39 protein-coding genes (1 of these 39 only partly in view) are annotated in these 41,674 nt (G+C 41.5%); all 39 read right to left on the reverse strand.

What is annotated here, in order from left to right:
• On the reverse strand, positions 1 to 42 hold the 5' portion of the coding sequence (nifJ, locus tag GPK60_RS04420; protein ID WP_173896132.1) for a pyruvate:ferredoxin (flavodoxin) oxidoreductase. The gene continues 3,516 nt to the left of window position 1, outside the view; 42 of the gene's 3,558 nt are visible here — the first part of the coding sequence; it begins with the start codon at positions 40 to 42; its stop codon lies off the left edge, out of view.
• Positions 43 to 296: 254 nt separating this feature from the next.
• A complete protein-coding gene (locus GPK60_RS04425; protein WP_215658928.1) occupies positions 297 to 2,759 on the reverse strand; it encodes an Ig-like domain-containing protein in 2,463 nt (820 codons plus the stop codon).
• Positions 2,760 to 2,927: 168 nt separating this feature from the next.
• Positions 2,928 to 4,109, reverse strand: a complete 1,182-nt coding sequence (locus GPK60_RS04430) for an ABC transporter permease (RefSeq protein ID WP_215658929.1) — start codon at positions 4,107 to 4,109, stop codon at positions 2,928 to 2,930.
• Positions 4,106 to 4,777: an ABC transporter ATP-binding protein gene (locus GPK60_RS04435; RefSeq protein ID WP_022118228.1), complete on the reverse strand. Its 672-nt coding sequence runs from the start codon at positions 4,775 to 4,777 to the stop codon at positions 4,106 to 4,108. Before GPK60_RS04435 ends, GPK60_RS04430 begins: the two co-directional genes overlap by 4 nt.
• Before the next feature lie 13 nt (positions 4,778 to 4,790).
• On the reverse strand, positions 4,791 to 7,103 hold the full coding sequence (locus GPK60_RS04440) for an HlyD family efflux transporter periplasmic adaptor subunit (protein WP_215658930.1): 2,313 nt from the start codon (positions 7,101 to 7,103) through the stop codon (positions 4,791 to 4,793).
• A 243-nt stretch (positions 7,104 to 7,346) separates the two neighbouring features.
• On the reverse strand, positions 7,347 to 7,709 hold the full coding sequence (locus GPK60_RS04445; protein ID WP_330589882.1) for an HPr family phosphocarrier protein: 363 nt from the start codon (positions 7,707 to 7,709) through the stop codon (positions 7,347 to 7,349).
• A gap of 99 nt (positions 7,710 to 7,808) precedes the next feature.
• A complete protein-coding gene (locus GPK60_RS04450; RefSeq protein WP_215658931.1) occupies positions 7,809 to 9,827 on the reverse strand; it encodes a diguanylate cyclase in 2,019 nt (672 codons plus the stop codon).
• A 56-nt stretch (positions 9,828 to 9,883) separates the two neighbouring features.
• On the reverse strand, positions 9,884 to 10,240 hold the full coding sequence (locus GPK60_RS04455; protein WP_022119408.1) for an Hpt domain-containing protein: 357 nt from the start codon (positions 10,238 to 10,240) through the stop codon (positions 9,884 to 9,886).
• Between the two features lie 246 nt (positions 10,241 to 10,486).
• A complete protein-coding gene (locus GPK60_RS04460) occupies positions 10,487 to 11,833 on the reverse strand; it encodes a polysaccharide biosynthesis tyrosine autokinase (protein WP_215658932.1) in 1,347 nt (448 codons plus the stop codon).
• Positions 11,778 to 13,061, reverse strand: coding sequence for a Wzz/FepE/Etk N-terminal domain-containing protein (locus tag GPK60_RS04465; RefSeq protein ID WP_215658933.1), 1,284 nt, complete (start codon positions 13,059 to 13,061; stop codon positions 11,778 to 11,780). Before GPK60_RS04465 ends, GPK60_RS04460 begins: the two co-directional genes overlap by 56 nt.
• Positions 13,042 to 13,737, reverse strand: coding sequence for a hypothetical protein (locus GPK60_RS04470; protein WP_215658934.1), 696 nt, complete (start codon positions 13,735 to 13,737; stop codon positions 13,042 to 13,044). Before GPK60_RS04470 ends, GPK60_RS04465 begins: the two co-directional genes overlap by 20 nt.
• Entirely contained in the window at positions 13,734 to 13,973 is a 240-nt protein-coding gene (locus GPK60_RS04475; RefSeq protein ID WP_022118396.1) for an LPXTG cell wall anchor domain-containing protein, read from the reverse strand. Before GPK60_RS04475 ends, GPK60_RS04470 begins: the two co-directional genes overlap by 4 nt.
• The gene (locus GPK60_RS04480; RefSeq protein WP_215658935.1) at positions 13,963 to 15,048 is read right to left on the reverse strand and encodes an LCP family protein; all 1,086 of its coding nucleotides are present in this window, start codon (positions 15,046 to 15,048) and stop codon (positions 13,963 to 13,965) included. The genes GPK60_RS04475 and GPK60_RS04480 overlap by 11 nt, the downstream gene beginning before the upstream one ends.
• 24 nt (positions 15,049 to 15,072) lie before the next feature.
• The gene (srtB, locus tag GPK60_RS04485; protein ID WP_215658936.1) at positions 15,073 to 15,912 is read right to left on the reverse strand and encodes a class B sortase; all 840 of its coding nucleotides are present in this window, start codon (positions 15,910 to 15,912) and stop codon (positions 15,073 to 15,075) included.
• Positions 15,909 to 16,169: a PqqD family protein gene (locus GPK60_RS04490; protein ID WP_022118393.1), complete on the reverse strand. Its 261-nt coding sequence runs from the start codon at positions 16,167 to 16,169 to the stop codon at positions 15,909 to 15,911. Before GPK60_RS04490 ends, srtB (GPK60_RS04485) begins: the two co-directional genes overlap by 4 nt.
• A gap of 26 nt (positions 16,170 to 16,195) precedes the next feature.
• Positions 16,196 to 17,452, reverse strand: a complete 1,257-nt coding sequence (locus GPK60_RS04495) for a nucleotidyltransferase family protein (protein WP_215658937.1) — start codon at positions 17,450 to 17,452, stop codon at positions 16,196 to 16,198.
• A gap of 359 nt (positions 17,453 to 17,811) precedes the next feature.
• On the reverse strand, positions 17,812 to 18,606 hold the full coding sequence (srtB, locus tag GPK60_RS04500) for a class B sortase (RefSeq protein WP_215658938.1): 795 nt from the start codon (positions 18,604 to 18,606) through the stop codon (positions 17,812 to 17,814).
• Positions 18,603 to 20,222 (reverse strand): LCP family protein, encoded by a 1,620-nt coding sequence (locus GPK60_RS04505; protein WP_215658939.1) that lies wholly within the window; start codon positions 20,220 to 20,222, stop codon positions 18,603 to 18,605. The genes srtB (GPK60_RS04500) and GPK60_RS04505 overlap by 4 nt, the downstream gene beginning before the upstream one ends.
• Before the next feature lie 4 nt (positions 20,223 to 20,226).
• The gene (locus GPK60_RS04510; RefSeq protein WP_215658940.1) at positions 20,227 to 20,829 is read right to left on the reverse strand and encodes an immunoglobulin-like domain-containing protein; all 603 of its coding nucleotides are present in this window, start codon (positions 20,827 to 20,829) and stop codon (positions 20,227 to 20,229) included.
• Positions 20,830 to 20,843: 14 nt separating this feature from the next.
• Entirely contained in the window at positions 20,844 to 22,382 is a 1,539-nt protein-coding gene (locus GPK60_RS04515) for a polysaccharide biosynthesis tyrosine autokinase (RefSeq protein ID WP_215658941.1), read from the reverse strand.
• Positions 22,324 to 23,745 carry a polysaccharide biosynthesis tyrosine autokinase gene (locus GPK60_RS04520; RefSeq protein ID WP_215658942.1) on the reverse strand — a complete coding sequence of 474 codons (1,422 nt, stop codon included), beginning with the start codon at positions 23,743 to 23,745 and terminating at the stop codon, positions 22,324 to 22,326. Before GPK60_RS04520 ends, GPK60_RS04515 begins: the two co-directional genes overlap by 59 nt.
• A gap of 10 nt (positions 23,746 to 23,755) precedes the next feature.
• Positions 23,756 to 24,673, reverse strand: coding sequence for a bacterial Ig-like domain-containing protein (locus tag GPK60_RS04525; protein ID WP_215658943.1), 918 nt, complete (start codon positions 24,671 to 24,673; stop codon positions 23,756 to 23,758).
• Positions 24,674 to 24,688: 15 nt separating this feature from the next.
• The gene (locus tag GPK60_RS04530) at positions 24,689 to 25,408 is read right to left on the reverse strand and encodes a CpsB/CapC family capsule biosynthesis tyrosine phosphatase (RefSeq protein WP_215658944.1); all 720 of its coding nucleotides are present in this window, start codon (positions 25,406 to 25,408) and stop codon (positions 24,689 to 24,691) included.
• 35 nt (positions 25,409 to 25,443) lie between these two features.
• The gene (locus GPK60_RS04535) at positions 25,444 to 26,310 is read right to left on the reverse strand and encodes a hypothetical protein (protein ID WP_215658945.1); all 867 of its coding nucleotides are present in this window, start codon (positions 26,308 to 26,310) and stop codon (positions 25,444 to 25,446) included.
• Positions 26,235 to 27,167: an AAA family ATPase gene (locus tag GPK60_RS04540; protein ID WP_215658946.1), complete on the reverse strand. Its 933-nt coding sequence runs from the start codon at positions 27,165 to 27,167 to the stop codon at positions 26,235 to 26,237. The genes GPK60_RS04535 and GPK60_RS04540 overlap by 76 nt, the downstream gene beginning before the upstream one ends.
• On the reverse strand, positions 27,139 to 28,260 hold the full coding sequence (locus tag GPK60_RS04545) for a DUF262 domain-containing protein (RefSeq protein WP_215658947.1): 1,122 nt from the start codon (positions 28,258 to 28,260) through the stop codon (positions 27,139 to 27,141). Before GPK60_RS04545 ends, GPK60_RS04540 begins: the two co-directional genes overlap by 29 nt.
• Before the next feature lie 88 nt (positions 28,261 to 28,348).
• Positions 28,349 to 28,804, reverse strand: coding sequence for a VanZ family protein (locus GPK60_RS04550; RefSeq protein WP_215658948.1), 456 nt, complete (start codon positions 28,802 to 28,804; stop codon positions 28,349 to 28,351).
• 16 nt (positions 28,805 to 28,820) lie between these two features.
• Positions 28,821 to 29,021, reverse strand: a complete 201-nt coding sequence (locus GPK60_RS04555) for a hypothetical protein (protein WP_215658949.1) — start codon at positions 29,019 to 29,021, stop codon at positions 28,821 to 28,823.
• Between the two features lie 25 nt (positions 29,022 to 29,046).
• Positions 29,047 to 30,768, reverse strand: a complete 1,722-nt coding sequence (locus GPK60_RS04560) for a hypothetical protein (RefSeq protein ID WP_215658950.1) — start codon at positions 30,766 to 30,768, stop codon at positions 29,047 to 29,049.
• 463 nt (positions 30,769 to 31,231) lie between these two features.
• Positions 31,232 to 31,495, reverse strand: coding sequence for a hypothetical protein (locus GPK60_RS04565; protein ID WP_215658951.1), 264 nt, complete (start codon positions 31,493 to 31,495; stop codon positions 31,232 to 31,234).
• Positions 31,496 to 31,902: 407 nt separating this feature from the next.
• Positions 31,903 to 33,285 (reverse strand): macro domain-containing protein, encoded by a 1,383-nt coding sequence (locus GPK60_RS04570; RefSeq protein ID WP_215658952.1) that lies wholly within the window; start codon positions 33,283 to 33,285, stop codon positions 31,903 to 31,905.
• Between the two features lie 101 nt (positions 33,286 to 33,386).
• Complete coding sequence (locus GPK60_RS04575; protein WP_215658953.1) at positions 33,387 to 34,625, reverse strand: SIR2 family protein; 1,239 nt, start codon at positions 34,623 to 34,625, stop codon at positions 33,387 to 33,389.
• Complete coding sequence (locus GPK60_RS04580; RefSeq protein ID WP_215658954.1) at positions 34,622 to 37,468, reverse strand: hypothetical protein; 2,847 nt, start codon at positions 37,466 to 37,468, stop codon at positions 34,622 to 34,624. Before GPK60_RS04580 ends, GPK60_RS04575 begins: the two co-directional genes overlap by 4 nt.
• Before the next feature lie 463 nt (positions 37,469 to 37,931).
• The gene (locus tag GPK60_RS04585) at positions 37,932 to 39,062 is read right to left on the reverse strand and encodes a hypothetical protein (RefSeq protein ID WP_215658955.1); all 1,131 of its coding nucleotides are present in this window, start codon (positions 39,060 to 39,062) and stop codon (positions 37,932 to 37,934) included.
• A gap of 22 nt (positions 39,063 to 39,084) precedes the next feature.
• Positions 39,085 to 39,393 carry a hypothetical protein gene (locus GPK60_RS04590; RefSeq protein WP_215658956.1) on the reverse strand — a complete coding sequence of 103 codons (309 nt, stop codon included), beginning with the start codon at positions 39,391 to 39,393 and terminating at the stop codon, positions 39,085 to 39,087.
• Positions 39,394 to 39,407: 14 nt separating this feature from the next.
• Positions 39,408 to 39,737: a hypothetical protein gene (locus GPK60_RS04595; protein ID WP_215658957.1), complete on the reverse strand. Its 330-nt coding sequence runs from the start codon at positions 39,735 to 39,737 to the stop codon at positions 39,408 to 39,410.
• 2 nt (positions 39,738 to 39,739) lie between these two features.
• Positions 39,740 to 40,153, reverse strand: coding sequence for a transposase (locus GPK60_RS15220; protein ID WP_346727713.1), 414 nt, complete (start codon positions 40,151 to 40,153; stop codon positions 39,740 to 39,742).
• Between the two features lie 24 nt (positions 40,154 to 40,177).
• Positions 40,178 to 41,074: a transposase gene (locus GPK60_RS15225; protein ID WP_252191291.1), complete on the reverse strand. Its 897-nt coding sequence runs from the start codon at positions 41,072 to 41,074 to the stop codon at positions 40,178 to 40,180.
• On the reverse strand, positions 41,055 to 41,498 hold the full coding sequence (locus GPK60_RS15230; RefSeq protein ID WP_252191292.1) for a transposase family protein: 444 nt from the start codon (positions 41,496 to 41,498) through the stop codon (positions 41,055 to 41,057). Before GPK60_RS15230 ends, GPK60_RS15225 begins: the two co-directional genes overlap by 20 nt.
• Positions 41,499 to 41,674 lie beyond the last annotated feature (176 nt).

Here is a 41,674-nt window from a genome sequence, read left to right on the forward strand (position 1 = left end):
TGCTGCATGGTTACCATCCATGGTTTTCATTTTTCTAGCCATTTTATTATACCTCCTTAAAATGATGCTGGATAAAAAGATTCCTTTTGCGGAATTCAATTAGTATCCTTATTGAAAAAAAATTACTAATCTGTTGTTACCCATATATTTTTACTATAGCACAACAAAAAGAAAATGTCCATTTCCGAAACGACGGAAACAGACTCTTTTCTTGTATTTTTTGCTGTACATTCCAGCTCTTTTTTCAGTTTTATTATACTCTTTTTACAATTTTCAGTCCAATTTCATCAATACGTTTACTTGACTGTAAGTTTCAGTCTTGCTTTCTTTCCATTGTAAAGTTTCACAGTGATCACTGTACTTCCTTTCCGGATGGCTTTCACGTTTCCCTTTGCATCCACCGTGGCAATTTTTTTCCTGCTGCTGTTGTATCGGATGCCGAATGCGGCACTTCCGGACGGAAGTTTCACCCTGAGCCGGAGGGTTTTTCCTTTTTTCAGTGTCCTGTTTTTTGCACCGATCGTAACCTTCTTTGGTGCCTGTCTGACCGTCACTTTGATGCGGCAGGTCTTCTGGTTTGCAGTTGTGACCGTGATCACGGCATTTCCTTTTTTCTTTGCCCGGATCACACCGCCCTGTGTGACACTTGCCACTTTGTTGTTGCTGCTTTTGTAAGTCACACGTTGATCTGCGGCATAAGCAGGTGTGATCACCGGATTTAAACGAACACTTTCTCTGACTCCGATCACGATTTTGGCACCGTTCTTTTCCTGACCGGAAAAAGCAGAACGGCTGACAAGAGAAATACTCTGCACTTCCTTTTTCTCCGTGCTTTCTGTATGATTTCCGGCCGGATCTTTCTTTTCGGTTTCTTTTCCGGTATTCGGATTCGGTGCTTCCGTAGACGGCTGCTGCGTTTCTGTTTCTCTTTCTGTTTCGGATTCGCTCTCCGTTTCGGTTTCCGAACTTCTGTCCTCTGCAAGTTTTACTTCCTTTTCCAGTGTTTTGCTGCCTGATGCATCTTCTGCCGTTACCACTGCAGTGTAAGTACCTGCTTTCACTTTATTGCCCTTTTCATCACGGCAGTCCCACCAGAAATAAGCACGGCACTGATACTCTCCCGTGCCGTCCGGCTGCACGATCTCTGCCATTTCCTGATCCGCAAGCACACGCACGGTGTTTCCGTCTGCATCCAGGATCCTGCAGCTCATAAGCGGTATCGGAAATTCCGGTACGGCATCGCTGCCTTCTTCGGAAACATAAAATCCAAAATCTGCCAGAAGTTCCCATTCCTCTTCAGAAGAAAGTGCATGTTCTTTCGCTGCCGACAGCGTCATATCATTGATAAGAGAAGGATCCTCTGCGGAAGCCGCAAATGGTATGATATAAGAAAAATCCGAGCCTTCTGTGCGGATCATGCAGGCAAAATAGCCGGAATAATATCTGGTCTGTTCATCTCCGACTGTTATTTCAAAACTGCCTTTTCCCTGTTTCAGTGAAATTCCGGATTTTCCATCCACTTTCTCCACACCGGCATCTTTCTCAAAATCAGGAAGTCCTTCCGGATCGTAAACGGTAAACAAAAGCTGCTGCAGGCCCCATGCAGACCCTGCATAATACCAGGCAACCTCTGCATTCAGCGTTTCTCTTGCCTGATAAGATATCTGAAGTTTCGGCGTTCCATCTTCTGCATAATGCAGAACTGCTTTCTCAAAAGATGCCTTCTCTGCTTTCTGTGCCGCCGGCAGGAACACCTCCTGATTGTCTGACGGATACATCCGCATATGGTTTGCAACACAATGGTTCTGCGTGAAACGTTTGATCTCGTTAAAGGTGATCTCTCCGTCCCCGTCATAATCCGCCGGTGCCGTGCCGATCGTGGCATCCTCAAAATCAACGTCCGTCTCTGCAAGTTCTGCATGGATGCCGTTTCCATAGACCAGCGATCCGGTAAATACACCGTAGGCGGAGGCCTGTTTCGGTTCTGTACGTTCTGCAGATGCTTCCTCATTTTCGCTTCCGCCGTCTCCGATATCGCTGTTATCACCTCGGATCACCTGATTGGAAAGTTCGTCATCTGCCGCTGCCATCAGAAGACGGAAACGGCTGCTGTTTAACACCGTCCGACTCTGAAATCCCTGATTTTCTTTTTCTGCCTGTGCAAAACCTTCCGTAAACTGATCGACAAAAGTTTCTGCTGCCTCATCCCGGCTGACTGTGTTTTTAAGAAGACTCTGCAGCCCAACGCTCCTGGTCTGCGAACCCATCGTGCCGCTGTAACAGCAGTCCATGATCAGCACATTTTTCCCTTCGATACCTGCAAAACAGTCATAGAGATCCTGCGGCGTCACAACATTCTCACGGCTTCTTCCCATTTCCAGACAGAGTCCATCCTGCTGTCCGTGCCCGGAATAATAAAAATAATTGACATCATCCGCATCCGAATCTGCAAATGCAGTCTGAATCGCCTTCTTTAATTCACTTTTTGTTTTCGTTTTCTCTTCCGTGGTAATGGAAATATTCTGTCCGCCATATGCATTCTGTAACATACGGCTTACATTCACTCCGTCATTCTGCGGTCCCGGTGTCAGATCATACTCCGTTCCTTCGTAGTCACCGCGTGTGACCAGCAACGCTCTTGACTGCACCTGGGATGCGGCATCTGCTGCATGGCTCTGCATTTCAAATGCTCCCAGTGCCAGAAACAGGCATCCTGCTCCCAGTGCCGCTTTTTTTAATCTTTCTTCTATACTTTTCATTTCTGCCTCCCTCATCGCTTTGTCGGATCAACATACATTTTGATTGGTTTAACCCCGGTATTACAAAAAAGGAGAAATTTCCCTATTTCGCTGAAAATTTCTCCTTTTTTTGACTATTTCACCACGAAACCCTTCGTGATTTTATTATATAAAGTTTTTCCCGTTTGGTCAACCAGAATAACGCAGTGCGTCGATCGGATGTTTTCTGGCGGCTTTCCACGCCGGATAAATACCGAAGACAATACCGATAAATGCCGAGAATCCAACTGCCAGTGCCGTTACCTGCGGTGATATGGAAAAGCTCATGTCACTGACAAACATGCCGGCCACTTTCAGGATGAGTGCCGAAAGTGCGATGCCTGCCATACAGCCCATCATGCTGACCATCAGTGCCTCGGTCAGAAACTGTGCCATTATGCTGAACTGCCCGGCTCCGATGGCTTTGCGGATACCGATCTCTTTGGTTCTCTCTGTGACCGATACCAGCATAATATTCATGATGCCGATTCCGCCGACCACCAGGGAAATCGCCGCAATGCCACCAAGCATCCACGCCAGAGTATTCGTCACGCTCTCCATCGTTTCCATAACAGCTGACTGGTTGACGATCGTAAAGGCATCTTCGTCATTTCCGAATCGCTCCAGCATTTTCTGCGTCAGATAACTTTCTGCCGCATCCATACTGTTCTCATCTGCCGATGTCGCATAAAATGTGGTGACATAAAGTACACTGTCCGAAAGCCTTGTCAGTGAAGTGTAGGGAATATATGCCTCCATCCGCTCACTCTGTGTCGAGGATATGCCGCTTTGTTCATCCTGCAGTACACCGATGATCTGATATTTTTTGCCGTCCAGAGAAATACTCTCACCCACGCAGTTCGTACGTCCGATCAGCTGCGTTGCCGCATAAGCATTTAAGATCACTACATACGTGTGATTATCTACATCGGCTTTGTTCATCCAGCGGCCGTTCTGAAGGCTCAGACCCTGGATATCATAATAGGCTCCCGTTGTACCGTAAACGGTCATGGTATCACTTGTGTAACCGCTCTTTGCCGTCACCGAAGTCTGTGCATAAGGTGCTGCCATACGGATGGTCTCTTCATCCACAAAATCCGAAAGTTCCGAAAGCCTCAACGGATTTTCCTTGTCATCCTGGATCGATACGGTCAGCAGATTGGTGCCCATCGAAGAAATGGTATCCGTGACCGATCCGGTCGCTCCGTCTGCGATTGACACAAGTACGATCAGAGACGCCACACCGATGATGATGCCAAGCATCGTCAGAAAGGAACGCATCTTGTTCGATGCGATGGAATTCCATGCCATTTTTATTGACTGAAAGATCATTCCATCACCTCCCGGACATGCCCGTCAAAAATCGCAATACGGCGTTCTGCCTGAAGTGCCACGCCCTCATCGTGCGTGATCAGAACGATCGTGTTGCCCTGATCGTGCAGCTCATGGAACAGCCGCATGATCTCTTCTCCTGTTTTTGAGTCCAGATTTCCGGTCGGCTCATCTGCCAAAAACAGCGACGGTCTGGTCACGATCGCCCTTGCGATCGCCACCCTCTGCTGCTGTCCTCCGGACAGTTCGGTCGGTCTGTGCGTCCGTCTTTTCCCAAGTGCCACGCGATCCAGTGCCTCTTTCACCCGCCTTTTGCGTTCTGGTGCCGGAACGCCCTGATAAATCAGAGGCAGTTCCACATTCTCCTCAGCAGACATTTTCTGTATCAGATTAAAATTCTGAAAAATAAATCCGATCTTGTGATTGCGGATCTTTGCCAGTTCCCGCTCTGAATAATGCTCGATCGGCTGGCCGTCGAGGATATATTCTCCTTCATCCGCCACATCTAGGCAGCCCATGATATTCATGAGCGTAGATTTGCCGGAACCGGACGGTCCGATGATACCGACAAATTCTCCCTGTTCGATCTGCATGGAAGCATGGTCGAGTGCTCTTACCTCCTCGCCTCCGATATGATAAATCTTAGAAACATCCCGAAATGTAATCATCGTCATCACCGCCTTACTGATTTGGATGTGTTCTGCCAGGATCTCCGCCCTGTCCGCCTCCGCCGGAAGGACCGCCCTGCATATCGGACGGCTTGGACGGCATCTGACCGTCGCCAAATCCTCCAAATCCCTGCATATTACCGCTCTGGCTGTCACTTATCGTTCTTGTATAGTAAACCGTGTCGCCTTCGGAAAGTCCGCTTGTGATCTCAACGTTGCTGCCGTCGGAAAGACCGGTTTCGACTTCCACTTCATCAGTCAGTGTGCCATCTTCGCTCTGTCCGGTATAGACAAAGGTGGAATCTCCCCGCTCCTGCAGTGCCGCAGACGGGATCAGAAGAATATCTTCGGCATCTTCTACCTTGATCGTCGCGGATGCATTCATACCAATCCTCATATTGTCATCTTTTTCCATCTCGATCTCAACCGTATATTTTGCCACACCGCCGTTGACGGATGCAGTACCGGAAATAGATGTCACCGTTCCGGTAAAGGTCTGGTTCTCCAGAGCATCAAAGGTAATGTCTGCACTCTGTCCTTCTGCGATAGAAAGAATATCCAGCTCATCCACACTGATCGACAGGTTCATCGTCTCATCCGGTGACAGCGTAAATGCAGTCACATCACTGATATTGCTGTCCGAACCCTGGGTGGAAGAAGCGGTCGATGCAGAAGTGGCACTTGCACTCTGCGTACCGCCTGTGCTTCCATTGCTGCTGTTATTGTTCTGCGTGCTGTTTGCATCATTGCTCTGCGTACCGTTCGCACCTGCCGGCAGATTGTTCTGTGTACCGCTCTCTGTGCTGCCGTTGCTGTTCTGCGTGTTATCGGACGCATCTGCATCGCCGCCTGATCCGACATTTGTCGCATCGCCGCTGTTATTCTGATCATTTCCGGATGTATTGTTTTTACTGTCATCTGCTGTGTTCTGGTCATTTTTCTTATCTGCTGCGGCCGTCTTTACAAACGTAAGCTGAAAGCTTAATTCTGTACCATTATTGGTCACACCTGAGATGGCTGCCCCGCTCTGGCTGATCACGACATGTTCCGGGAATACATACTGTTTTTCGCTGTCACTTTTTGCAGTCAATGTCACTTTTGCCGTATAAACGGTATCTGCTGCAGCCGTCTGATCTGTACTCTCCCAGACGATCGTTCCGGTATAATGATCGGTCTCTTTGATCTCCCTTTGCAGTGTCTGACCGGTCACCGGTAGCGTCACAAGATCCTTGATACTTTCCACGGAAATCTTCTGGATTTCATTCTGTGACTCCTTTTCACTGTCACTTTCCGTCTCGACCTTGCTCTTTTCCGTCTGTCCCTGGCTGCTTTCAGTTGCTGTCGCACTGGTTTTCACAGCCGCCGTGCACCGTGCCATGCCAGAGGATGTTTTTGCACTGTTTTTACAGGCCGCAGTACTTACTGCCGATGCGGAAGTCACTGTTTTCGATGATGTCGTCGCAGATGACACGGATGCGGATGTCGGCACCGCGGACACACTGTTTCCGGAGCTGCTGTTTCCGGACGAACTGCCTGAACTTCCGGATGTGCTGCTCGCCGTCACATTGACATCCTGCACGGTTCCGTCAAAGTCGGCCGTGATCTTATTTGTTGTTGAAAGTTCCGATAGCTCCTGCATATATTCTGCGAGTTCTTTTCGCCCGGATACCAGCTTGAGATACTCTGAGCTTTCACCGGTGTCGGCAAGATACAGCAGTTTGTCACCGGCACTGACGGTATCACCCTCAGAAACGCAGATTTTGCTGACGGTTCCGACTGCTGCCGTCACTGCTACTTCTGTTTTGTTCTCGTCATCCATCTGGATGATCATCAGGGCACCTTTTCTTGCCATATATTTGCTGACGTCTTTGCCTTTTTTCGCATAGATTTTCGTGACCGTTCCAGATACTTTGGCCGTAACATAAGACGATGTGCTGTCATCTTTTGTTTCTTCGATCTCTTCATCCAGCTCGTCGATCTCTTCCTGCACATCGAGCATTGCCTGTTTTACTGAATCAGCATCCACGGTTGCCAGCGTATCTCCTTTCTGAACACTGTCACCGCTCTCTACCAGAACTTTATCCACTTTTACGCCGGCCGGCATCGTCACATCCTGTGCACTGCTGCCCTCCAGATTTCCGGTTCCGACTACGGTCGTTGAAATATCACCCCTTTCCACCGTTGCTGTCTGTACGGACGCTGTTTCTGCCTTTGCCTGAAACGAACGGTGATGAGTGTTAAAATAAATACCGCCGGCTGCTCCGCCGACTAAAACCACGGACATTCCTGCCGCGATCCATTTCTTCTTTTTGGAATATTTTTTCATATTGACCTCCCGCCCTGCTTAAGCCTTTTGCTTTCCGTTTCTGGTTTCCATATTAGCAGGGGGATGTGTCAGGAATTTGGTGAAAGGCTGAAATTAAGCTGAAAGATCTGCCGGAACCCCCAAAAAAACTGCTGCTTGCGACTTTTTCCTGTCACTAAAAAAGAAGCACAACCGTCTCCGGCCATGCCTCTTTCATTATACTTTTTAAAATCACTCTGTCAGTCTCCCTGACGGCAGTAAATCTTACAGATTTTCTTTGAAGAATTTCTCCATAGCTTCTGCTGCTGCATCTTCATCCGCACCTTCACAGGTAACGGTTACTTCTGCACCCTGCTTAACGCCCATGCTCATGATTGCCATGATTCTCTTAACGTCAGCTTTTTTGCCGTTGCTGCTGATCTCGATCGTTGTGTCTTTGAATGCTGCTGCAGCTTTTACAAGCAGACCTGCCGGTCTTGCATGGATACCCATTGAATCCTGAATTGTGTAAGTAAACTGTTTCATCAAAAATCCCACCTTTTCGTTTTGTTGTATAAATCGTTCATCACCTGCCAGATCTGCCTTGGACAGTTCCTCCTGATGTATTGCGACTACTGACGCAATCATATCAAAATTTGCATCAAAAGTCAAGGCAGAGCAGCTTTTTTGGAACAGCCGCACAGCAGCGTCATGCCAGGGCAGAGCAACAGTACTGCCCTCTTTTTCTCAGCCCAGCACCGTCGTCTCCATGATCTGATCGTGTACCTTTCGCTCCTGATTCTCTTCTTCGCTCTGATTTTCTACATTCTGAAACTCTTCATCGATACGGTCCTGAATATCCTGCAGACACTCCAGCAGCAGAGGATTAAACTGTCCGCACTCACCGTTCAGGATCATTTCCACTGCTTTTTTATGCGAATATGCCTTTTTGTAGACACGTTCGCTTACCAGTGCATCATAGACATCTGCGATCGATACAACCTGGACTTCGATCGGGATCTCTTCGCCCTTCAGTCCATCCGGATAGCCCCTGCCGTCATAACGCTCATGGTGCCATCTGCAGATATGCATGGCCAGCTGCACCAGCTCTTCATTCTGATAAATACCGACGTTTTTCAGGATAGACTCTCCGATGATCGTGTGCTTTTTCATCTCATCAAACTCTTCCGGTGTCAGTCTGCCCGGTTTATTGAGGATCTTGTCATCGATGCCGATCTTGCCGATGTCATGCAGTGCAGAAGCCGTCGTGATCAGAGAACGCCTCTGTGCCGATATCTGATATTTATCCGTCTTCTGTACCAGACGCTCCAGAAGCAGTTCTGATAAAATATTGATATGTAATACATGAAGTCCGCTCTCACCGTTTCGAAATTCTACGATCTGGCTTAGGATACTGATCATCATCTGGTTGTTCTTTTCTTTTTCGTAGATCTGATCGGTAACCAGCGTCACCAGTTTTCTCTGTTTTGCATACAGTTTGATTGTATTATGCACCCTCTGACATACTATTTTTGTATCAAACGGACGGTTGATATAATCTGATACGCCAAGCTCATAAGCACGCCGGATATAAGGTTCTGAATCCTCACTGGAGATCATAATGACCGGAATGTCCTCGATCCAGTGGTTATGTACCATCACATCCAGCACTTCAAATCCATCCACAACCGGCATTACGATATCAAGCAGCACCAGGGAAATCCCCATGCCGTACTGCTGCAGGATATCCAGACATTCTTTTCCGTTTTCTGCCTCCAGAATATCAAAATCCTTTTTCAGCATCTCTGAAAGAATGGCACGGTTCATCTCCGAGTCATCCACGATCAGAATCTGCTGCCGTGCCTTTCTGTTTGCCACTCCCGGTGCAACATAGGAGGCATTATCTTCCGTAACAACCATATTTTTATGCTCTTTTGCCTGATACATCAGTTTATCTGCCTGCATAACTGCATGCTCGACCGTCTCTTTTGAGGATATCACTCCGCCGATACTGACCGAAAGCTGAAGCTTTGGAAATCCCGGTACGTTTGCAGCATGGATATCACTCTGGATCTGGACCAGTTTATTGAAAAAATTTTCTTTTTTGATGTTCTCCAGAATCAGAATAAACTCATCTCCACCGTAACGGATCAGGATATCCGTCTTGCGGATACAGTGTTTAACTGTCTTTACCATCGTTCTGAGTGCGGCATCTCCCACACTGTGGCCGAGCGTATCGTTGCACAGTTTGAAGTCATCCATATCAATGACAGCCACCCCGGCATTTTCATTCTTTTTCTTGATCTGCTCTTCAAAATAGCGACGGTTATATACACCGGTCAGTGCATCTTTATACAATCTCTGATCATACTCGATCAGCTGATTGACCAGCTTTTCACAGCCACGGGAATCCACCAGCGTATCCATGTCCATGTATTTGACAAGCTCCATCACGCAGTCTCTTCCGTCTACTTTTATGTATCTGGAAGTGACCTGATAAAGCTCATCCTCGATAAATTCAAGCTTGGTCTTCTGTGTCCGCTGATACAGTGCCTGCAGGGAAGTGCAGTTTTCACACGGATGGTCTTTATTCCATATTTCATAGCACTCACTTTTCTCTTTTTCGTCTTTACAGTCCAGCTTGCATCTCTTATGCATCTGCTCCAGATGTTCTCCATCCAGCAGCCGCACAACGGTAAAGACTTTCTTGAAAAGCTGCATTTCGTCTTCTGCCTGCTGCCTTGTTATACCGTTTGCCGATTCCATAAGTTCATCTCCTCACTGCAATTTTCTCTTTCGCATCCGATCTTCTTCCGATCTTTTTAAAGTTCTGATTCGTACTGCTTTAATACAGCAGTCAGGGCATGGTATTCTTTTTCAACCTGTTCAAAGAGCTCTTCGCTCTCTTCGATCTCTCTGCCTCGCAGTTTCTCTGTCAGCTCTGCACTTACGTTATAAAGCCGGTCAAATCCCAGGTTGATGCATACGCCTTTCAGCGTGTGAGCTGCACGGAAAGCTCTTTCTCCATCTTTTGCTTCCAGGGCATTTTTCAGATCCGAAAAACTGCCGTCCTTTAAAAACTTCAGTGCAAATCTCTGGATCATCGCTTCGCTGCCAAATCTTTTCAAAATGTTTTCGTAATCAGACCCGGTCTTTTCGTAACATTCTCTTATTGTCATGTCTTTCCTCTCTTCTTGCAGAATCGAAGAAAGCGGATATTTCATCCGCTCCTTAGATCTATCTTAAGTAACTGTTATCTTATTCCATACTTTTCATTATATGATGTTGGAGTCAAAAGTCCCAAACTATGATGCCTACGGATTGTTCCGTGCGTTGCACTCCCACAATCCTCCCCAGTATTCGCATATCGTGGGATTATCATCCCACTTTTATGCTCATATCGGGGCGGGTCCCATTGTCCACTGCTATTTGTGTTCGGTCTGATTTAAAATGCACCCTGCAAACTCCATCCCGGCTTCGGAAAGTTCCCTTATTCCTTCCGTCAGGATCCTTACATCAGCAAAATCCTGTCTTACAACAAAAACACCTCCGTCCACGCAGGAAGCAAGCATTGCCGCATCCGACAAAATCCCGGCCGGCGGTGTGTCCACGATCACCAGATCTGCCTCCTTTTCCAGCTGTTTTATGATCTCTGCGATTTTCCCTGTTCCAAGGATCTGCTGCGTGGATGACAGGCTTTTCGTTCCCGCAATGACACAGAGCTGTGTATCCCGACAGCGGATTTTTACCTCCTCTGCCGTTCTCTGCCCGGTCAGGACTTCATACGCCCCTTCCGTACCAGAATCCAGCTGAATCGTCCGGCAAACAGCCGGTTTTCTTAAGTCCGCATCGAGCAGAAGTACCGAATAGCCTTTCTTTTCCAGCCCCAGTGCCAGATTGCAGGCAACGGTGGTCTTTCCTTCCCCGGCAACGGCACTGGTGACAAGAAGCGTATGCATGTTTTTCTTTTTCAGCTCCTTTTCCAGTCTTGCACAGATGGCATACCGGGCATCTAAAAAGGCAGCCGATCTCTTTTTTGCCCTGGTTTTCGGAAGACTTCCCAGATAATGGATCTGCGTCAGTCTCTGCAGATCTTCCCGGTTTCTGACGGTCTTTTTCGCCATGGCATCAAAAAGCACGATCAGAATAAAAAGCAGGCTTCCACCCGCTGCCCCTTCAAGAGCTGCCCTTCGACCATCCGGAATGTTGTCCGGCTGATGCGGCACACCGGATTCATCCAGAAGCTCCATCTTCAATACACCGGTCACCGGATGCAGGATTTCCGGGTAACATGCCAGCACTGCCTGCAGAAGTTCATACGCCCTGCCGGCACTTGCAGCCCTTGCCCGGATTGTGATCAGATTAGTATCCTGAACCACCGATGCATCGATACTTCCCGGCATGGTCTTTGTCCCCATTTTTTCACATACTTTTTCCCGCAGTACATCGCTCGTTAAAATATAAGGAAACACAACGCCGATCTGTTCTGCTACTTTCTGCTCATAGTTTTTATTTCCCGCATAGACAGAATCACTGCTCACCGCATAAGCAGCAAATGCAGTATAGACCGGCTGATAAGTTTTTTTCACAAGAAAAGAACAGGCAGCTGCCCCGATCCCTGCAATAAGCAGCAAAAGCCACCAGAAGCGTCTGCCCTGTTTCCACATCGTCTCTGCCAGAGAGGTAAGGTCGATCCTTCCATCCTCCAATCTCATCTCACCGTTCATAATGTCCTCCATATCTGCCGTAATGATATGCATACTGATAGCCATAAGAGGCCATCGGTCTTAAAAATTCCACATGTGCATTGTTGTAGACACAGCCAAGATTTTTCTCTCCCTGTGCATTTAAAAGATCCAGTGCCGCATTCAGATCTTTCGCCTGTGCCCGGTGCTCTGCAACAACCAGAAGTGACGCATCCGCCATCTGTGCCATCTCCTCCGTATCCGCATTCTGCAAAAACGGCGGCGTATCGATGATCACATAATCATTCTCTTTTTTCAGGTTCTCCAACAATTTCTGAAAATTTTCTATTTTCAAATGTCCTTCTTCATCGGCAAGCCAGGACGCATTCTGCTTCCGGAAATCTGCATTTAACAGAAAAACCTTCTCTTTTCGCATCGAAAGTGCCAGTGCCAGATTTTCCGCCACTGTCGATCTGCCCTCTTTTTCCAGCACACTGGTCACAAGCAGTGTCTGTGCCTTTCGCTCCTCCATCTTTTTCTGGACGTGCTGTGTCAGTTTTTGCAGGGATTCCATATAACGGAAGCTGATCAGCGGATCGTCTATGCGGATGTCAGTCCGTTTTTTTCTGTTCCGCTCATGCCAGAGCGTACCAAGACGTCTCGCCTCCAGCTTCTGTTCAATGTCTTCCTCCGTGCGGATCGTATCCTTCAGCCAGGACAGCCCGCCGAAGATTAGTACCCAGCATGCTGCCGCAGCCAGAAATGCTTGGATCATGATATTTCGCCGCTCAAACGGCTGATCCGGCGTAAGCGGAACCTTCGGTGCCTTTAAGATCTCCAGGATTGCATTACCTGTCATATAGTCCGATACCAGGCTGTAATTTTTCAAAATAGACTGCATCAGTTTAAAGCAAAGCTCCGGTGAGGCCGCAGTGACCGCCAGATTGATCAGATTCGTTCCCTCCACCGCCTCTGCCGATGCACTGCCTGCAAAATCCGCAAGATGTATCTCTTCTGCGACTTTTTTCTGCAAAATACTGCTGTTTAAAATCTGCTCAAAATGTTCCGCCATAACCTGTGCCGAACTTTCATTGTCATAGACATTATTCGGAAGTCCCTTTTTTGTCACATAAAGTGTCGCCTGGGAAGTGTAAGATGGCTGATAGTGCCACTGCATCACAGCTGCCGCAAGCAATGCTGCAGAAACGGCAAAACAGAAAATCACCAGCCACTGCCGCAGAACATCCGTCAGAACCGTATACGACAGTGCCCTGTCCACTCCATCCATCCTGTACTCACCCCGCCTTTGTTCCATTTTCTGCTCCTTCCGTCTCTTTCTGCCCTGTTTCTTCTGTCAGATTGGTCCTTTCCATCTGTTTTGCTGCTTCTGCACACTTTGTCCTCTCCGTCTGCTGTCTGTAATCCACCATCTCAAGCGTGACCGGAACCGTCACCATATCACCGCAGCTGTTTGTCACCTGCAGCCAGATCTCATATTCTCCGGCAATATTCAGGAAAAACACCGAATCCCCCGTGATCTCCACCTTATTTGAGATATCTCCGTCGATGCAGTCTGTCGCATAGACACTATCCAGAATATCCTGTGTCCCGACCGGGAAAGAAAATGGCTTTGCACAGGAGATTTTCGGTGAATGATAGTCCGTGTAGATCAGCTGTCTGGATGCTTTCGCAACGTGGCCGTCCCGGTCAAATGCTGCATAGGAGACCAGTCTGCGTCCTTTTTCCAGAAAAGTCGATACACTCTCGATCACCAGAGAATCCGTGATATCGCCGTCTTTTTCATCATAAGCTGTGATTCCCTTTTTCCATACTTTCTCCGGATCTTTGACACTCACCTGGATCTCATCCTGATCCATGAATATTTTCGGTATGGTTTGGTCTGTTTTTCGTCGGATCTGGTTCTGATTCAGTGCATAGACCGCCACTGAGAGCAGAAAAAGTGTGATCGCAAACCACCTTAATTTTTTCATTCCGTCTTCTCTTTCCGTTTCCGGTCTGCAAAAACGGCTGCCGATGCCGATACACAGGCAAGCAGAAGAGCCACGGACTCTCCCGTACCTTCTCCTGTTTTCGGTGAAACGGCCGTCTTTGTCACCGTACTTCTTCTTACATTCTCACTGCCAGGACTTATCACTGCCGCCTGGACCGGAAGTGCCAGCATACCGGACAGCAAAACTGCCGTGATCCAAAGTTTTTTATTTTTCATGATCCTTCCCCGCCTTTCGATAAAACACCTCTAAAACCATCTCATACATTGCCTGCTCATCCACATGAAATTCCGCATAAGTCTCTCCCATGGATGCTTCTCCTTTGATGCTTAAAATACCGGCATCCTGAAAACCACCTCGAAAAAGCAGGGTTCCAAGATACGTCACTTCGGCTGCTGAAAGATTCGTGACTGAAAAATCCTTGATTTTCTGATACAGAGTCAACAAAAAAAGCGGATTCTTTCGAAACTGCTCTGCCGCTTTTCCTCCAAAAGCTGCAAGATACTGCTTCTGCCGCTCGATGCGGTCACTGTTGGCATCCGCTGTCGCTTCCTTTTCTTCCACCAGACGACTTCGCACATACCACTGTGCCTGCTCTCCGGTCAGCACCTTTCTCTCTCCTTCTTTCAGGGACGGATTCTGGATCGTCAGATCTTTGGTGACCGGCACCTCCACACCGCCGACTGCATCCGTCAGCACTGTGATGGCATCCAGATCCAGTGCCGCATACGCTGCGACCGGCATCCCGTAAAACAGCCTGGAAACGGCTCTCACCGTATTCTCACAGCTCTTCTCCTTTCCGTCCCCGTACGTGTAGGCAAGACAGAGCTGCAGCTTTTCCGTTCCGATAAAATTTCCAAGGTCTGAATAGACGTTGACATCCGTCATCGTATCTCGTGAGATCGCGATCAGGCGGCTCTTTCCGGTTTTCGTATCCAGCACAAGAAGAAAAAGTGCATCTGCCTGACCTGCCTTTCCATCTCCGACCGTGCCGCCCTCTTCAAACGCTTCCTTATCTACCCCAAGAAAAAGGATCGACACCAGATCTTCGTTGTACATATACTTCTCTCCCTGATATGTGACCTCCTTTCCCTGTTCGCATGCGATCTTTGCCCTGTCGTCTCCGCTTTGCTTTTCTTCCGGCAGTTTTTCCGTTTCCACCGCCACATTGCGAAACAGTGCCTCTTTTCCCCTCATGCGAAATCCCTGAAAAAGTGCCACGATCGCCAGAATGATCACCAAAACGGCCGCCACATTTCGCATCACCCTGCCCGCTCTTTTTTCCGTCTGCATATTCCCACACCTTCTTTCTCTTTTTTACTGCCTGGTTTTTTCTTTTTTTCTCAGAACAGCCTGCACCAGGTAACGTCCGTCTGCCTGATCGGATGTGCAGGTACTCAGGGTCACAAGTTTATCTTTTGCTGTCACCTTTACATCCTCTCTTGTATTCTGTCCCATGGAAATCCCGGCAAACACTTCTCTGATATACGCCCTTCGCCCCTTTTTCTTTGAAAAATCAAATGCCCCGAGCAGATGCGTATCATCAAAGCGGTACGCCGCAAAAATTTCATATGTCAGCCGGTAGCCCGGCAAATAAATAAAAAATTCCGGATGTTCCGCAAAAAATGTTTTATCCTCAAAAAAATGAAGATTCTGGAACATCGAGCCGTCTCTCATGTTGTGCCCGTAAAGCACGGTCATCGGATCTTTAAAATCCCTGCTGTTTGCCTCTTCCGTATAAATACTTCCGGCAAACGCATATCTTCCGCTGCTGTTGTGCCTCAAATAATAAGTGTCATCTTCTTCTCTTTGCAGCACCGGATAATCAATCTGCGTATCCGGTATCCGAATCCAGGCATAAATATCCGGATTGATGCTCGAAAGCTCTGCAAAATCGATGCCTTCCGGCCTGTCATACCCGGCTTCGGACTCACGTTCCATTCCCTTTGCTGCCTTATTTTTTTCTTTTCCCTGCTGCCCGTTTTTTGTCCCCACTGCGAACGCTTCCGCCGCATCCCGCAGTCTTTCATAAGACTGTCCTGTCACCAGATTGCTGCAGAACCTCACGCCTGCATAAGAGGTAGACACAATCGTGACCATAAGTGCCAGATAAAACAGCACACCCCAGAATCGATGCGTCCCTTTCTTATCCCTCATTCCAAAACGCCCGCTTTTGCAAGATATGTAAGAAATTGACCGATATCCAGACGTGCCTGTTCTTCTGACACTTCATATTCTTGCAGAACCTCCTGTACCAGCTCTTCCCTCGTCCTGTTTTTTTCCATATGTTTCCACAGAAACGCCCCACTCTCATTCAAGGTCACCAGACCGTTAAAAGTAAGAGCCGTATTTCCCACCGGCACCAGGATGTTTTCCCCTGCTACTTTCCGCAATACAAATCTCTTCGCCTCCATATTTCACTCACTTTCCCTTGTTGTATTCATCTTCTCTTTTCCCCGAAAATCCCATATTCTCTTAAAATCTCTTTCCTTTTTCTTCCAGTCTTAACGATTTCTTTTACCGATCCTAAAACCGGACCTTCTCTGAGATAGCCACAGAGCCTCTGCCCCCAGGCAAACGGCAGAAGATATGGATGCTTTTTCAGGTACGGAAAACGCCACAGAAGATTCTTTGCAGGCGGAAATGCCATGTAAAACAGACCGGGGAATATGCCTGACAGTCCTCTTTTTTCCGCCGCATGCAGCGTAAGGGTGCCACTGTGCAGGCGACTCCTTGTCCCATTTCCATGAATGCCGGAGTGCAGGATATCTTCCATCAGTCTTTCCGTATCCAGTTTCATACTATGCACACCTTCCGGAAAATAGAACTGTTTTTCTTCAAAACCAAGATACTGCACACCAAGGCGAAAAATCGCCTCTGCAAACAGGATACCATCCGTCATCCGGATGCGATCCCAGAAAATCTCCCAATCGATCTCCTTCTCGTAATACTCGGCAAACAGCAGAATATCGCAGATCTGCCGTATCCCGACTCCGGAAGCAAGCAGATGTTTTCTGGCATGGCAGAACTGAAAAAACAGATGATCCGTCGGCTGCGGCATATTGATTTTTACACCTTCTACCTCTCTTTCGATCGCCTGTTTATGGATCTTATCAAAAAATCCATTCCATCCAATACACCATTTTTCATTTTCCGGAAACAGCATCCAGTGCAGCTCGATCACCAGAAAGCCGCCTGTTTTTTTATAAGCCGTCTCGTAGTTCTCGGTGCCAGTCTCAGGATTTAACTGCTGCATTCCATATAAAAGCATCGCTTCCTGACAGGCCTCAAACTGCTCTTTTGGTATCAGCAGATCCTCATCAGCAGAAAGCCTCGCATCCGGATCCGGATACAGACTGCGGCAGACGATTCCTTTTACCGCCAGCGGCTTTACACCCATCTGTTGTAAATGAGCGTACAACTCCAGAAATTCTTCGGTTATCGTCCTCTGAAGTGCCATCAGCCGCAGACTCTTTTCCCGCACTTTTGCAAACATCACACGGTCCGCCAAAGCCGCTGCCCGGCACTCCGCCACCGCCTCATAAACTAGCGGCAGCACATGATGCATGTCCGCCAGGGCAAAAACCCCTGACCACTCCTGCACGGAACGCTCCTTCCAGGCCACCCGCTGCCCGCGAATCCCCGCACGCAGTGCCTCCAGAAAAAGCTCCTGGTATTCCCTTGTTTTTATGAACATTTCAGTCCTCCCTGCAATTCAGAAAACATTTCTGATATTTTCATTGTAAAATCCTGCCGAGGCATCTTTTGACCTCAACTATGATGCCTACGGATTGTTCCGTGCGTTGCACTCCCACAATCCGCCCCAGTATTCGCATATCGTGGGATTATCATCCCACTTTTATGCTCATATCGGGGCGGGTCCCAAGGTCTTTCATCCACCTATGAGCAAGCTCATGTGGAGTTAGACCTTTTGACCCTAGCATCATATGATGTTGGAGTCAAAAAAAGACCACATACCGTTTTGGTATATGGTCTTTTTTGTTTTGTCCAACACGTCATCTGCAAATTGCTTCATTTCCAGGTAACGCTCTTCTTCTATTCGTGCTCTTCCTTAACCAGATATGCCTGCACCAGGTAGCGGTAATTCTTACCGGCCGCATGGCAGGTTGAGAGCGTCAAGATCTTGCTGTCCTTGTCCACCTTCGCCTTCGTGTCAATGGATGCATTCATATTTCGCTGCTCTAAAATATCTTTCAGATAAGTCTCCCTGCTTTCCTCATCTTTTCCCTGATTATAATACATCAGCACATGACGGTTGTCCGTCAGATAGGCCGCAAAAATCCGATATTTCAAGATTGAATCCGGCGTGTAGATGGTCAGATCCTTATGATCTTTCAGGAATGTCTTATCCTCGTACTTGTGCAGACCTGCAAACATCGAACCGTCTTTCATGTTATGTCCGTAAAGCACCGTCAGATAATCATCAAAATCTTTGGCGTTTTCCTTTTCCGAATAAATCGCTCCGCTGTCACTTAAACTGGTATCCGCCGCATGGTTCAGATAGTACGTATTATCCGAGCTGTCCTGTACAACCGGATAGTCGATATCCGTTCCCGGTATCGTGATCCACGCATAAATGTCCGGATTTTCCTTCTGTAAGGTCTCAAAATCCACCGGAATGTCCAGCTTCTTCTTTTTTTCCTTTGTCTTGGACTGTTCCTTCGACTCCTGCGTATCGGTCTGCCGTTTCTCGGAATTCTGCTGCTGCATTTCTTCATAAGTCTGCCTGGCATGTTCTCTTTGTGTATAAATCCGCAAAACGACTGCCATCAGGATCACTGCCGCAGCAAACGATATCACCGCGATCACCTTCCATGTTCTTTTTTTCACTTCGACTCACCTTCTGACTGTTCTTCGGTATAGAAGGTCTGAATGATCAGATCATAAAGTGCATCATCATCCACATAAACCTCATCATAGACACTGCCCTTCTTGGATTTCGCCTTCAAAGAAACAATGCCGTCGGCAGTAAAATGCATATCCATCGCCTCCGTTGCCAGATAAACCGAACGATCCAGGCTGAGATTTGTGACCATATCATCCGTAAGACTCTGATAAAGGCTGACTGGAAGACTCATATCCTCTTTCATCGCCTTCACCGCCTGTCCCATAAAATTCACAAGGTACTGTTTCTGACGCTCCATACGAGAATTGTTGGAAAAATCCTTTTCCGTATCTCGATAACGTGTAAACTTCAACGCCTGATCTCCTGTCAGCGTCACCGCCGCCCCCTCTGCAAAGGACGGATCAACCTGCGTCATATCTTCCGGTACCGTCACCGTTACGCCGCCAACTGCATCGTTGATCATGGCAACCGCATTCATATTCAATGCCACATAGCCATTGATCGGCATTCCATAGAACAGGTTGGAGACAGCATCCACCATGTACTGACAGCTTGTCACCTTTCCATCCCCGAAGGAATACGCAAGTCCGAGATGATTCTTTGATTTTCCAAGATAATTTCCCTTATAATCAAACGTCTTGATCTGTGTCATGGTATCTCGCGAAATACTGATCATTTTGATCTCATCTTTGCTCTTATCCATAACCATCAGAAAAATGCTATCCGCCTGACCGCTCTCACCGGAAACATCATCCTTTTCCTCGATCGTATCACTCTCCTGATCAATGCCCATGACCAGCATCGTCACCAGATCGTGATTATAGCGGTAAGCCTTGCCATTGTACCAGATCACATCCGGGTCGGAAGAAACCTTTGCATCACTTCCGTCAGTGTTTTTTGAAATCATCTGATTTTCTGCCACACTGATGTTCTCATCCATATGTTCCTGTCCGGTCGTACGCAGTACATGATAAGCTCCGAACGCCGCCGTTTCCAGAAGCATCAACACGATCAGAATACTCAGCATCAGACGCATGGCATAAGAGAACGCACTTTTCCTGGAAAACGCATATTTCCAAACGATCACAAACACAATACCAATACCGGCACCGATCGTATGAAAGAGCAGATTCCCCAGATCAAAAACTCCCGTCTTTAAGACAAGCTGGAGTATTTCCACACAAAGTGCTAATGCAAACGATGCACCTATACTCTTCGCAGCCTGATACTTTCCTTTCATCAGGATCATGATCAAAGCTCCAAGTGGAACAAAAGCGACCGTACCTGCTGCCACTTTTACCAGCGTTTCCATCACCCAGCTTCCTGTGAAGATCCCCATATCCACCGCAGAATCTCCGGTTCTCTTTCCAAGAATGGTCACCGCCAGGATCAGCAGCACATAAATCGCAAACATCAGCCACACACAGATGGCCCTGCCACGCTTTCTCTTTTTTTCTCTCCAGGATGGTGTTACAAAAACGTACACAATAAGCAGAAGCAGAAAGCTTGCGGCTGCCGCCGCATATACCATGTCCGGCAGTACGCCAAGCGGAGTCGAAACTGCCTCCAGGCCTCTGCTGATACTCGTTAATACTCCCATAATCCTATCCTTTCACTACCAGTTCCAGCGTAACCGGAGCAGATACATTGCCGTCACTGTCCATCGCCGTGTAAGTCAGCGTATAAGTGCCCGGTTCATCCGTGCTGTAGTCACCGTGGACCTCAATCTGACGGAACAGAGCAGAACGATCATCTGTATCATCAGTGATTTCAGATACCTGCGAAACCGCATCAAACGCATCGCCGACCTTGATCTCTATCTTTTTCTGCTTTAATTTCAGGACCGGCTTTGACGGATCTGCAGCGGCTGAAGTCCGGGTTTCTGTCTCTTTTGTTTCCGTTTCTTTTTCCGTTTCCGATGCCATCTCTGTATCAGAAGTTTCTGTCTTTGCAGTACTTGCTTCTGTTTCTGTACTTTCGCCTGCCTGCGTTTCTTTTTCACTTACTTTCGTGCTTTTTTTCTTATTCTTTTCTGTTTCTTTCGCTGTTTCTGTCTGAAGCTCATACCCGGCAACCAGCATCGTCTGCTGATCCTCACCCTGCATCTCCAGTTTCTTCCCGATTTCTTTATAAGAGGTCGCAGCCATCATCACAGCCACTGCTGCTGTCACAATCATTGCAACGGTCAGCCATCTTTTTCTTCTCATCTGTTATGCCTCCACTATAAGGAATCTTCCGTGTCCATATCGTCTTCTTTCACATCTACATATCTCTGATACTTTCCATATTTGCCGTAGCCATACTTTCCATATCCGTATTTTCCATATCCATATTTTCCGTAAGAAGCGAATCCCTTCTGACTTCTGTTGATCAGATAGCCAAGCAGTTTATCCTCCTGAATAAAAGATTCCATTCCTTTCTCAATCTGCGGAATTTCTGCCATGTCATGACGTACAACATAAAGTACACGATCTGCATATCCCGCCAGGATCGCAGCATCCGAAAACAGATATGCCGGCGGTGTATCGATGATTACATAGTCAAATTCTGACTTAAGAAAAGTCATAAGTTCTTCCATTCTGCTCTCATCCATCAGGCTGGATATATTGCCATGCACCTTTCCACCCTGAATTACCGTCAGATCTCCTTTTTTCTGCAAAACCTCTTTAACCTTGGCATTTCCCTTCAGATACTCTGCAAGTCCCTTCTGTTCTTCCATTCCAAGCATCTCTGCAACGGATGGCTTTCTGAGGTCTCCATCGATCAGAACTGTCTTTTTCTCATGCTGCATAAATGCCAGTGCCAGATTGACTGCCGTCATACTCTTTCCTTCCTGTGGAAGCGTACTGGAAACGAGCAGAACCTGTTTATGCTCCTGTTCCATCTGTTTCTCGATACGAAGCTGAGCCGCCTGCACAGACTGCTTAAATCCCCAGTCCACACGCTTGTTGGTCAGCAGAAGCTGCTGTTTTTTACTCTTTTCACGTTTCTTGACTGTAATCTCCGGTATCAGACTGATGCATCCTTTGGACGTGATCTTCTTCATATCACTTTCTTTGCGGACCGTCCTGATCAGCTGTGCATACAATGCTGCGATTGCCAGACACAAGATCACGCCAGCCAACACACCCTCCACCAGCTGCTTCATTGCTGAATAACCATTTACGGGATTTTCGCCTGCCAAAGCCCGATCCACAACCTGTAATTCAATCGTACCATTGGATCCTGCCACCCATTCCGGATACATATTCTCCAGAAGATCCAGCAGCATATTGGCATTGTTATAATTGTTTGCCGTCACCGTAACAGAAAATAAGTTGGAGTTGTCCGTATATGCAGATGATATCACATAATTCGGATTGACATTTTCTTCTTCCACATCTGCAAACAGGCGATCCTTAAAATCTCCCGTTTTCGTAACCACGCTGATACTGTTGCTCAGTCTCTGTGCAATGGAAGCATCTGTATCCGAATCTCCGGTCTTATTTACCGCATAAGTCACTTTTGCCTGATATTGTGGAACATACTGTCTGTTTCCATAAATAATAAAAACTGCAGTCACGATCACAATCAGCAATAAAAATTGCAGCCAGTACTTCTGAAAACACCGCAGTGCATCATCCATCATGCTGAAAAGATCAATTCCTTCCTGACCGGCACCATATTGCTGTCCTGTTCTCACTCTTTCTGCACGTACCTTATCACTTTCCTGCATGCTGTCCATCCTTTCCGTAAGCGTATCCGTAGTAATAGCTTCCATACTTATACTTGTGATAGCCGTTTCCTGCAATTTTCTCGCCCTTTGCCATATTCAGGACACCACCGACTACGACAGATCCTGCATCCTCCAGAATATCGATCACATCATTGACCGATGCTGCATGCACCTCATCCTGCTTCATGACCATAAAAACAGAGTCCGCATATCCGGCAATGATCTCCGCATCACGTACAATGCCGATTGGTGCCGTATCCAGGATCACATAGTCAAAACTTCCGGACAGTTCCTTCAGCATATGTTCAAATCGCTTCGAATCAAACAATTTTTCCGGCTCAGAGACTGCTTTTTTCTGCAAAATACAGGAAAACTTACGCTCGTCCTGACCATATTCAATCAAAACATCCTGAAGTGTACTCTCTTCTGTCAGATAATCATAGAGCTGTTTCTGATCTTTCATATCAATATCAAAAAGCTTACAGACGGCAGATCTTCTCATATCACAGTCCACCAGAACTACTTTCTTACCACGCTGCACCAGATTCAGTACAAGGTTCGCCGCTGCCGTAGATTTTCCGTCATTCTCTTTCAGACTGCTCACCATCAGCACTTTATAATGATTTTCGTGCATCTTTCTGCGAAGCTTTGTAACGATCTTGTCCACAGCTTCCGCATACTGCGAAGAAGTCCTTGGATCTGTGATCAGAATCGACTTCTGTTCCTGTTTTTTCTTTACAAACGGTAACGCTCCAAAGACATCCATATCCAGCAACTGCTGTGCCTGTTCGACACTATGTACCTTGTCAGTGAAAACTGCCATTGCTCCGACCAGACCACATCCTGCAATCAGCACCAGAAGTGCCACCTTCAGTGCACTGATTGGTGCATCTGCATGATTGACCGTAATCCCATTCCCTTCAAAACTTCCAATCTTCTTCAGCAGATATCCCGTCTGGAAATATCCGGAAAGTTTCGGATAATTATCAATACCAGCTTTCAACAGGCGGCATGCACTCTCCGCCGAACTGCTTGTCGCACTCATGATAATGATGTTGGTACTTCCGGCTGCATATGCCGAAAGATTTCCCTTCAGCTTATCCGCATCCTTTTCCTTTTTTATCTGCTCTTTCATCATATCACTGTTCAGGGCACTGACGCATCGAGATACCGCCGAACTGATCCCATTTGAATTGAATTTTGTGCCTGCATTGTCTCTTGGGATCACATAGAGATTGACACTTGCCGTGTAAGTATCCTTCTTATAGTGATCCAGAAAAATATAAGAAAACACGCCTGCCAGACATGCAAACATCAGAATAAAGAGTGCATTTCTCATCAGGCAGCGACTTATGTATTTCACATCATACGGCTGTGTATTTGCATTTTGATAATGTTCCTGATTCATCTGTCCCCTCCTACTCAACGACCACGATCAGATTTGCATTGCAGTCGTATCCTGTCTCCTCCGATGTATAATGATAATTTACCGTATAAACTCCGGCCTTTTCCGTATCAACCTTCGAAGTGATTTCGATATTCTCCATGGAAATCTGCTTACTTGCCGTACTCTGCTGTTCGCTCTCTGAAGTCCCCTCCACAGATGAAGTTATTCCTGAAACTGCAAAGGTTTCTCCTCCCTCTTCGATATAATCCAGATAAGCACTTGCATCCAGCTGTTCGCCCTTTTCCATGTATACAATATACTGATTCAATATGATCTGCGGACGCTGATTTCGCTCATCGTATCCATCCTCATAGATTTCCACACTGATCGGCAGCGTCGTCGTATAACCAACACTGTTCGTCACACTGACCGTGCACTCATAAATCCCCTTCTTCGGCTCTCCTTCCAAGACCTCCTTATCACCATCCAAAGTAATAAATGGTGTGACATCCCCGTCAATACAGTCGTCCGCCGTAAAATAAGACAACAGATCAATCTCCTGATTTTCCGGAAAACGCAATGCCTGTTCAAAGGAAAAATGTGCCTGACGATAGTCAGAATAATGAAGTGTTCTTGTAAGTGATGCCATATTGCTTGATTTATCAAAGGCCACATAAGTAATCAGGAAATCACTGTCCGTGCCTTCCTTCTTTTTGATACTGTCGATCAGTATGCTGTCCGATACGTCCCCGTCCTTCTGATCAAATGCCGTCACGCCGGAGATCAGCTTCTTCTCATCCGCTTTAATGCTTGCCGAAAACTTCTCCGCATCCGCACTGAGAACCGGCGGTTCCATATCCTTTTGCTTCTGTGCATTTGAATAATAAACACAGCCTCCAACCAGGGAAAGAACACAAACTGCCCCTGCCAAGACCTTTCTTTTGTCCATAATCGCTGTACTCCTTTATGTAGTGAGAATCGGCATCCCGTTTAATATGCGGCTCGGATTCTCCGACAGCCACATACGAATCAGCTTTTTCGGATATCGCCTCTCAAGGTATGCCACCAGTCTGTTCATCGATGGGGTACGATACTCAAAGTCATGTGCATCCGAAGCCAGCACACTGACAATCCCATCATCCAGAAACTGTTCTGCAAGATTTCTGCATCTTCTTCCAAACTGCCCAAGAACGCTCCCTTTATTTACCTGAAGTGCACAGCCCTGTTCCGCCAGAAAGTAGGCAAACTCAGGATCCCTCTGCACAAAAAGATAACGTTCCGGGTGTGCTAAAACTATATTATACCCTCTCGTCTGCAAATCGGCAACATATTTGTACACTTTTTCGACATTTTCTTCAAAATCAAACTCCACCAGGACATATCTTGTCCCATTTAACGTCAGAAGCTCCCCCAGATCCAGCAGATCTGCGGCCTTCTCATCCATAAAAATCTCCATACCTGAATAAAGCTTCACCGGAATCTCTCTGTCACGCAGTTCCGCCTGAAGCCTCTCAAAATTTTCCCTGTATTCCTCTAACGTATAATCATAATAATTCCCGTGACTGGTCGCAGCCATATGAAACACTCCGCTGCGTGCAGCCAGATCCGTCATCCGCACCGAAGTCTCCAAATCAAAAGCCCCGTCATCCAGGTGCGGGAGAATGTGTGTATGTAAATCGACCATGAAACACCTCTGCTTTCTCTATTCTTAATCCTATATTAAGTTCGAAACAGAATCACATTTCGTATATATATCTGCTCACACAATTCAAGAACTTTTTCCTGGCTCATATCCCTTATCTTTTCTTTAAACAAATCCACAATATAATTAGGATATTCGCTCTGTTCCCTGTACTTTCCATCTGCTTCTATTACATCTTCCACAAAATTTGCCAGTGCTTTCGTCTTAATTCCCGGATCATTCAATTTAAATCTGTTAATATGACGCTTTATATAATCCAAATCATATTCATCATACTGATATTTTTCATCTGGAATGAATTCTGCATTATTCACATCATACTGAATTTTGTATTCCAGATTTGAGTTTTCCCCTCTTACCCCTGACGGCTGCAAAATAATTTGAGCCTTCCTGCAATACTCTTTTTTTAATTTTTTATATTTTTCACACTCACTTCTGCACACGTTTCCTCTGCATACAAGTTTTGTTTCAAACTCTATCTTCGCTTCCTGTAACTCTGCTATTCTCTTTTTTTCACCCACCTTTTTCAAAGATTGATTACAATTTGGACACGCCAGTGCAATGTTTGGAACACATTCCGTTAAATGTAACTCATCAAGACTTTTCTCTATACTGTGCTCTAAATGACCAATATTCACCCTGTCATTTTTCAATAGCGAATAACAGTACATACAGTGATTTTTACTGCTTTTTCTTAAAAGCTCTTCTAAATTTCTTCCAGGTTTGTTTTTATATCCATATTCTTCTTGTTCACTGTAATCCGGCAAAAAAGTGGGCATATCCAATAAAAATTTATCATTTGCAGACATTACCATGTCTCTATCTGTCTGACTATTAACTTCTGTGCCTTTGTTAGTTCCTGATTTTTCAATTTCTGAAGCCATCTTGTACTTTCCTCATTCCATATACCGGACATTTTATTATTCAATAAAACTCTTAACTGATCATCTATCCGCTGTTTCTGTGTTTTCCTTTGCTTTTCTTCAAATACAGCACTGAAAATATCATATACTTGCGAAATACTTGCAAAATCTCCGGCATCCAGCACTTCGAAGTTTTCATGATGTAATAAAATCAAATTTGCATTTTCTGTATTTGCAATCAAGTCCGCTGAATGCGTTGTAACTATAAAATCTAACATTGGAAATTTTTTTCTCAAGAAGTCAAAAATCTTTCCACTGTTTTTCACTGATAAAAATTCATCTATTTCATCTATAATAACAGTTCCTTCTTTGCGAGTACTCTCCATATACAAAATTTCTATAAAAATTCTGAGCAGTGCCTGATAACCGCTTGACAAAGCCACCTCTGTCTCATCTATATATACTTCCCATCCCACTTCTCCCAGCCGTATATCAAATGAAATATCCAAAAATTCATTCATCATTTTCTTCAACTCAAACTGATAGTTGGCATAAAAATCCTCAACTGCTCTTGGAACACCTAAATAATAAAAAGAATCTCTATAATTAAAATTTTCTTCTTTTAAACGATTCCTGTTGATTTCATCGGAATAACTCACGTTTTCAACCGGTTCTTCTCCAACCTGTTCCACTTCAAAAGAACGATTTACCGCATCAATAAAATAGTACTTCTTCTGTTCATCCTTCTGCATCATTATCTTAAGCACATCCGATTTTCCACTCGAATTATCGCCTATGATAATATTGTCTTTGTATATAAACTTACCATTTTTCAGGCATTCACTTAAATCATTTAACATTTCCTGATAAGATTTCATACATTCGTCTCCATCTCTTATTCATAGCTTTTGAGGAAATTGTTCCACCTTTCTGAGTTTCATTTATAATACTATCATTCAAAATCTGTTCACTTAATGCATCGGTAAATTTCATTTTGTTTAAATCTGTTTTTGAAAAAATAACAAAAAATCCCTCTATCAATGTCTTTTTTTGAAAAAATTCTCTGGATATATTTAATGAATTTATAAACTCTTCCAGCTGATTCCTGTATTCCTCTATCTCCTGTATTGAAAAATCAAATGCTTCCTCAGCAAAATAGTCAATGAATTTTTCCATTGAATTACTATACTCATGTATTTTAAATTCTTTGCCATCATACTCTGCAAACTTTTTCAATGCACAAAAACGATACAGTAATTCAATATCTTTACATTCATTGTCCTCTCTTCCATACAGTTCTCTCCATTTTTTGTTTTCCTTATTCAACGATTTAATCATACGGCTGAAAGGACACGGATAAATACCATTTCGCAGTTCCTGTGCAGATAAACGCTTCCCGCCATTATTTAAATTTGTAAAAATTTTATGCAATGTTATATCAAGATTTTCAACACCAGATGCTTTTATTTCAATAACAGAAATTGTTCTGTAATCAATCTTTCTCCTCAATTGTATTGGAAGTGTTGCATAGCTTATATCATATTCATTGCCATCAATTTCCATGAAAAATTTTGTCGGAACAATATTGTGATACTTATTTTGTAATGCTTCTTCAAAATTTCTTGCATTTTCAATATCTAAATCACTATAATCAAAAACTGCTTCTCGTCTGCCTCTGAAAAATTTTCCAATATAATAGAAATACAGACTCATAACTCTCTGCTGACCATCCAAAATTTCCAACTGTCCATTTTTATTTCGAAATGTATAAATAGGCGGTATCGGGAAATCTCTGATCAAAGATGCCGCCAACGCTTCTACCTGCTTCTTATTCCACCGAAATTTTCTCTGATATTCTGGAATCACAAACAAATTATCATGTACTCCCTCTACCAGAGACCTAAATCCTATATCCGTTTTATACTGTTGTATGCTGATTTGATTATATAGATTTAATAGTGATGCATTCATACTGTTTTGCTCTCCTCTTACGCCTTCTGTTTTATCTTATCCTCTACTCAAAACAACTGCCTATCATTATACTATCTGCAACAACTTTTCACAAGCAATGCTTTCTTTTTTGAAAAGCTATACCGCCTATCCAGGCTCCCAGCGTATTGCAGATCACATCTGTCACCTGTGCCATGCCTGTCCCGGCCGCATACTGCCAGCTCTCGATCACAATTGCCAGAACCAGAGCCAGCCAGATCCGATGCCAGCCTATCAGCTCCCCGAGCGTAAGTCCCAGTGGAAAGTATAAAAAGACATTCATCAGCAACTCCCGAAAGAACTCATCCGAATAAGGTGCCATCACCACAAACTGATACAGACCGGAAGGTGTTCTCCCCAGCACCGTGAACTTGAGAATCAGAAAAAACGATACCCCTGCTCCAAACAAATTTAAAATCTTCCAGATGTCGATTCTTATATACCTTGCTAAAATCCGCCAGAGGATAAGCAAAAATAACATGATCAGAAAGATTCGATGATAATTCCATGCATAAACATTTACCATTTATTCAATAACCCCATTAATAATCTTTTCCTTTTATTTTTCTCTTTGAAATTCCGATATCTTGATAATACCCATTACAATTCTCTGCCAGATAATCCGCCAGATAAAGTCGCTCCTTAAACTGCCATGGCAAATTATGATCTCCAAAAAGCTCCTGCATCTTTTCCAGTTCTTCACAAGCCCTGTTCTCTTCCTCTTCCGGACCGCCGCCATACATATCCCAACCATTTTTCCGGTACTTTTTATCTAAGATTCTCTGTTAATTGCATTTTTATAAGTTCTGTAACATTATCTTTTAATTTATCATTTGAAATCAATGTCATGTCTGCCGCTAATGTTGAAATAGTGGTTTCCACAATATTATTGTAATTATAAGCTTTATCTCTTTTAATAAATTCTATCGAATTATATGGAGAAGACAATGCCAAATATAAATTTTCAATAGCTTTTTCATTTATTTTGATATTTTCATAATTTGACAGTCCCGCCAGATGACACAATGTAAGTGCAACCGTATATGCAGTATGTGCTGCTGAGATTTGTATTTTTTCGTTTTGGCATTTCTCGTAGCGTTCTTCAAAAATTTTATGCGAAGAAGCTGCATCACGTTGAGCCTTCGTTAACCATTCTTGTTTCTGTTCTAAATCTTTTGTTTTTAATGCTGATCTGATATAACATTTCGCACGTTGATGAAGATAATTAGGATCTGTTGAAAGTAAATCATTTAATGATTCATATATACCTCGGATCAACGCAGTTCCCTGAGATGTAAAAATCTGGTTAATATTATCAAACAATATATAGTCTTTATATGATGCATTCTTTTCTCCACGCTTCAGATCCGGCTTACCATAATGTTCAATCTGTTTTAACACGATATAGCGATATGCTTCAATGACTCTTTTACATCCTTCTTCACTTTTTTCCAGAGAATCCAGTTGCCTGCAAAGCCAGAATTCTGCATTTACCACGTACTTCATAGGTGAATTTTTTGCAATACTTTTCTCAAAATCCCAAGTTCCTTCATCTTCAATCAATGGTGAGGCTTTTTTCTTCTGGAGCATAAATTCTTCTTCAAGATTCAATATTACTACATCTTCCGAATAGATTTTTTCCATTGTCGCCAATGCTACCAGACATGCCACATCTTTTACTGTCCCGACTCGTGGTGCTATTTTTTCAAACTGATTCCCTTGTATCAGACGTGAGCTAATATCAATAATATTATCTGCTATAGATTTGGTATTAGAAAAAACACCAAATGTTGACCGCACTAATTTGATATTAAGCTCGTTCGTCTTTTTTTCACTTAATTTATTTTTTAGTTCAAAAGGAATGAGTTCTTCCTCTTTAATAGTTTCATTTAACCGCAAAAGTGCTAAAAGACTAAGCAGATCACGATTACTCTTATTTTCAACAACAATAAAACTATTACTATATTTTATCCTGTTCGAATCCGTTCGGATAACCTTTTCAATCTGCTGAACTGAGAGTGCCTTGCTATCAGTAATTACCAGACACTTTTCCCTGTTTATCAATATTTCAAAAGCTTCATCATTTATCCGTTCACGAGACTGGAATACAAAAACATCTCTGTCAACAACTTTTCTTGCAATGTCTATGGTCACATATGTTTTTCCGCTGCATCCCTGTCCTACTAAAATTTGTGTACCTTTTATCTTAGTATTTTTTATAATATCATCTGCTATTTCCCGAGATATAAAAAAATCAGGTAATAAAACTTTTCTTTTACTATCTATCAAATTTTTTCCATGAAACAAATAAGACTTATTTACATCAAATCCATCTTTAAGTTTTTCAAATTCATATGTCTTATATTTATCCAAATCACTTGAATCTATTTTTTCTGCTTCATCAGCCGCAGATACAATTTCACTGTATATAGCATCATACGAATCGAACAATACACAATGTGTAATTCCATAATCATCCAATAATATCATATCGTCTTCATCAGGTGCTGTAACCGTACAGTAATAGTGGCTGCCATTAGACAGTGTAGCAGACACGACCGAAAGTAAATCAATTTCATTTGATAAACCACAGCCTATATATATATCAGATTTAAATACTCATAATCATGCTTTAATTTTTCCAACAATATCTTATTATCCCGAAGGCTTCTGATATATTGCATTTGATCAAAAATTTCACATTTTGAATCTTCATATGATAAAATATCATCAATATGACCATGTAACTTTATTGTGCACTTTTCCTGGTCAAACACATCATCCCATATTTTTCGATTCGAATAAACAACATTTGTATATTTGCTATTATGTTCAATGGCATCATCTGTATTAAGCGTATAAATATACGGCCAGTCTATATCCAAAAATTTCTTCTTATTTTCATCCAATATAACATTTGTAAAATTATTTCTCAAATAAGCCCTTTGTTCTTTTACAGGAACAGATTTGTGATATATTGTTGATATTTCAGAAAACTGTTTGTCTGTATATTTTGCTTTTTTGAAATATCATATCCTCTCACTTTTATAATTTCATTTATCATGTATTGTTTGTAGTCATCTCCGGAAGGAACCTTTCCTGCCCGACTCGTACATTCTCTTGTAAATCCTGAACCTAAAACAGGAATCAACATTCCTTTCTTTAAATGTTGTTGTATCTCATTTTTCACTTCTGAATATTTAATACACTTACACATATTTAACTCCCCTCTATATAGTTAATCCTGTGGTAAAATATCAATAGAGTCTGAAGTTCAAAGGCACTGCTTCTAATCCTTTTAGTCGGCTTTGTCCGAAACTGATCCGAAAGTATGTATCCTGGCTCATATAACACATGCCTTTCTTATCCATAAATCTATCCCAGGAATCGGATCTATGGGTTGCTGGACAAAGACCAACTCTACCCTCTGAAAAAGAATAAGCGATCCATGCTAAATCTTAATCTACATTTTTTTATAAGTATCCAAGTCTGCTAAAGTTACCCTTTTTCTGAAAATCATTTTAAAATACCTCTTGACTATTTACCAAATTACTTATATTTTCTAAAATTGTTTGCAACAACATCCTAACCAGCAAACTTCTGTAATAAAGTAGCTTACCATTTTTATTCCATATATACCCTCTGCTGTAAGTGAGATAGAAAAAATGTAAATGTCAGAACTAAAAAGAAAAATTGTATTCCTGCTTTTGAATATTCTATCACTCTTAATGTCATTGTAATTGGATTTTCTTCAATAGCTGCATTTCCCAAAATACTATAATCTAATGCCTGCCATATTGTTATCTTATTCCAGAAATGTGTATAGTAAAATTGTGCAATGCCAAAAAGCATCCCCATATAATTGAAGATTAATAAAATATTTGTCCTGATTCTGTTTGCAGAAGGTCCCATTAAATCTGTCAAAAAAATCAATGATAGTATATATGTAATTGTATCTAACATAAAATATACAGATAATAAGGATAAAAATCTCACAAACCCAAGGTGCGTATTTAACCAAACAGTATCCATTTTATTTAATACTCCGATAATCGCCAAACATAGTACTGGAATAAATGTTCGGACCAGAGTATTTATTTCCACTACCTCTTTACGCATCTTCCAACTGAATTTTCCAAAAAACTTCTCTATAAGCATTGGAATTGGAAAAAGAAATCTTACCGCTACCAAAAACAATCTGAACATTTTTGTTAAAGTAAAATAATTTCGTTGCGAAGAATCATTTTTTAGAATCTCCCGGCAATAAGCCACCTGTTTTTCCCATGCTCCCCAAAATACCATATGTTTCTCTGTCTTTAATTGTTCTTCAAATTTCTTATAAATATTTGTTGCGTCCCGATGATGTCTCTGTTCATAAATAACCAAATATATCCTTTCCAGTCTTTGAAAATTATCATAATTTCTGTTCTTTTCTTTTAAAAGACTGTTTCCAATTGATGCAATTGCAATCCGCAGTGCGAATTCAAAAGGAAATCCATAATTTCCAGAACTGATAACCGGTATAGCTACTGTTTTAATATCTCCGTTTTTAAAAATTTCCTTCATAATACTATCATAGCATTTCTTCAAAGTTCTTATGCATCCTGAACCACCGTCATATTTAGGTCCAACTGCATGTATAATATATTTTGCAAATTCCTGTGGTTCCGGATCTACCTTTGTAGTCACAGCACCGCCAGCCTCACATCGAATCTTAAAATCAGGTGCATTCTCTTCTTCACCCAAAGCTTTCTTTATCATACAATTAAATCTTTTTTCATTAGACATATTTTCAGGATTATTTGGTTGATTTAATATTTTTCCCACACGCTCATGAATTGCTCCATCCACACCACTTCCGCCCATAAGTGTAGGTTTAGCAGCATTAACAATAGCGTCTAAAATCAATATTTGATTTCCATCTTTATCTTTCAGATCAACAATATTGCCTGGAATAACTGTAAATATATCATCAATCCTTTTGTCACTAAACTGGCTACTTATCATATTTCCCTCCAAACATGAATTCTTTTGTATTCTCTGGCTTTATTATAACAGTCCCTTTTTTGAATCTCAATATTGTTCTTATATTTTATCAATACTTGTGCCTATTGTTGTATTAATTCCGGCTTTTCATGTAATCTTTCTAAATCACAAGATAACTGCTCATGTGATGACCAAATCACCTGAAAGCCATGATTGTTCCAATATGTTGTTTGTATATCTATCAAATAATTAATAAACAGTTGTTCATATGCATATTTTCTGCCGTTTTTCATATCTTCTATACATTGATCCAAACTGAATTTCTTCAAATATTTACTGAAAACAGACTTCACGATACCATCAACTGAAAAAAATATGTAATACTGCTGTCTGTCTCTTTTTTCTTTCTCTATATGTTTTACTAATCTTCGAAAATTATAATCTGCACCAGAAAAACCAAGAAAAATCATATTTGTTCTCAACATTCCATAAGATTGCAGCACATTTGTCCAGCTATAATTAACCTGTTCTTCCTCATAATAATCCGACTCCGCTAAAATAACTTTGGCACTCATAGGCTCTTTTTCTTCATCCACTGCTGGAATCCTTCCATGTACATGATAAATATTCCAATCATTCTCCCCAGCCAGCCCTGGTAACTTGTGCTCCTTTATAATCGAATGTACTCTTTCCTCAGGGCACTTGCATATTCTCCTTAAAGACGCTTCCAACAAATTGTCATAATTATATGTAATTGCATTATGTATTAATGCATCATTTTCTGTTTTCATTAATCTTGCCACTGCTAACAGTGTAGTATCTTTTAACGATTCTTCTGTTATCTCTTTGTCAAATTTGCATGCTTCTCCGATATAACGATTCAATGTATAATTAACTCTTTTTTCAAATTCTTCACCCTGATTTTCTTCTTTTGAACCACCCAAATCTTTTTTCAGATAAATTCGAATATATTCTCCTGCTTCAAGCAAATTAATTTCATGAAACACATCTTCATATTCTCCCTGTAAAGCTTTCTCCCATTTTCTAATAAACTCCAAATCATTGTAGCCGTACTTATCATAGAACTCTTTTACATCTTTATCAAATTCTTCAATTGGGCTACTTCTCTCTGATGTCGGCAATAATTGTGCTGTCACTGTAGCAAGAAGCTTATACCAATTCGGCAATCCAACTGAAATACTTACCCCGGCTCCAAGGCATAGCATCCACTCTGTCTTCTTTCTTTGTCCACTATCTTTCTCTTCATTATTTTCCTCTGCTGTTAATCTGTTTTTTAATTGTTCTAACTTTTTATTATTCTTGTCTTTTACATTTTTTAACAGAATATCTTTCACTTTCATCTGTAATCCCCCAGTTTTTTCCATAATCCTATCAGATTTCCAACCATTTCATAGGCATCTTTCTTCTTTACCATGTCACTTTTTTTATATAATTCATATAAGTCCTTGCTTTTTTTTATAACTTTCTCATTGCAGCACTTCTCCAAATATTTTTCCACTTCTCCTGCAATCCACTGACTTTCTTCTTCTTGATATTTCTCCAAAATCCATTGAATCCTTTTTATCATTTCTTCAACATTATGATATTGATACTTCTGCTCTTTTCTTATGTTTGCTTTTGCTATAATTTTATTCTCTACACTTTTCGGCAGTTTTCCCTGTATATTATATAAAATTTTAAGATCTGCCCCAATTCGCAAAATCCCCTCTATTGTATCTGGGAAAGCTTCCTCTTCATCCCATGCTTCATAAATAAATGCCAAAAGAAAATCTTCCACTTTCACTCCAATCGTCTTTACTGCACAACAATCTGAAAAGCTCTCACTCATCGTTGAAAGAATCGCATCCATTAATTCGCCATACACTATATTCATCTGATTTTCTGAAATCATTACATTACCGAACAAATCATCAAAATATTCTTTAATGATTCTTACAAGATTTCTGTCTTTTATTTCCTGGTTTTGACTTTCGAAATCATAGCCAAACATCAGAGACTTTATGGCATTCCGAGCCATTTGGATCTTTACTTTTTTTTCTTTCTGCTCTTCTTCCCATAATTCCTTCAATTTTTCTTCAATTTTTGCATACATTTGTCTTTGGTTTTCATATACGATCTTATAAATATCGTTTTGTACTTTATTATCTGTACCACAAAACAAATCATACATCTTTTTTATATCAAAAATTTCTCTCTCCATAACTGTTCGATAAAACTTAATTTCATCTATTAATTTATCATATTCTTCAAACTTTGGATTCTCTGCTATTTTTTCTTTTATTTCTTCCCATACGCGTTCCTTTTTCTCTTCATAGACACCTCTAATATATTGTTTCACCTTCATTTTCTCATTTCTGGCAAGATACCTCGTAATCTTATTTTCCAAAAACTCTAAGGTTTCTTCTGCAAAAACTTCATTACTGATATCGCCCGCAATATAATTTGCCAATGCATTCACAATATGCCCAAATCTTTCTCTTCGTCTTCTGTTCCCAATAAAATGGAAATATTCATGAAGAACCCGAAACAATGTTCCCTGAACATCGTACAAGCTTGTTTCTGGAATAATAACTATTATCGGCTTGAAAGTATTGCTATCCAATTGTTCCTCATAAAACCAAAATGAGTCCACGACTTGCGTCTTATCACATCCACCACTTGACACAATAAAAGAGAAGTGTTCATTTTGTTGCAAATTTTCTGTTAAAATTTGCAACATGGAACTATATGCAAACAGTAATTTTGTTGCCGAACTTATTGTAGCATGAGTCAATGGACTTCCTTCTAAGAATGAAGATTCTGAATGAATAAGATCTGTAATCAGCCCTTTCATATGTTCTAAAAATTTTGATAATGCTATTTCCCTTTCTTCCATTATTATTGCTTTTTCTGCAACATCGTCATCGATTTCAAATGCTTTAATGAAACATTCAAAAACATCCCCTATTATTTTTCTTACATCAAATCCATGCGGAGTTTTTGCGATTATTTCAAAATTTTTCATCACCTTATGTAATTCTCTGGAATTTCTTGAATGTATACCATATTTTTCTAATTGCTTTTTATATTTTTCCAAAAATCTTTTACATTCTTCCCATCCATTCAATTTTATTGTTCTCTGTGTAGTCGTGCAAATACTATAGTTTTGCATCTTTACAGTACCTTCACACTCTTCTGGTTTTGTATACAAACTTGTCTTAACTTCCGCTATATAATTCTTAAAAAAATCATTATCTGAACTAAAAATCTGTTCCTGTTTATGCCATTGCAAATACTGCGATAAATATTGCGATGTTGTTAAAACACAATCTGCATTTCCATACTGTACACAGACATTCTCTGAAATTTCTTCTAAAAATTCTTTTGAAACCTTATTGCCACTTATGTCATCTGATTTTAACGTCTCCTTTAATCGCTCTATAAAGATTTCCCTTGAAATCCCAGGCTTAAGTTTAATCTGAATACTAACCCGTACTTTTTTGTCTGTGTCCTCTTTAATATTATTGAAAAAATATTTATCTACACCACAAATGGAATAACAGTTGGATACCATAATATCCTCTGTACCATCTTGCATCTGAATTCTGATTTTCTTAAACTGTTCTATAATATTCGCCGCTTTATTTATATCATTTACAAGAAACAAAATGATACAATCAGAATATCCTAGTAACGGAAAAATTGCACAATGCAAATCTTTCAATTTTATTTTCATATTTTTTAGATTACTCTTAAATTTTTGCCTCACTGCTTGCATAATATCAGCTAAATCACTTTGTTGTTTTACAAACGATTGTGAAAAATTCAACACTGCCGTACATAATAGCGGATAGTCTGTACGTACTTCTTTTTGATACTCCTGATATTCTTGTTGATTTTGACTATTTAATTTTCCAAATCTTTCCCAAAAACCATAATCAAATCCTTCTTTATCCAATTTTTCTCTATTTGGAGGTAATATGGCTCGGAATGTGTATTGTGCCATAAATGGGTTTTCCATATCTACTTGTAACTGACGATTCTGCAATCCCTTAGGTCTTAAATCGTACCATTTTTCTACCGTATTAATATCTAATCCATCATAAAATCCAAACAAAGTATATTTATAATATTGTAAATCATTCTCAACTATATTCTGTACTCTTTTCTTTAATGTGAATAGAATACCGGCAAATTCTTTCATTTTCTGCTCCCTCTTCCTGTAAATTTGGTATACTAAAAGGCTCCCAGTCAATCTACTGCAGAGCCTTTTTAAGCTTTATAAATTTATATTTTGTTAATTCCAACCATGAATATTTGAAAAATCATGTGCATAACCTTTTGTGCGTCTTTCCTTCTTCTGAAAAGAATAACCTTTAGAAGCCGAATGCAAACTTCTGTAAGGTGAACTATTTGCAATTTTTTCTTTATCTGATAATCTCCGAGTACTCATAAGCAATTTTCTCATTTTTCACCTCAATTTAAAATTAATTTTTTTTATAATATCACACTTGTTTTGTTTTTGCAATGGGGGGAATCTTGAGTTTCCACAGTTTTATCTGCAACCGCCACAAAATCATTTATCTCCACATCACATTGCCTAATAATTCTTGATTTATTTATTACTATTTACTTCATGATTCACCTCCACCTATATAAAACTTTCATCATTCTATATGTGCATAGTAAAAACAATTTATTAATGAATCTGTCAACTTTTTTCTATCCATTCCCTGAATGCTCTTTTCATCAACAACACAAAACGACTCATAAGACGGAATATCCCTTATTATATCAAGCCAATAATTCATTAACCCAAACTGTTCCTGGACTTTGCGAAATCCATCTTCTATTTTTTCAAGTTTATTGAATTGAATTGCCAACAGCAATATTTCCATTCTGAGTACCGAAAAGTACATAGCTCTTGATACAGGATGATCCGCATTCTCAAAAAAAAGTTTATCTGCTGTAATATCACTGCGAATTGCTTCCTGCAAAATAAGATAATTAAACACATGTGAAATAGCACTTATTGACTTTTCCGGCTCATTATAATGTTCCAATAAAAGTTTTACACCATTCCAGTCACAATAACATTCTTCAATAAAATGCTGAAACCTTTGACTATTAAAAAGTTCGTTATAATACTTTTCTATATTTGTTGGCTGTTTTTCTATAAAATATCCATACCTCTCCTTAATAAATTGTTCGAAAGTACAATCCTCTAAAATGCGGCTATCTAACACTCGCATAGATGCCCTTACGAATTTATGATAGTCCTCAGGTACACCGCCGCCTTGTTTTCTTCCAACAGCTAAATGCCCTAACTCATGACCTATCAGAAAATATGTCTGTGCTGAAAGCATATAATGAATCGTATGAGAATCATACCCTTCATTCTTTTCAAAAAGATACTCCATTGTTCTATATTTTCCCGAAAAATATAAACTCCATTGTAAATTTCCATTACGGATAAATTCTTCACCAATTAATTTGAAAAAGAATTTTTTCATATCATTCTTTTGATTTCCCAACAAGCAAATATGATCAAATATGTATAATGCCTCCAACAGACAGCTATCATAAATCAAATATGGATTCTTACGAAAATAAAACGCACTCAAACTTCTTGTTAATGTTTCACAGCATATTACTTCTGGTACTTTCATTCCAAGATCTGCACTACAATCGTTTACAATTTCCAGAATTCCTTCTGATTGTCTTAAATTTTGCCTGCAACATCGATCTGCAATTTTCTTTGCTAATATTTCACTTTCACTAAGCACATTTCCCCTCATTTCACCAAATAAACTAAACGTTTTATTGCTCTTCTAAGTCCGAATTATTTTTATATTTTTCCTTCAACACTTTTTCGATCAATTCTTCAGAAACATTTTTCAATTCTATTTTTTCACCATCAAGCTTCATTGAGGAAACTTTCTTATTTTTAATTAATGAACGGACCAACGGTATTAAGATTTCAAGTGCTCCTATAAACACTTCAATTTTTGTTATATCTCCGGTAAAATTTTTTTCAGTAATAATGTCAATTTCATCGTTCTCTTCTTCCATTTGCATAAGTTCACGAATATCTTCCATCTCTTCTATCTCAATTTCAATCTTATACATATCACTACCTCCATCTATTTTTTCATAAGCAAACCTTTTGATACTTTTTGCATAATAACTGCCACTCCCCATGTCACTATCAGCACACACATCAAATTCACCAGCCAGCTACCTGTGAGATTCATTAAAGATACTGGTTCCACAACAAACATATAATGATACAAATATATTTCAAAACTATTCTCACAAATCTTATCTATCATCATATTGGTTCCTGCATCATAGAAAAGAACTGCAAACATCGCCATTATACAGAATGCTGCTACACCTTGTGTATACCCCACGATAATGCAATCATATATTCTACTTCCATCAAACGTAAACGGTAAAACGGTTCTTTCCATACTTAGTTGAATTTAACGTAAAAGAGTTCTCCGAATAGCACTTTCGCTTTCAATAGTTCAAAACTGTTTCGACCATACATTACCCGTTTTATGACTTTGATTTTATTTACACTGCCTTCTGCTAAGCCATTATTATACGAATATATAATTCCATTTTTTACAGCTGTTATATCCTTTTTTATGCCGTTTATGAATGTTTGAAGTTCAGGGATATCATATTTTTGTGCTGCATTGATCCATTCATCTAATTTTGTAGGTTTTTTAGAGAATATGACATTACAAAAGTCTTTGGTTAATGTATATAACTCACTCAATAAAGGATATTTTTTTAATACTTCCTGATACTGTTTGACAGTGATTGTGCCAATATCCTCGAGTTTTTTATAAACCAGCTGGCATAAGGATTTCCTTTGCACATATTCAGAATGCGGCTTTTCTGTTTAATTCTGTTCATGCATTCGTGTTCTTTCTTTTTGCATAAACATTCGTAACGAAGCTACACTGCCAGTATATCCCTTTTTACAAATAATATCATGTATTTGGGGATACGTTAATCCCTGGCTCCTGAGTTTTATTACCTCGTTCTCATATGGAGCTAATTTTCCTGGAATTCGAACATTATAGTGACCATTTGTAACTGAAAAATCAGGATTTAAATAATTTTGTATAGTCTTATGGGCACGGTGCATCTGAGATGCAATCTGCTCAATCGGATATCCTGCCAAAGCCATTTCTCTTGCTTCTTTTATTTCCTGTTCTTTTTGTTTTATTGCCAGCTGGTGTTGCCGTTCCCTGGCAATTTCCTTGCTTTCTGGAATCTGGTCTTCTGGAATCGCAAGATATTTTTGGATTGTTTTAGGTGATGAATGTAACAATAATGCTATATCCGATATGGTCAGTCCTTCCCTGCGTTTTTCATGGGCGAATTTTATACGCAATGACCGGTTTGCAGTGTTATATAATGCTTTCATTTCATCCGTAACGCTTTCTGTTAATGGTATTTCAACCCTTGCAGGAAACTCACGAAATATATATTTACAGATAACTTCCGAAAGTCCCTTTATCAAGTGAAAACGGTCACTAATCTGTATGACATCAGGATGAGAATTTGTAGCAGCGGATGCGTATGTAATGGCTCCATCCCTTGAAATAACTTCGATATTGTGAAACGTTTTCAGCCAGTTGCAGACATCATTTGTATCTCTTGACGGAATCATATCAACAATCCGATGATTTTCCAAATTTATCATAACTGTTCCATAAGAAAATCTTTTACGGAGAGCAAAGTCATCCACACATACCATTTTTACAGAAGATTTATCCACAATGGATGGCATTTTTTTTAAGCAGATCACAGATGCTGCTTTTGCAAACTGAAATATTTTCGCTTTTTAAAAGTTTAGAAGCATTCAACGAGCTTAGTTGGGATGATGTATATAAAATATTTTGGATTAACCTGTTCGTTTTTTTCGATTTAGCAGCCACAAATGGATGTTTCTCGGAAAAAGTTTTATGAGAACAGTCCAGATTCATACATCGCATTTTCCTGGTATCTACCAACAGAATGACCTTTTTTCCTTGCATAGGAAGATCTTGAATTTCTCTTTCATAAATAGAATGAACTTTAGATGTTTTTCTTTCACAAAACGGACATTCTAATTCAGTTATTGTTGATGCAATATGAAAAATCACTTTATCTTCTTTTATGCGATATTGTATTAGTTCATAGGCTGGGTCAAGTAACTTAATAAATTCGTCCATATAAATATCCCTCTTGGTAAATATATTTTGAATGTATTATATAACTTTAATACATCAATTTCAACTAAATGTGGAAAGAACCGTTCTACCGTTTACCAAACATCTGGACATGAGCTTTGATCCAGTTGTCGGTTTTCTCATTCATATATGCTTTTACAAAAGCATACTGACTGTAA

Origin of the sequence: Ruminococcus sp. MCC718, assembly GCF_018783905.1 — a bacterium.
GTDB lineage: Bacteria > Bacillota > Clostridia > Lachnospirales > Lachnospiraceae > Hominisplanchenecus > Hominisplanchenecus faecis.

Coding starts and splice junctions, on each gene's coding strand:
- GPK60_RS04425 (WP_215658928.1), bottom strand. CDS start 2,759: ATGAAAAGTATAGAAGAAAGATTAAAAAAAGCGGCACTGGGAGCAGGA.
- GPK60_RS04430 (WP_215658929.1), bottom strand. CDS start 4,109: ATGATCTTTCAGTCAATAAAAATGGCATGGAATTCCATCGCATCGAAC.
- GPK60_RS04435 (WP_022118228.1), bottom strand. CDS start 4,777: ATGATTACATTTCGGGATGTTTCTAAGATTTATCATATCGGAGGCGAG.
- GPK60_RS04440 (WP_215658930.1), bottom strand. CDS start 7,103: ATGAAAAAATATTCCAAAAAGAAGAAATGGATCGCGGCAGGAATGTCC.
- GPK60_RS04445 (WP_330589882.1), bottom strand. CDS start 7,709: ATGATTGCGTCAGTAGTCGCAATACATCAGGAGGAACTGTCCAAGGCA.
- GPK60_RS04450 (WP_215658931.1), bottom strand. CDS start 9,827: ATGGAATCGGCAAACGGTATAACAAGGCAGCAGGCAGAAGACGAAATG.
- GPK60_RS04455 (WP_022119408.1), bottom strand. CDS start 10,240: ATGACAATAAGAGAATGTTACGAAAAGACCGGGTCTGATTACGAAAAC.
- GPK60_RS04460 (WP_215658932.1), bottom strand. CDS start 11,833: ATGGCTATCAGTATGCATATCATTACGGCAGATATGGAGGACATTATG.
- GPK60_RS04465 (WP_215658933.1), bottom strand. CDS start 13,061: ATGGAACAAAGGCGGGGTGAGTACAGGATGGATGGAGTGGACAGGGCA.
- GPK60_RS04470 (WP_215658934.1), bottom strand. CDS start 13,737: ATGAAAAAATTAAGGTGGTTTGCGATCACACTTTTTCTGCTCTCAGTG.
- GPK60_RS04475 (WP_022118396.1), bottom strand. CDS start 13,973: ATGAAAAATAAAAAACTTTGGATCACGGCAGTTTTGCTGTCCGGTATG.
- GPK60_RS04480 (WP_215658935.1), bottom strand. CDS start 15,048: ATGCAGACGGAAAAAAGAGCGGGCAGGGTGATGCGAAATGTGGCGGCC.
- srtB (WP_215658936.1), bottom strand. CDS start 15,912: ATGAGGGATAAGAAAGGGACGCATCGATTCTGGGGTGTGCTGTTTTAT.
- GPK60_RS04490 (WP_022118393.1), bottom strand. CDS start 16,169: ATGGAGGCGAAGAGATTTGTATTGCGGAAAGTAGCAGGGGAAAACATC.
- GPK60_RS04495 (WP_215658937.1), bottom strand. CDS start 17,452: ATGTTCATAAAAACAAGGGAATACCAGGAGCTTTTTCTGGAGGCACTG.
- GPK60_RS04505 (WP_215658939.1), bottom strand. CDS start 20,222: ATGGGAGTATTAACGAGTATCAGCAGAGGCCTGGAGGCAGTTTCGACT.
- GPK60_RS04510 (WP_215658940.1), bottom strand. CDS start 20,829: ATGAGAAGAAAAAGATGGCTGACCGTTGCAATGATTGTGACAGCAGCA.
- GPK60_RS04515 (WP_215658941.1), bottom strand. CDS start 22,382: ATGGAAGCTATTACTACGGATACGCTTACGGAAAGGATGGACAGCATG.
- GPK60_RS04520 (WP_215658942.1), bottom strand. CDS start 23,745: ATGAATCAGGAACATTATCAAAATGCAAATACACAGCCGTATGATGTG.
- GPK60_RS04525 (WP_215658943.1), bottom strand. CDS start 24,673: ATGGACAAAAGAAAGGTCTTGGCAGGGGCAGTTTGTGTTCTTTCCCTG.
- GPK60_RS04530 (WP_215658944.1), bottom strand. CDS start 25,408: ATGGTCGATTTACATACACACATTCTCCCGCACCTGGATGACGGGGCT.
- GPK60_RS04535 (WP_215658945.1), bottom strand. CDS start 26,310: ATGGCTTCAGAAATTGAAAAATCAGGAACTAACAAAGGCACAGAAGTT.
- GPK60_RS04540 (WP_215658946.1), bottom strand. CDS start 27,167: ATGAAATCTTATCAGGAAATGTTAAATGATTTAAGTGAATGCCTGAAA.
- GPK60_RS04545 (WP_215658947.1), bottom strand. CDS start 28,260: ATGAATGCATCACTATTAAATCTATATAATCAAATCAGCATACAACAG.
- GPK60_RS04550 (WP_215658948.1), bottom strand. CDS start 28,804: ATGGTAAATGTTTATGCATGGAATTATCATCGAATCTTTCTGATCATG.
- GPK60_RS04555 (WP_215658949.1), bottom strand. CDS start 29,021: ATGTATGGCGGCGGTCCGGAAGAGGAAGAGAACAGGGCTTGTGAAGAA.
- GPK60_RS04560 (WP_215658950.1), bottom strand. CDS start 30,768: ATGATATTATTGGATGATTATGGAATTACACATTGTGTATTGTTCGAT.
- GPK60_RS04565 (WP_215658951.1), bottom strand. CDS start 31,495: ATGTGTAAGTGTATTAAATATTCAGAAGTGAAAAATGAGATACAACAA.
- GPK60_RS04570 (WP_215658952.1), bottom strand. CDS start 33,285: ATGATAAGTAGCCAGTTTAGTGACAAAAGGATTGATGATATATTTACA.
- GPK60_RS04575 (WP_215658953.1), bottom strand. CDS start 34,625: ATGAAAGTGAAAGATATTCTGTTAAAAAATGTAAAAGACAAGAATAAT.
- GPK60_RS04580 (WP_215658954.1), bottom strand. CDS start 37,468: ATGAAAGAATTTGCCGGTATTCTATTCACATTAAAGAAAAGAGTACAG.
- GPK60_RS04585 (WP_215658955.1), bottom strand. CDS start 39,062: ATGAGGGGAAATGTGCTTAGTGAAAGTGAAATATTAGCAAAGAAAATT.
- GPK60_RS04590 (WP_215658956.1), bottom strand. CDS start 39,393: ATGTATAAGATTGAAATTGAGATAGAAGAGATGGAAGATATTCGTGAA.
- GPK60_RS04595 (WP_215658957.1), bottom strand. CDS start 39,737: ATGGAAAGAACCGTTTTACCGTTTACGTTTGATGGAAGTAGAATATAT.
- GPK60_RS15225 (WP_252191291.1), bottom strand. CDS start 41,074: ATGCCATCCATTGTGGATAAATCTTCTGTAAAAATGGTATGTGTGGAT.
- GPK60_RS15230 (WP_252191292.1), bottom strand. CDS start 41,498: ATGGACGAATTTATTAAGTTACTTGACCCAGCCTATGAACTAATACAA.